The organism is Aurantiacibacter flavus, from assembly GCF_039710615.1.
Classification (GTDB): Bacteria; Pseudomonadota; Alphaproteobacteria; order Sphingomonadales; family Sphingomonadaceae; genus Alteraurantiacibacter; species Alteraurantiacibacter flavus.
Genome location: NZ_JBDLBR010000005.1, coordinates 57672 through 115059 on the forward strand (window position 1 = coordinate 57672; position 57388 = coordinate 115059).

50 protein-coding genes (2 of these 50 only partly in view) are annotated in these 57388 nt (G+C 63.8%); 35 read left to right on the forward strand and 15 right to left on the reverse strand.

Going from position 1 to position 57388, the window contains the following annotated elements:
* Positions 1-256 carry the 3' portion of a hypothetical protein gene (locus ABDJ38_RS13945; protein WP_346785735.1) on the forward strand. The gene continues 221 nt to the left of window position 1, outside the view, so the window shows 256 of its 477 coding nt (coding positions 222-477); its start codon lies beyond the left edge, outside the window; the stop codon is at positions 254-256.
* A complete protein-coding gene (locus tag ABDJ38_RS13950; protein WP_346785736.1) occupies positions 223-771 on the forward strand; it encodes a hypothetical protein in 549 nt (182 codons plus the stop codon). The genes ABDJ38_RS13945 and ABDJ38_RS13950 overlap by 34 nt, the downstream gene beginning before the upstream one ends.
* Before the next feature lie 27 nt (positions 772-798).
* On the opposite strand, the gene ABDJ38_RS13955 is transcribed toward ABDJ38_RS13950, so the two are convergent.
* Entirely contained in the window at positions 799-1203 is a 405-nt protein-coding gene (locus ABDJ38_RS13955) for a MarR family winged helix-turn-helix transcriptional regulator (protein WP_346785737.1), read from the reverse strand.
* A 289-nt stretch (positions 1204-1492) separates the two neighbouring features.
* On the opposite strand from ABDJ38_RS13955, the gene ABDJ38_RS13960 reads away from it, so the two are divergent.
* The 5 genes from ABDJ38_RS13960 to ABDJ38_RS13980 all read left to right on the forward strand — a co-directional run bounded on the left by ABDJ38_RS13960 (position 1493) and on the right by ABDJ38_RS13980 (position 7898).
* Complete coding sequence (locus ABDJ38_RS13960) at positions 1493-1975, forward strand: DUF3237 family protein (protein WP_346785738.1); 483 nt, start codon at positions 1493-1495, stop codon at positions 1973-1975.
* Positions 1972-3636 (forward strand): CocE/NonD family hydrolase, encoded by a 1665-nt coding sequence (locus tag ABDJ38_RS13965; RefSeq protein ID WP_346785739.1) that lies wholly within the window; start codon positions 1972-1974, stop codon positions 3634-3636. The genes ABDJ38_RS13960 and ABDJ38_RS13965 overlap by 4 nt, the downstream gene beginning before the upstream one ends.
* Positions 3633-4112: a DUF3237 domain-containing protein gene (locus ABDJ38_RS13970; protein ID WP_346785740.1), complete on the forward strand. Its 480-nt coding sequence runs from the start codon at positions 3633-3635 to the stop codon at positions 4110-4112. The genes ABDJ38_RS13965 and ABDJ38_RS13970 overlap by 4 nt, the downstream gene beginning before the upstream one ends.
* 58 nt (positions 4113-4170) lie before the next feature.
* On the forward strand, positions 4171-4545 hold the full coding sequence (locus ABDJ38_RS13975; protein WP_346785741.1) for a nuclear transport factor 2 family protein: 375 nt from the start codon (positions 4171-4173) through the stop codon (positions 4543-4545).
* Between the two features lie 476 nt (positions 4546-5021).
* A complete protein-coding gene (locus ABDJ38_RS13980) occupies positions 5022-7898 on the forward strand; it encodes a TonB-dependent receptor domain-containing protein (RefSeq protein WP_346785742.1) in 2877 nt (958 codons plus the stop codon).
* 254 nt (positions 7899-8152) lie between these two features.
* On the opposite strand, the gene ABDJ38_RS13985 is transcribed toward ABDJ38_RS13980, so the two are convergent.
* The gene (locus ABDJ38_RS13985) at positions 8153-9028 is read right to left on the reverse strand and encodes a LysR family transcriptional regulator (protein ID WP_346785743.1); all 876 of its coding nucleotides are present in this window, start codon (positions 9026-9028) and stop codon (positions 8153-8155) included.
* A 138-nt stretch (positions 9029-9166) separates the two neighbouring features.
* Between ABDJ38_RS13985 and ABDJ38_RS13990 the strand changes: the two genes are divergently transcribed.
* The 4 genes from ABDJ38_RS13990 to ABDJ38_RS14005 are packed head-to-tail and all read left to right on the forward strand — an operon-like array spanning position 9167 to position 14725.
* Positions 9167-11005, forward strand: coding sequence for a DUF3604 domain-containing protein (locus tag ABDJ38_RS13990; protein ID WP_346785744.1), 1839 nt, complete (start codon positions 9167-9169; stop codon positions 11003-11005).
* A complete protein-coding gene (locus tag ABDJ38_RS13995) occupies positions 10957-12876 on the forward strand; it encodes a DUF3604 domain-containing protein (protein WP_346785745.1) in 1920 nt (639 codons plus the stop codon). The genes ABDJ38_RS13990 and ABDJ38_RS13995 overlap by 49 nt, the downstream gene beginning before the upstream one ends.
* Positions 12873-13730 carry a peptidyl-prolyl cis-trans isomerase gene (locus ABDJ38_RS14000; protein ID WP_346785746.1) on the forward strand — a complete coding sequence of 286 codons (858 nt, stop codon included), beginning with the start codon at positions 12873-12875 and terminating at the stop codon, positions 13728-13730. The genes ABDJ38_RS13995 and ABDJ38_RS14000 overlap by 4 nt, the downstream gene beginning before the upstream one ends.
* Positions 13727-14725 carry a HupE/UreJ family protein gene (locus tag ABDJ38_RS14005; RefSeq protein WP_346785747.1) on the forward strand — a complete coding sequence of 333 codons (999 nt, stop codon included), beginning with the start codon at positions 13727-13729 and terminating at the stop codon, positions 14723-14725. The genes ABDJ38_RS14000 and ABDJ38_RS14005 overlap by 4 nt, the downstream gene beginning before the upstream one ends.
* A gap of 33 nt (positions 14726-14758) precedes the next feature.
* Here the strand turns inward: ABDJ38_RS14005 and ABDJ38_RS14010 are convergent, their stop codons facing one another.
* Together ABDJ38_RS14010 and ABDJ38_RS14015 are read right to left on the reverse strand one after the other, a co-directional pair.
* Positions 14759-15748, reverse strand: a complete 990-nt coding sequence (locus ABDJ38_RS14010; protein WP_346785748.1) for a phytanoyl-CoA dioxygenase family protein — start codon at positions 15746-15748, stop codon at positions 14759-14761.
* 38 nt (positions 15749-15786) lie between these two features.
* Positions 15787-17121 (reverse strand): TylF/MycF/NovP-related O-methyltransferase, encoded by a 1335-nt coding sequence (locus ABDJ38_RS14015; RefSeq protein WP_346785749.1) that lies wholly within the window; start codon positions 17119-17121, stop codon positions 15787-15789.
* A gap of 250 nt (positions 17122-17371) precedes the next feature.
* Here ABDJ38_RS14015 and ABDJ38_RS14020 point away from each other — a divergent pair, with 250 nt between their 5' ends.
* Complete coding sequence (locus ABDJ38_RS14020) at positions 17372-19600, forward strand: S9 family peptidase (RefSeq protein WP_429771118.1); 2229 nt, start codon at positions 17372-17374, stop codon at positions 19598-19600.
* Here ABDJ38_RS14020 and ABDJ38_RS14025 read toward each other — a convergent pair.
* Both ABDJ38_RS14025 and ABDJ38_RS14030 read right to left on the reverse strand, forming a co-directional pair.
* Complete coding sequence (locus ABDJ38_RS14025) at positions 19584-21257, reverse strand: bifunctional metallophosphatase/5'-nucleotidase (protein ID WP_346785751.1); 1674 nt, start codon at positions 21255-21257, stop codon at positions 19584-19586. The two genes, ABDJ38_RS14020 and ABDJ38_RS14025, sit on opposite strands and share 17 nt — an antisense overlap.
* Before the next feature lie 74 nt (positions 21258-21331).
* A complete protein-coding gene (locus tag ABDJ38_RS14030) occupies positions 21332-22306 on the reverse strand; it encodes a bile acid:sodium symporter family protein (RefSeq protein ID WP_346785752.1) in 975 nt (324 codons plus the stop codon).
* Positions 22307-22436: 130 nt separating this feature from the next.
* Here ABDJ38_RS14030 and ABDJ38_RS14035 point away from each other — a divergent pair, with 130 nt between their 5' ends.
* From ABDJ38_RS14035 to ABDJ38_RS14075, 9 genes are all read left to right on the forward strand, one after another.
* Complete coding sequence (locus ABDJ38_RS14035; RefSeq protein WP_346785753.1) at positions 22437-23012, forward strand: TetR/AcrR family transcriptional regulator; 576 nt, start codon at positions 22437-22439, stop codon at positions 23010-23012.
* A 74-nt stretch (positions 23013-23086) separates the two neighbouring features.
* Positions 23087-24676: an FAD-binding oxidoreductase gene (locus ABDJ38_RS14040; protein ID WP_346785754.1), complete on the forward strand. Its 1590-nt coding sequence runs from the start codon at positions 23087-23089 to the stop codon at positions 24674-24676.
* Entirely contained in the window at positions 24673-25107 is a 435-nt protein-coding gene (locus ABDJ38_RS14045; RefSeq protein ID WP_346785755.1) for a c-type cytochrome, read from the forward strand. Before ABDJ38_RS14040 ends, ABDJ38_RS14045 begins: the two co-directional genes overlap by 4 nt.
* Complete coding sequence (locus ABDJ38_RS14050; RefSeq protein WP_346785756.1) at positions 25104-25496, forward strand: hypothetical protein; 393 nt, start codon at positions 25104-25106, stop codon at positions 25494-25496. The genes ABDJ38_RS14045 and ABDJ38_RS14050 overlap by 4 nt, the downstream gene beginning before the upstream one ends.
* The gene (locus tag ABDJ38_RS14055; protein ID WP_346785757.1) at positions 25493-27106 is read left to right on the forward strand and encodes an FAD-binding oxidoreductase; all 1614 of its coding nucleotides are present in this window, start codon (positions 25493-25495) and stop codon (positions 27104-27106) included. The genes ABDJ38_RS14050 and ABDJ38_RS14055 overlap by 4 nt, the downstream gene beginning before the upstream one ends.
* Positions 27103-27483 (forward strand): c-type cytochrome, encoded by a 381-nt coding sequence (locus ABDJ38_RS14060; RefSeq protein ID WP_346785758.1) that lies wholly within the window; start codon positions 27103-27105, stop codon positions 27481-27483. Before ABDJ38_RS14055 ends, ABDJ38_RS14060 begins: the two co-directional genes overlap by 4 nt.
* Positions 27484-27714: 231 nt before the next feature.
* Positions 27715-30318 (forward strand): TonB-dependent receptor, encoded by a 2604-nt coding sequence (locus ABDJ38_RS14065; RefSeq protein ID WP_346785759.1) that lies wholly within the window; start codon positions 27715-27717, stop codon positions 30316-30318.
* Positions 30319-30391: 73 nt separating this feature from the next.
* Positions 30392-31375 carry a 5'/3'-nucleotidase SurE gene (locus ABDJ38_RS14070; RefSeq protein WP_346785760.1) on the forward strand — a complete coding sequence of 328 codons (984 nt, stop codon included), beginning with the start codon at positions 30392-30394 and terminating at the stop codon, positions 31373-31375.
* 177 nt (positions 31376-31552) lie between these two features.
* On the forward strand, positions 31553-32956 hold the full coding sequence (locus ABDJ38_RS14075; RefSeq protein WP_346785761.1) for an aldehyde dehydrogenase: 1404 nt from the start codon (positions 31553-31555) through the stop codon (positions 32954-32956).
* Positions 32957-33005: 49 nt separating this feature from the next.
* Here the strand turns inward: ABDJ38_RS14075 and ABDJ38_RS14080 are convergent, their stop codons facing one another.
* On the reverse strand, positions 33006-34028 hold the full coding sequence (locus ABDJ38_RS14080; RefSeq protein WP_346785762.1) for a chemotaxis protein CheB: 1023 nt from the start codon (positions 34026-34028) through the stop codon (positions 33006-33008).
* Between the two features lie 372 nt (positions 34029-34400).
* On the opposite strand from ABDJ38_RS14080, the gene ABDJ38_RS14085 reads away from it, so the two are divergent.
* The 9 genes from ABDJ38_RS14085 (at position 34401) to ABDJ38_RS14125 (ending at position 42151) form a co-directional block, all read left to right on the forward strand.
* Entirely contained in the window at positions 34401-34664 is a 264-nt protein-coding gene (locus ABDJ38_RS14085; RefSeq protein WP_346785763.1) for a hypothetical protein, read from the forward strand.
* Positions 34661-36838 (forward strand): chemotaxis protein CheA, encoded by a 2178-nt coding sequence (locus ABDJ38_RS14090; RefSeq protein ID WP_346785764.1) that lies wholly within the window; start codon positions 34661-34663, stop codon positions 36836-36838. Before ABDJ38_RS14085 ends, ABDJ38_RS14090 begins: the two co-directional genes overlap by 4 nt.
* A gap of 2 nt (positions 36839-36840) precedes the next feature.
* Complete coding sequence (locus ABDJ38_RS14095) at positions 36841-37716, forward strand: CheR family methyltransferase (RefSeq protein WP_346785765.1); 876 nt, start codon at positions 36841-36843, stop codon at positions 37714-37716.
* On the forward strand, positions 37716-38783 hold the full coding sequence (locus ABDJ38_RS14100) for a protein-glutamate methylesterase/protein-glutamine glutaminase (RefSeq protein ID WP_346785766.1): 1068 nt from the start codon (positions 37716-37718) through the stop codon (positions 38781-38783). The genes ABDJ38_RS14095 and ABDJ38_RS14100 overlap by 1 nt, the downstream gene beginning before the upstream one ends.
* Positions 38780-39337, forward strand: coding sequence for a chemotaxis protein CheD (locus ABDJ38_RS14105; RefSeq protein ID WP_346785767.1), 558 nt, complete (start codon positions 38780-38782; stop codon positions 39335-39337). Before ABDJ38_RS14100 ends, ABDJ38_RS14105 begins: the two co-directional genes overlap by 4 nt.
* A gap of 14 nt (positions 39338-39351) precedes the next feature.
* Positions 39352-39720 carry a response regulator gene (locus ABDJ38_RS14110; protein ID WP_346785768.1) on the forward strand — a complete coding sequence of 123 codons (369 nt, stop codon included), beginning with the start codon at positions 39352-39354 and terminating at the stop codon, positions 39718-39720.
* A 23-nt stretch (positions 39721-39743) separates the two neighbouring features.
* On the forward strand, positions 39744-40184 hold the full coding sequence (locus tag ABDJ38_RS14115; protein WP_346785769.1) for a chemotaxis protein CheW: 441 nt from the start codon (positions 39744-39746) through the stop codon (positions 40182-40184).
* Positions 40181-40489, forward strand: a complete 309-nt coding sequence (locus ABDJ38_RS14120) for a hypothetical protein (RefSeq protein WP_346785770.1) — start codon at positions 40181-40183, stop codon at positions 40487-40489. The genes ABDJ38_RS14115 and ABDJ38_RS14120 overlap by 4 nt, the downstream gene beginning before the upstream one ends.
* Before the next feature lie 78 nt (positions 40490-40567).
* Entirely contained in the window at positions 40568-42151 is a 1584-nt protein-coding gene (locus ABDJ38_RS14125; RefSeq protein ID WP_346785771.1) for a GMC family oxidoreductase, read from the forward strand.
* On the opposite strand, the gene ABDJ38_RS14130 is transcribed toward ABDJ38_RS14125, so the two are convergent.
* Positions 42148-42696 (reverse strand): MarR family winged helix-turn-helix transcriptional regulator, encoded by a 549-nt coding sequence (locus ABDJ38_RS14130; protein WP_346785772.1) that lies wholly within the window; start codon positions 42694-42696, stop codon positions 42148-42150. The genes ABDJ38_RS14125 and ABDJ38_RS14130 overlap by 4 nt on opposite strands.
* Positions 42697-43020: 324 nt before the next feature.
* On the opposite strand from ABDJ38_RS14130, the gene ABDJ38_RS14135 reads away from it, so the two are divergent.
* Positions 43021-46341 (forward strand): TonB-dependent receptor domain-containing protein, encoded by a 3321-nt coding sequence (locus ABDJ38_RS14135; RefSeq protein WP_346785774.1) that lies wholly within the window; start codon positions 43021-43023, stop codon positions 46339-46341.
* A gap of 128 nt (positions 46342-46469) precedes the next feature.
* Positions 46470-47003, forward strand: a complete 534-nt coding sequence (locus ABDJ38_RS14140; RefSeq protein WP_346785775.1) for a hypothetical protein — start codon at positions 46470-46472, stop codon at positions 47001-47003.
* An 18-nt stretch (positions 47004-47021) separates the two neighbouring features.
* Here ABDJ38_RS14140 and ABDJ38_RS14145 read toward each other — a convergent pair whose 3' ends face one another.
* The 4 genes from ABDJ38_RS14145 to ABDJ38_RS14160 form a co-directional block, all read right to left on the reverse strand.
* The gene (locus tag ABDJ38_RS14145; protein ID WP_346785776.1) at positions 47022-48953 is read right to left on the reverse strand and encodes a VOC family protein; all 1932 of its coding nucleotides are present in this window, start codon (positions 48951-48953) and stop codon (positions 47022-47024) included.
* Between the two features lie 118 nt (positions 48954-49071).
* On the reverse strand, positions 49072-49515 hold the full coding sequence (locus ABDJ38_RS14150; RefSeq protein ID WP_346785777.1) for a MarR family winged helix-turn-helix transcriptional regulator: 444 nt from the start codon (positions 49513-49515) through the stop codon (positions 49072-49074).
* Positions 49516-49604: 89 nt separating this feature from the next.
* Positions 49605-50864, reverse strand: coding sequence for an acyltransferase family protein (locus tag ABDJ38_RS14155; RefSeq protein ID WP_346785778.1), 1260 nt, complete (start codon positions 50862-50864; stop codon positions 49605-49607).
* 35 nt (positions 50865-50899) lie between these two features.
* Positions 50900-51715, reverse strand: coding sequence for a class I mannose-6-phosphate isomerase (locus ABDJ38_RS14160; RefSeq protein ID WP_346785779.1), 816 nt, complete (start codon positions 51713-51715; stop codon positions 50900-50902).
* Between the two features lie 267 nt (positions 51716-51982).
* Between ABDJ38_RS14160 and ABDJ38_RS14165 the strand changes: the two genes are divergently transcribed.
* From ABDJ38_RS14165 to ABDJ38_RS14175, 3 genes are read left to right on the forward strand one after another with little or no spacing between them, the layout of a single operon-like run.
* Positions 51983-52801 (forward strand): sulfite exporter TauE/SafE family protein, encoded by an 819-nt coding sequence (locus ABDJ38_RS14165; RefSeq protein ID WP_346785780.1) that lies wholly within the window; start codon positions 51983-51985, stop codon positions 52799-52801.
* A gap of 46 nt (positions 52802-52847) precedes the next feature.
* A complete protein-coding gene (locus ABDJ38_RS14170; protein WP_346785781.1) occupies positions 52848-53975 on the forward strand; it encodes a pyridoxal phosphate-dependent aminotransferase in 1128 nt (375 codons plus the stop codon).
* A gap of 19 nt (positions 53976-53994) precedes the next feature.
* Positions 53995-55188 carry an NHL repeat-containing protein gene (locus tag ABDJ38_RS14175; RefSeq protein ID WP_346785782.1) on the forward strand — a complete coding sequence of 398 codons (1194 nt, stop codon included), beginning with the start codon at positions 53995-53997 and terminating at the stop codon, positions 55186-55188.
* On the opposite strand, the gene ABDJ38_RS14180 is transcribed toward ABDJ38_RS14175, so the two are convergent.
* The 3 genes from ABDJ38_RS14180 to ABDJ38_RS14190 all read right to left on the reverse strand — a co-directional run.
* Entirely contained in the window at positions 55185-55376 is a 192-nt protein-coding gene (locus tag ABDJ38_RS14180; RefSeq protein ID WP_346785948.1) for a helix-turn-helix transcriptional regulator, read from the reverse strand. The two genes, ABDJ38_RS14175 and ABDJ38_RS14180, sit on opposite strands and share 4 nt — an antisense overlap.
* A gap of 5 nt (positions 55377-55381) precedes the next feature.
* A complete protein-coding gene (locus ABDJ38_RS14185; RefSeq protein WP_346785783.1) occupies positions 55382-55759 on the reverse strand; it encodes a hypothetical protein in 378 nt (125 codons plus the stop codon).
* A 193-nt stretch (positions 55760-55952) separates the two neighbouring features.
* Positions 55953-57388: the 3' portion of a TonB-dependent receptor gene (locus tag ABDJ38_RS14190; RefSeq protein ID WP_346785784.1), read on the reverse strand. The gene runs 667 nt beyond the window's last position; the window shows 1436 of its 2103 coding nt (coding positions 668-2103); the start codon falls outside the window, past its right edge; it ends in the stop codon at positions 55953-55955.

Below are 57388 nucleotides of genomic sequence, written 5' to 3' on the forward strand. Positions count from 1 at the left end.
ATTGCCCATAGTGCTATGGGGCAACGGCGGGTGCAGCGATAACGGCATGAGTGCCAGCCACTTCCTGCGCGAGATAGCGAGCCACGGTTATCTCGTGATCGCCAACGGCAAGCCCGGCGAGGAACGCCCGGTGCTGGCCGAACTGCCACCGCCGCCACGGCTTCTGAGGGGCCTCCGCCGCCGATCTCCGAGCGTCCCGCAGACGAGACCAGCGTTGCCGGGATGCTGGCCGGAATCGATCTCGCGCTGGCAATGAACGCTGACCCGGAAGACCCGCTTCATGACAGGATCGCCGATCGCCGATCGCCGATCGCCGATCGCCGCATCGCTGCATTGGGCCACAGCTGCGGCGGCCTGCAGGCCCTGGCTGCCGGAGCCGATCAACGCATCGGAACGGTCATGGCGCTGGGTAGCGGGGTTTATATCCGCCCCAACTCAGGCCTGAGCGGAGTGCAGATTGGCAAGGACGACCTGCTCAAGCTGCACAGTCCCGTTGCCTATGTGCTGGGCGGACCGTCGGATATCGCCTGTGCCAATGGTAACGACGATTTTTCCCGCATCGAGCATGTACCCGTGGTGCTCGGAAGCCTTCCGGTGGGACACGGTGGAACTTGCGCACTGGAGAACGGCGGGCTTTGGGCGACCTTCGCAGTGCACTGGCTGGACTGGCAATTGCGCGGAGACGAAGAGGCCAAAAGCGTCATTCTGGAGAGCAAGTGCCCGCTTTGCGCGGACTACGGCTGGGCGATCAGGTCAAAGAGATTCGAATAACGGCTGCGTCGTCAACTCGCGTAAGCATCAGGAGGCCGCAGCGCTGTCCTCCAGCATCTGGTCGGCAACTTTTGCGATCCTGAACAGGTAATCGTCGAGCTGCTGCAGCTCGTCCGGGCTGAACTGGTCGGTCAGATCGGCGAAGAAGCTGATGCGTTCTCTCTGGGTCGTTTCGAACAGCTCGCGCCCTTTTTCGGTCAGTTCGAGCAGGGCCACGCGTTGATCGGCGGGATTCGACTGGCGGGCAATCAAGCCCTTTTCGGCAAGAGAACGGACCGCGCGGCTGATCTCCGCTCGGTCGACCAGCGCAGCCTTTGAAATCCTTGCAGAGCTGGTGTTTCCGATAGCTGCAAGGTGCGCGACGACACGCCATTCGGCCAGCGTAAGGTCAGCCAGTTTTCTGACCTGCCGCGTTGTCAGGCGATCAATCATTTTGCTCACAAGAAGAATGCGATAGGGAACGTGACTTGGCCCGAAAACGCCCCATGTTTCGGCCAACGGGCCTCTTGCTTCATTCCTCACCGGGTTCTCATTTCCCATTTTTTCCCTCACCGTATACCTCTACCCCAATTAAGCCGGAACTGACAGCTTGTCATGTGGCATATCATTGACTAATCAACATCAGGAATAGTTTGCCGAAAAGGCGAGCGTGGGACGTGAGGATTGGGATGACGGGAACCGGAATTTTCGCGCCGACAAGGCTTGTCGAGGCTGACGCAGCATGAGCGAACCGCACCCTTTCGCGCCCAACTTCGAACACGCCTTTTCCATCGGCATCGAACTTGCTGGGATCCAGTGGATCAAACCGAGTTCTCGCGGGGAAACACGCGCCGCCATCTACGCTGCCGAGGGTTGGGTCGATGGCCCGCTGCTCAAGGGCAAGGTCATCCCGATGTCGGGCGGAGACTTCCCGCTGGTGCGGCCCAATGGGGTGATCGATTTCGATGCGCGCTATCTTCTGGAAGCCGATGACGGCGCGGTGATCTATCTCCAGAATGTTGGCTATCGCTGGGCCAAGACGCCGGATATCGCCGAAAAGATGTCTCGTAACGAAGACGTCTCTCCGGATGACTACTATATGCGGGTCACACCCCGCTTCGATGCGCCCGAAGGGCCGCACGAATGGCTGACCCGACATGTGTTCGTGGGCGTTGCCGAAAAGGTGCCCGGCGCCAACCGCATTCACTACTTTGTCGTCCGATGACTGAGCTGGCCCCTGAATTCCGGCCGATTATGCGGCCTGGCGTCGATCCCGCCAGCGCGCCGCACAAGCCGCCGCTTCCGCCCGCCGGGTACCGGCAGGAGATGCGCGCCGGTCTGTTGTTCGAACAGAACGTACCAATTGTGCTGCGCGACGGGGTTGAGATCTACGCCGATATCTATCGACCCGAGGGTGCCGCCGACCTGCCAGTGCTGCTGTCGTGGAGCCCCTATGGCAAGCACGCGAAGTCGAACCAGGTCTTCTGGCCGGCCTCGGGGGTGAACCCCGAATGGCTTTCACCAGAGACACCGTTTGAGGGCCCGGACCCTGTATTTTGGTGCCCGGCTGGCTATGCGGTCGCCATCGTCGATCCGCGCGGGGCCTGGCTGTCGGGCGGCGATTTCCATCACAACGGGATGACTGAGGCGCAGGACTGCGCCGAAGTGATCGAATTCCTTGCCGCGCGCGACTGGGCGAGTGGCATGGTCGGCATGACCGGCGTGTCCTACCTCGCCTGCATCCAGTATCTGGTTGCGCCGCTGAAGCCGCCGGCATTGAAGGCGCTCAATCCCTGGGAAGGGTTCGCCGACTGGTATCGCGAATTCGCCTTCCACGGGGGCATTCCCGAAACCGGCTTCGCGCCGCGCGCGTCGGATAACATCCAGTACAGCCTCAACCGGACCGAGAACACCTGGGCCAATATCCAGGCGCATCCGCTTTACAATCCGTTCTGGCAATCGAAGGAGCTGGCGCTCGAAGAGATCACCCAGCCTTCCTACGTGGTGGCCAGCTGGGCCGATCAGGGGCTGCATACGCGCGGCACCTTCGAAGCTTTCCGCCGCATGGCCAGCACGGACAAATGGCTCGAAGCGCACGGGCAGAAGAAGTGGGCGCACTATTATCTGGCCGAGAGCCGCAAACGGCGTCTCGCGTTTTTCGATCATTTCCTCAAGCAGCCGGGCACTGTCGTTCCCGCCTGGCCGAAGGTCCGGCTCGAAGTGCGAGAGCGCTATGGCAAGGCGCAGGAGCGAACGGCAAGCGACTGGCCGCTGCCGCAAACCGACTATGTCCGCCTTGCTCTGCGCGATGATGGAACGATGGTGCAGGGCCCTGAGGGAAGCGGCACGGTCGAATATGACGCGACCGCTGGCCGGGCCGTGTTCGACCATGTCTTCACCGAACGCACCGAGCTGACCGGCTATGCCAAGCTTGTGCTGGAGGTCGAGGCGCGCGGGGCGAGCGACATGGACCTGTTCGTGGCGCTCGAAAAGATCGACCGCGAGGGCGACAAGGTCGGTTTCGGCTTCTACGCCTTCTTCGAGGATGGGCCGGTCGCGCTGGGCTGGCTGCGCGCCAGCCACCGGGCGCTCGATCCCGAACGTTCAAGCGAATTCCAGCCGTTCCATCTGCATGACCGCGAGGAGCTGCTTTCGGAGGGCGAGAAGGCGCTGGTCGAGATCGAGATCTGGCCGTCGTCCACGCTGTTCGAGGCTGGCGAAAGCCTGCGTCTGATCGTGCAGGGCCGCGACATCTACGACGAGGGCCTGCCGAACCTTCCCTTCGCGCGGCACGAAAGCCTGCGCAATGCCGGCACCCATGTGCTGCATTGCGAGCGCTCCTATCTGCAGGTGCCGAAGATACCGCTCGAAAGAGGTGCCACGTGAAGAGCTTTGTTGACGTTGAGCTCGAACATGCGTTCGACATCACGGTTTTCTTTGGCGCGGACCGGACCATTTTCGGTCCGTTGCCTGGCACGTCCACCCATCAGGGCTACACGCCGCCGATCGGCGGGGAGATCTCCGGCCCGATGCTGCAGGGAGAAGTCGTCCCGCACTCGGGCGCGGACTATGCTACGGTGCGCGCCGATGGGACCATCGAACTGCGCGCGCACTATCTGCTCAAGGCCAGCGATGGCACGCTCATCTACATCAACAATCTGGGCTACCTGAACAAGGCGGAAGAGGGGCGCGAGGAGCGCAACGAGCAAGGGTTGGCCCAGCCAGCCTATTTCCGCCTCACGCCATACTTCCGCTGCCCCGAAGGCCCGCACGACTGGCTGACGCGAACCTGCATCGTCGGCGGCGGTGAGCGCCGTGCCGATCCCGACCATTCCCTGTTCCGTTACTACGTCGTCAAATAGGCCGAACCGGGCCGGTCGGCATCATCCGGAGGCGCAGAAAATAAGGGGGGAGGTCACCATGACCCGCGAAGACTTCGAGAGCTACATCGCCGCGTTTAATGCCAACGATTTCGAGGGGTTCTCGAAATTCTACGCCGACGATGTCGACTTCACTCTGGGTGGCCGCAAGCATATCGTGGGGCGGCAGGGTATCGTCGATTTCTACCGCGGAGTGAAGGATCATATCCGCGAGGAACTGACGATCCTCGACCTGCTGGTCGCTCCCGAAGGTTTCTGCATGCATAACCGCACCGTCTTCACCACGATCAAGGATTGGCCTGACTTCGAGCTGTGGCCGACCAAGGCTGGCGATGTGCGCGAAATCGAGAGCATCATTCTCTATCGCACGCAGGGCGACAGGTTCGTCTCCATCAAGTCTGCCCGATTCAAGTAGTCGTGGATCTTCAGGCCCCTGCCTTGGCGGGTGCTTCGAAGCTGTCTTGGCAGCGGGCTGCGTGAAGCGAAATAGTGGAAGAAGCCGGCGATGAAGAAGATGCACGCCGCCACAAGCAGTGCATCCCGCACGCTATTGGCGGAGGCTGCCTCGCATGCGGCTCTCAAGCAAGGGGGAAGCCGGTTGGTTCATGCCGGCAGGAAGGGGTACCTCGTTTTCCTGCTCGCGCGGCAGGCGGTGAACCCTCCCCACGCAGGTGCAATTGATAAGGCGGCTAGGGCACGACGGGCAACTGCACGAGGCAATTGCGACCGTAGGAAGCTCCAGTTTCGCGAGTCCCTGGACTGATCCCCTCCGGCAATAAACCTGGAAGCGTCGCTAATACGAAGCGCTCATGCGCCGGGACGACGCGAGAAAGATTTGCATCTCGGGACAGAATGCCTGAGATTGTAGATTAATCAACAAGGGAGGATAACATGAAAAGGTCTTATCGGATTCGTCGTCGCAATGTCCTGGCCATGGCCAGCGGCCTCGCTATTGCCAGCGCAACCCTGCCGACAGCGGTGGCAGCGCAGCAGGCTGCCGCAGAGGGAACGAACATCCCTTCGGAAAACGCGATTGTCGTTACCGGCTCGCGCATTGCCCGCGACACGTTCAAGACCGCCACACCAGTGACCGTTGTTTCCGCCGATACGATTCAGGATCAGGCCGCGATCAACGTTGCCGATGCGCTGAACGATCTGCCTAGCTTTCGTCCGCAGGCCACTCCGGCGACCACCGCCATCTTTATCGGCAATGCCGGCGCGAACCTCGCCGACCTGCGCGGCCTCGGCGCGCAGCGCACGCTCGTGCTGGTGAACGGCCGACGCTACGTTCCGGGCACCGTTGCCGGTTCGGGCAATTCGCCGGGTTTCACGGTCGACCTGAACATGATCCCCACCGCGCTCATCGCGCGCAGCGAGGTGGTGACCGGCGGCGCGTCAGCTGCCTATGGTTCGGACGCTGTCGCAGGCGTGGTTAACCTCATTCTCGACAACGACCTTGTCGGTCTGCGCGCCTCGGCGCAGTACGGCATCAGCGACCGGGGCGATAACGAGCAATATTTCCTGTCCGGCGCGTTCGGCACCGATTTCGACGGCGGTCGCGGGCACTTCATCATCGGTGGCGAATTTGCCGATAGCGACGGATTGGGGGACTGCTATACGCGCGAATGGTGCGCTGAAGGCTATGGCCCGGTCGCCAACCCGATCCCGCAGGTCAACGGCCTGCCACGGCAGAACATCCTGCCGAATGTGCGGCCTTCCACTGCCAGCTACAACGGCCTGTTCAATACCGGACCCTTTGCCGGCAACGAGATACTGCCCGATGGCACGCTCGTACCGCACGATTATGGAACCTATTACGGCGCGCCGATCTTCCAGTCGGGCGGCAGCATAGACCCCACCCATGCGTTCTATGCGGAATTTCCGCTCGTTTCGGCGGTGCAGCGGTACAATGTGCTGGCGCGCGCCAGTTACGAAGTATCGGACGCCATCAAGCCGTTCGTCGAGGCGACATATGCCAAGATCGAGGGGGAGACGACCGGTGCGCAATCGCGCAACCTTGGGCTTAGCCCGACCGATATCGGGATTGCGGCAGACAATGCCTTCCTTCCCGAAAATCTGCGCCAGCAGCTCGACACTGCCGGGGTGGATTCGGTGCGCTTCGGCAGGATCGGCAACGATCTCGGTCATTCCAGGGGCACTGTCGAACGCGAGGCCTATCGCATCGCGGCGGGTGCCGAAGGCGAATTCGGCGGCGGCTTTACCTGGGACATGTACTATCAGTATGGCCAGACCGACTATTCGCAGCGCGGTTACAACACCCGCAAGAACCGCGAGTTCTTCTGGGCAGTGGATGCCGTGGATGAAGGCGAGTTCAACGGGGGGGCGGCCAACGGCAACATTATTTGTCGGCAGGTTGCGCTCGGCAACCCGGCGGCGGCGGGGTGTCTGCCGCTGAACCTGTTCGGCGAGAACAACTTTGATCCCGCCGCGCGCGACTATGCCTATGGCACGGTGATGCAGGACACCAAGTTGAGCCGCCAGGTGCTGGCCGCCAACATCAGCGGCGACCTGTTCGAGCTGCCGGGCGGCCCCCTGGGCTTTGCGGTCGGCGCGGAATACCGGGTGGAGGATGCCGACGGCACTGCCGACCCGGATTCGGTTGCCAACAATTTCTACACCAGCCCGGGCGCCGCTATCTCCGGCCCGGCGGTCAAGGTCAAGGAGGGCTATATCGAACTGGCCGCTCCGCTGCTGTCGGGCGTCGCCGGGGCAGAATTGCTCGAATTGAACGGGGCGGTCCGTGTGACCGATTATTCGACCAGCGGGACCGAGTGGACCTGGAAGATTGGCGGTACGTGGGAGCCGCTGGAAGGTGTTCGCTTCCGCCTCACGCGGTCGCGCGATATCCGCGCGCCCAACTTCTTCGAGCTTAACAACCCGAGCGTGGCGAGCTTCCAGTTCCTTGTCGATCCGGAGAACGAGCAGGCGGGAAGCTCGCTCGTCTCGGTGCGGTTGAGCGGCAATCCCGGGCTCAAGCCCGAAAGCGCCGATACGCTTACCGCAGGCGTTGTGCTGTCGCCGTTCGATCGGTTCAATCTCGCGGTAGACTATTTCGACATCAAGCTGTCCGACGTGATCTCGACGCTGGGTGGGGAGACCATCCTCAGGCGCTGCAGTGAAGGAGCGACAAACCTGTGCGAACTGATCTCACGGGACGGCGGCGGAGCGCTTTTAGCGATCAACAATACGCTGCTGAACCTCAACGAGTTGAATACCCGAGGCATCGATATCGAGGCCGGCTATTCGCTTCCGGTCGGCACTGGCGACCTGAGTTTCCGCGCGCTGGGCACCTATGTATTCGACCTCATCACCGTCGATCAGGCCGGCGAGGTAAACCGTGCGGGGCAAAACGGTTCGCCCGTGTCGCAGGAATCGGGCCTGCCCGATTTCACCGGGCGCTTCATCGCGGAATACGAGACTCCCAAATGGGAAGTCGGCCTTGAGGCCGAGTACATCTCGAGCGGCTTGTACAATACCACCCAGATTGGCCCCGACCAGGTGGGGTACGATCCGACGCTGTCCGGCAGCATCAGCGACAACTCGATCGATGAATATCTGTATGTCGATATGCGCTTTGCCTATCGGCCGATGACCGATCGGCCCGAGCTTGAGCTGTTTGCCCGGATCGATAATCTGTTCGATCGCGATCCGCCCAATAACATCCCCTCCAGCTACGGTGTTACCAACCCCATCCTCTACGATGTGGTCGGTCGCATGTATCGGATGGGGGTGCGGTTCGAATACTGAGGCAGAATGCTATTGAGGTCTATGGGGCCGGGGGCGTTTGGCCCCGGCCCCATATTGCCTGCAGCTTAGGCGGTGAGCCGTCTCGATACCGGCGACCCATTTGTTGGTGGCCGGGGCTGAAGTGACCATCGAGCCGCTGGCTTGGAGTAATGGAGCGGGCAACAGCCGTGATCTATGTTCGCGATGCCTGGTATGTAGCAGGCTGGAGGACGCCAGATGACGGAGCCAGCGCCAGACGCTGCTTGCGGCCCGGCTCACCCGTGGCGGGCGAAGGCCTGGACTGTCGCGTCGTAACTGCTCAGGCTCACTGAAGGATGGGCTACAAGGATGAGGTAGGCAAGCTGGCTGTCGTCCGTCAGCCGCACGAGGCGGCCGTCCTCTTCGGCGGCACGCACGTGCCAGTCGAAGAAGACGCTGATCCCGTCACCGTTTAGCACCTTGTCGAGCGCGAGTTCGATGAACTGCGGGGCGAGCACGCGCCGGGCCTTGCCGAGCGCGGCCCGTTCCAGCAGCCTTGTGCCCCAACTTTCGGCCTCGCCGGTGCGCGCCAGGTGCAGGTAGCTCACCTCCTCTGCGGCGAGTGTGCCCTGTGCCAGTGCTTCGGCCAGCTGTGGGGCGGCATAGAGCGACAGGGGCTCGGTTTTCAGAACTGCCAGCCGGATGCCTTCGGTGCGGGGAAGGGTGCCGCTGCGCAGCACGCCCATGCTCCCTGGCGTCTGCACGACCCGGGCCACGATATCCTCGCGGTCGTCAACCAACATGAACTCGGTGCTGTCCGGGAGGCCCGCCTTCAGCAAGCCCGCGTAGTTGTCCCGGACCCTGCCGCTCATGAAGTTGCGGATGAAGAGGATTGGGGCCTCGTCGACGGCGGGCGGGGTTACCGAGTTGTCCATACGCTCATGCGCGGCGAGGCTCTCGCGCGCGTCGGACAGCAATCGCTGACCGAGCGGCGACAGCGCTACCTTGCGTCCGGGGCGCCGCTCGAACAGTTGCCCGCCCACGTGCCGTTCAAGCGACTTGAGATGTTTGCTCACGGTCGGCTGGCTGACGTCGAGGTGATCGGCGGCGAGTCGCACACTCCCGAGTTCAGCCACCTTGACGAATATATCGAGCTGCCGTGTGGTGGTCATGCTCCAGCCATTACCATAAGGCTATCAGTTTGATAGCCATTGCTTGCATTGCTTCATTCGCCTTTCATCGGGCATCAGTGCTGCCGGAGGGGAGTTGCCATGCGCTATGCCGCATTTGCTACGACTGCGGGATTCTGCTTGTCCGCCCAAGTGCTTGGGGGCTGCTCGGCAGCCGATGCGCCCGTGCCGCTGGCCGAGGCCGAAGCCGCTATGCCTGCCGCTCCCGCAGGCGATCCGGGCGAGCGGCAGGTGTTCTTTGGCGACCTGCACCTGCACACGAGCCTTTCGCTCGATGCCGCCGCCTCGCGCACCGAGACCCTGCCCGAAGACGCCTATCGCTATGCCAGGGGCGAACCGATCGACTATCTCGGCCGCACGATTCAGCGGCGAGCGGCGCTCGACTTCCTCGCCGTCACCGACCATGCCGAATATCTCGGCAACGTGCGGCTGGCGATGCGCGGCGAGCTGGATGTGCCGGGCGAGGGCTGGGCCGAACTGCTGGCCGACCGCCGTCCGGGCGCGACCATGTTCCAGCTGATGACCCGGGTGGTGGCGGGCATTCGCGGCGAGGATACGCGGGGCCTTTCCAACCCCGCGCTGGTCAACGGCGCGTGGAACGGTGTGATTGCGGCGGCCGAGCGATACAACCAGCCGGGCCGGTTTACCGCTTTCGTCGCCTTCGAATATTCGCCTACGCTTCAGGCCGAGGGATCGGCGCACCTGCATCGCAACGTGATCTTTCGTGGGCCGGACTATCCCTCCATGCCCTTTGGCGCGACCGACAGCATGAAGCCCGAGGCGCTGTGGGCCTATGCCGAGGCCAATCGCGAGCGGGGGATCGAATCGCTGATGATCCCGCATAATTCGAACCTGTCGAGCGGCCTCGCCTTCCAGTACGACGATTTCTACGGCAACCCGATGACGCGGGCCTATGCCGCCAACCGGTCGCGCAACGAGCCGCTGGTGGAAATCACGCAGAACAAAGGCACCAGCGAGGCGCTGCCCGAACTTTCCCCCGATGACGAATTCGCCGCCTTCGAACTGCTGCCCGGGGGGCATGGTCCGGGCGGATCCACCCCGGCCGGCGAGGAAGAGCAGCGCGGCAGCTTTGTGCGCTATGGCCTCCAACGCGGGCTTGAGCTGGCCGAAAACCTAGGCGTGAACCCGTTCGAATATGGGTTCGTCGGCGCGAGCGACTTCCATTCGGGCGCTTCGGCGAGCGAAGAGGACAACTTCCCCGGCGGGCTCGGCATGGGCGACGACCATGGCGATCCGCGCGCCGTGTTGCAGACCGATTCGCCGGTGCTGGGGGCGCCGAACTCGATGCTCTCGGCCTCGGGCATCACCGGCGTCTGGGCTGAGGAGAACACCCGCGCGGCGCTTTTTGCAGCCCTGCAACGACGCGAGGTCTATGCCACCTCGGGGCCGCGCATGCGGGTGAGGTTGTTTGCCGGATGGGGTGACAGCATGGCCTTCGAAGACCGTGCCGACTGGGCCAGCCGGGCCTATCGCTGGGGCGTGCCTATGGGCGGCACACTTGCGGCCCGACCGCGCTCTGACAACGCGCCGACACTGCTGGTGCAGGCTGTCAAAGACCCGCTGTCGGGCAATCTCGACCGGGTGCAGATCGTCAAGCTCTGGCGCGAGGGCGGTCAGTCGCATGAGAAGATTTACGACGTGCTGTGGTCGCCCGGACGGCGGATCGTGAACGGGCGGCTTCAGCCCGTCGGCAACACGGTCGATGTCGCCCGCGCCAGCTACACCAATACGATCGGCGAGCCCGAGCTGTTCGGATCGTGGACCGATCCCGATTTCGATCCCGCGCAGTCGGCACTCTACTATGCCCGCGTGCTCGAAATCCCTACCCCGCGCTGGGCGACATACCTGGCCAAACAAACCGGCATTCGCCTGAAGGAAGGAACCCCCGCATGGCTACAGGAACGCGCATGGACCTCGCCTATTTTCTATCGTCCGTGAGCCTGCGCTCCGGCGCTTCGCTGGCCTTGCTTGGCGTGCTGGCGGCCTGTTCGCAAGCCACGCCGAATGCCGCACCCGATGGGACCGTCGCGTCCACTGAGGTTGCTCCCGCGCCGCAGGACGGGGATCGGGAGTTGCTGTGGGGCGATACCCACGTTCACTCGCGCAACTCGGTCGATGCCTATGCCACGGGCCTTGGCAGCGCTGATGTCGATACTGCCTATCGCTTTGCACGCGGTATGCCGGTGGTCTTCCCCAAGACCGGGCAGAAGGTCCAGATCGGGGAGCCGCTCGATTTCATCGTGATGGCCGATCACGCCGAAAATCTCGGCATGAACGTGCGCGTCGAACGCGGTGACGAGGCCGTTCTGGCAACCGATCTCGGGCACAAATGGTGGCAGATACTCAAGGAACAGGGCGGCCGCGCCATGACCTCGGCGATCATGGGCTTCGCCGAACCGGAGGAAGAGCGCCCCGCCTATTTTGCGGAGGTGACCACCGATACCATCCGCCAGACCAGCTGGAACGAGCAGGTCGCCGCCGCCGAGCGGCATAACGTGCCTGGCACCTTCACCGCCATGATCGGCTGGGAATGGAGCTCGACGCCCAACACCCGCAACCTGCACCGGGTGGTGATGACCAATGTCGATGGCCATGTGGCGCGGCAGTTCCTGCCCTTCAGCTACTACATCTCCAACCGGCCCGAAGACCTGTGGAGCTTCTTCGAGCAGACCCACGCGCGCACCGGGGCCGACTTTTTGGGCATGCCGCACAATTCGAACCTCTCCGACGGACTGATGTTCGCCACGAGAGACAGCGACGGCGAGGAATTCTCGGTCGACTATGCCCGCCGCCGCAGCAGGTGGGAGCCTGTCGCCGAGATCACCCAATACAAGGGTACGAGCGAGACCCACCCCGAACTCTCGCCGACCGACGAATTTGCCAATTTCGAACTCCGGAATATGCTCCTTACCGGACAGGCCACGGCGGTCAGTGAAGGCTCCTACTTGCGCAGCGCGCTGTTGAACGGGCTGAAGGAAGAGCAGCGGCTGGGCGTCAATCCCTTTGCCTTCGGCATCGGCGGTGCGAGCGATAGCCACACGGGCCTCTCGTCTCAGCGGGAGGACAACTTCCTGGGCAAGATGGCCGAAGATTTCCTGCCAGCCGAGAGGGTAGGCCCCGAAAAGGTCGCGTCTATCTTTCCCAATGTCGAGATGTCGGCCGGCGGGCTGACCGGGATCTGGGCCGATTACAACGACCGGCAGTCGATCTTCGATGCATTCCGCCGCCGCGAGGTCTTTGCCACGTCCGGGCCGCGCATCAAGCTGCGGATGTTTGCCGGACAGAGCTTTACTGCGGGCGATCTTGCGTCACCCTCTTTCGGTCGGATCGGCTATTCGAAAGGCGTGCCGATGGGCGGCACGTTGCTGCCGATGCGCGCCGGGCAGGCACCGCAATTCGCCATCGTGGCCACCAAGGACCCGCATGAGGCCAATCTCGACCGGGTGCAAGTAGTGAAGGGCTGGATCGATGCCAACGGCATCGCGCGCGAGAAGGTGTTCAACGTCGCCTGGTCGGGCGGGCGCAGGCTGCGGGCAGATGGCAGCCTGCCCGATGTCGGTAACACGGTGAACCTTGCCACCGCGCGATACAGCAACACCATCGGCGCGGCCGAGCTTTCCACCTTGTGGACCGATCCCGAGTTCGATGCCCGCCAGCCCGCGTTCTACTATGTGCGCGTGCTGCAAATCCCCACGCCGCGCCAGCATGTGTTCGATGCGCTGGCCATGGGTGTCGATCCGACGACCATGGATCTGCCGACCACCATTCGTGAGCGGGCCTGGTCATCGCCTGTGTGGTATCGCCCGTGACCCCAAGGCAATGGCTGCGAGAGCCGCTGTTCCACTTCCTGCTTGCCGGGCTGGCGATGTTCCTGCTCGCTGGCTGGTGGCAAAGCGGCGACAGCTCCGGCAAGACGATCCGACTGGGAGAGGACGATCTGCTCACCTTCATGCAAGGCCGGGCACAGGTCTACGACGCGCCGACTTTCAGCGCGCTGCTCGCCGAGATGTCGGACGAGGACCGCAGTGAACTGATACGCGATGCTGCCCTGCAGGAGGTGCTCTATCGCGAGGCTCAGGCGCTCGGACTTTCCGAGGCGGACCCGCTGGTGCGCCAGCGCATGGTCCAGCAGATGCGGCTGATCCTCGCCGAAGAGACGACGGCCGATACCTCGCTTTCGGATGCCGACCTTGCCGCCTTCTACGAGGCGAACAAGGCGCAATATGCCGCCGCGCCGACGATGAGCTTTACCCACGTGTTCCTGCGCTCTCCCGCCACACGCGAAGAAGCGGGAGCCATGCTGGCGAAACTGCGCTCCGGCAATGTCGCAGCCGATCAGGCGGGGCAGCATGGTGAGCGGTTCCTCTATCAGCAGAACTATGCTGCAGCCGACGAAGGGCTGGTGACGAGCCATTTCGGACCCGACTTCGCCGAGGCCCTGTTCGCGCTCGATCCGGGAAGCTGGCAGGGGCCGATCCAGTCGGCGCATGGGTGGCATGTGGTGCTCCCGCTCGCTAAGGAAACGGGAGGCGTCCCCGATCTGGGCGAGGTACGCGATCAGGTGCGCGAGGATGCCATGGCCGAGCGCCGCCGCGTGGCATCGAATGCGGCGCTCGACAAACTTCTGGCAAGCTACACGATCGAGCTGGACGATGGGCTGTGAGGGGCTGGCTGTTCATCTGGCTTGCGGTCGTTTTCGCTGTGGCGCCGCAGGCGGTGCGGGCGGACGATAACCGGCCGCTGTCGCTCAAGATCGAGCAACAGGATGCGGCGAATTTCACGGTGACGTGGAAATTGCCGGTCAATGTCGAGCCACGGCACATGCCGCGAGTCTCGACCGATGGCTGCGAGGAGAGGGGCCGCGCGCGCACCTGGTCCGATCCGCTCGGCTATTGGCGCGAGGAGGCATGGCATTGCGCACAGGGGATCGAGGCTCGGGAAATCGCCATCGTCTATCCGCTGGCTAACCCGAACCTTGCCACGATCGTCCGGGTCTTCCGCGCAGGCGCGGGCGATCCGCAGACGATCCTGCTGCAACCGCAGGACGGCAGCTTCGCCATCGGCACGGAAGAGGAGGCGAGTAGCGGGGGCGGCTTCCTCGAATTCATCAAGCTCGGGGTCGAGCATATCTGGATCGGGATCGACCATCTGCTGTTCGTGGCCGGGCTGGTGCTGATCGCCGCCAAACCGCGCCGCATCCTCGTCACCATCACCGGCTTCACGCTCGCGCATTCGGTCACGCTGGCACTGGCCGCACTCGATCTGGTGCGGCTGCCGATTGCCGCCATCGAGGCGGTGATTGCGCTATCTATCGTGTTCCTCGCGGTCGAGATCGTAAAGGGGCCGCGTGACACGCTAACATGGCGCAAGCCGGTGGTGGTCGCGAGCGCTTTCGGGCTGCTGCACGGGTTCGGTTTTGCCGCAGTCCTGCGCGAGATCGGCTTGCCGCAGGGCAGTCTGGTCAGTTCGCTGCTTGCGTTCAATATCGGGATCGAGATCGGACAGGTCGTTTTTGCCGCGGGCATCTTCGCCCTGCTGTGGTTGCTTGGGCGGACCGGCGAGCGTCTGGCCGGGCAACTGCCGGTGCAGAAGCTGGCGGGTTATGCGGTAGGCTGCCTTGCCAGCATGTGGATGATCGAGCGGCTGTCGGGGATTTAGTTTCCGGGCTGCCCTGCCGTACCCTGCCTGAGGCTAATCCTTGCTGGCTTTGCGTTTCTTGCTGCGATTGCCGAGTAGCCTGCTCACCATGTTGGTCTTGGCAGTGGGCGCATTGCCGATGGTCTCGCCCAGATAGGTGTTCGGCTTGGGCTGCCGGTCTTCGACCGAAACGAGATCGCGCAGCGCCAGCCGGCCGAGGCTCTCGTCCGAAAAGGCGGGAGTGTAATAAATGCAGTCGTCGAAGAAGTAATGCGTGACCTGCGACCAGCGGGTGAGCTTCGGATCGCTCTGGCGGCTCCCGCCGTGGAGGAGGTTGGCGCACCAGATCAGGGCCTGGCCCTTGCGCGCGAGGAACGGTTCCTCGACCTTGCCGTGGGCCTTGCACATGGCAGCCCAAGCGTCGGAATAAGGGGCCTGGGCCGAACCCAATTCGCTGCCGTAGCCGCGTCGGCCGATCATGGCGTTCGAGACGATGGGCCAGCGATGCGATCCGCGTACGTAAAAGAGCGGGCCGGCTTCGGCGGTGATATCCTCCATCGCCAGCCAGACGCCGCACATGAAGCGTTCGGGAAGGCTGGAGAAGTGCACCGAGTCGGCATGGGCGGCCTGCTGCGTTCCGACCGGGAAATTCAGTGTCTGGAATGGAAAGGCGCGGCGCCCATAGAGCTTGGACAGAAGATCGAGAATGGCCGGATTGGAGGCAATGGCATGGACGTCTGCGTCGGTCTGCCAGGCATCCTGAACCCGCCGTTCGCCCTTGGTCTTGTCGGCGGCGGGGTCTTCGAGCGGAATGCCGAAGCCTGGCCCCAGATTGCGCTTTATGCGCTCGATCCGCGCGTCGATGTCAGGGTCGGGGAAATCGAGAACGGCAAAGCCGTCGCTGTTCAGCTGCCGGGCGAGCTGCCTTTCCTTCTCGGTAAAACCCGGCAGGTCCTCGTTATCGAATATCGGCGATTCAATCAAAGGCACTCCGGGAAAGAGCGCAGCCGACTTGGTATCGGATGATCCTGTTGCGTCTGACATTCGCGACTGCCTTGATTCTGCTGCGACCGGTGGGTTTCTTAGGGCTTTAGCACTTCCTTGCGAAGTATCTGCAGCAAGTGCATCAGCACCTCGTGGTGCATAACCGGAATCCCTCCTGAGCGCGGCCATAAGGCGCCGGTGTGACCATGGATATGGTGCCCGGTCAGAGGGCGGCCGAGTTCTTCGAAGCGATCGAGAACGGGTGGGATGGGGTTGTCCGGTCTGGGGGCGTTCACGATCTCTCCATCCACGAACATGTCGGCTACGCATTCATGGCTGAACAGGCTTGCGCGTGGATCGAGGCGGTCGGCAACAACCATCATGTCCTTGGCCGAGACTTCGAGATCGACATCCATCCACAGGCACATGAGCTGTGGCGGGCGATAGTCGCGGAAGGTGTCGGCGTAAAAGCCCTTGTGGAAGGTTACCTGATCGATCGCGCCGAGGCGGCGGACATTGTCGGTCACTTCTTCGAGGCTGCCGGCATAGTCGCCTGCGGTGTAGCCGCTGTGCTTTGCCTCGGGCAGCCCTTCGAACGAATCGAAAATGTGCATCTTCAGACCGAGCTGCTGACAGGCAAAGCTGAGCATCGCGGAACTGAACCCTTTGAAGCAGCCGAACTCCGCAAAGTCACCCTCCACACCATGGGACTTGAGGACGTAGAGCTGGTGCGCGATCGCGGTGATCTCGGCGACCGAATTGGGCTTGCCGTGGAAGTCGGCCGATCCGGGGCGGGCCTGCCGGTTGGCGCTGGGGAAGAAGCGGTCGACAAAGGCGAAGTGGGCGGCAATGGCGCTGAGATAGCGGATGTAGTCGGCCACCGCCGGCGTTTCGCGCAGCATCGGGACCAGCAGAATATCGCGCAGGGCGGCTACGAACTTCCGCTGTCCGGAAGCCGTTAGCAGATCGTCCACTGCCTCGGGCCGAAAGGCAGCAACGACGTCGATCACGCGTGCGGGAAACGGTCCGACGATGTTCGCCGGAGATGCAGACGCCAGCCGTTCCACCAGCCCGTTGCCGGCCAGAGTGACCGTGCCGAGCCACGCCTTGGGCGACCATGATCCTTGGGGGCGCGCTGTTATCTTGACCTCCACCACGCGGTCGTCAGGGATCGCCTTTTCGGGCAATTCGAGTGCGAAGCCGCTGAAGCGGGCGCGCTTGTAACCCGGCAGGAGACGTTCGACGTCTGGGCGTTCGACGCCTGTCTTGGTGGACGCGACGGCCTTGCCATCGATCCACGCCTCGATGAGCACGTCCTTCTCGCTCCGCGCCGCTGCCCAGCCGGAGAAGCGATTGAGCGCGTTGGCATCGAGAGTTCCCCGTGTCCCGGCCATTCGATTAAGGTGCCGCAACAGTCGCTTCGGGCGTCTCATTATGATTCTTTCCTGAAAGGGGGATTCTCTTGGCGGTCAGGGTGCAGCCGACGCGTATCGCTTGGACTTGCCATAAGACCCATCGAAAGCGACGTGATGAAGTCCGTGGACTAGAATATGGCCACCTAACCCGCAACCGATTATAGAACGCACGGAGCAATTCACGAAGGGACGCTTCCAAGAAGCTGAGCGCGCGATAGCCGATCCGCAAGGGCTATCCGGGCGTGCACCCCTGGGGTATCTCCCCGGCATGACTCATGGGTGGCATTGGATCGCAGCATTGGCATTAGTATCGGGCGCAGCGCAGGCGCAGGACAACGAACAGGAAGAGCTCACACTCGACGCGGTTTTCGGCAGCCCCTCGCTGTCCGGCTCCATGCCGCGCAGTCTGCAGCTTTCGCCCGATGGCCGTTACGCCACGCTGCTGAAGCCGCGCGTCGACGATCGCCAGCGTTATGACCTGTGGGCCATCGACACCTCCACCGGCGAGGAGCGGATGCTTGTCGACAGCGAGGCCCTGGGTGGGCGCGAGATTTCCGAGGAGGAGAAGATGCGCCGCGAGCGGATGCGGCTGGCCGGAACGCGCGGGATCGTCTCCTATGACTGGGGGCCGGATGGCAAGGCGCTGCTGGTGCCTATCGACGGCGACCTGTGGCTTGCGCCGCTTGAGGGAGCGCCGCGCCAGCTGACCGACACCGAGGCGGGCGAGCTCGACGCGAAGCTCTCCGAAACGGGCCGCTACGCAAGCTTCGTGCGCGGGGGGGATCTCTATGTCGTCGAGACCGCGACTGGCGCCGAGCATCGAGTGACCGATGGTGCTAGCGACACGATTACATGGGGCTCGGCCGAATTTGTCGCGCAGGAAGAGCTGGACCGTTCGAGCGGCCACTGGTGGAGCCCCGATGACAGCCGCCTCGCCGTGGCGCGGGTGGACGAAAGCGGGGTCGAGGTGGTTCAGCGGCTGGCGATCGGCGCGGAAGGATCGTCGCTGATCGCGCAGCGCTATCCGCGTGCCGGGACGGACAATGCGCTGGTCGATCTGTATGTGATGCGGCCCGATGGCAGCGAGCGGGTGAAGGTCGATCTCGGAGACAATCCCGATGTGTATCTCGCCCGCGTCTATTGGTCGGCGGACGGGCAGGCCTTGTGGGTGGGCCGCCTCAGCCGCGATCAGAAGCGGCTCGATCTGCTAGAAGTCGATCCGGCCACGGGCGCGTCTCAAGTGTTGCTCAGCGAAACGTCGGACACTTTCGTCAACCTCGCGTCGAGCGGGTTCGGGCAGGGCGGCGAGGCGGGCCTGCGCTCGCTCAAGGGCGGCGGCTTCCTGTGGCTGTCGGAGCGCGACGGTTACATGCACCTTTACCGCTGGCAGGACGGCGATCTGACCCAGCTCACCCACGGCGATTGGGTGGTGAGCGGTCTTGCCGGGGTCGATGAGGCGAACGGGCTTGCCTATGTCACTGGCAACCGCGAGACCCCGCTTGAACGGCATATCTATTCGGTGCGGCTCGATGGGACGGGCGAACCGGAGCGGCTGACCGAGAGCGGCTACTGGAACAGCGGCGCGCTCGATCGCACGGGTACGCGGCTGATCATCCAGCGCCAGAGCCCGGTGCAGCCGCCGCAGGTCTATCTGGCCGACAACACGGGCGAGCGGCTCGCCTGGATCGAGCAGAACGCGATTGGACCGGGCCACCCCTTCGCGCCCTACGCCGATCTGCTGCGCGAACCGGACTACGGCACGCTCACCGCATCGGATGGGCAGGTGCTGCACTGGGAAGCAATGAAGCCGGAGGGCGAGGGGCCGTTCCCGGTGATCCTCGAAGTCTATGGCGGCCCCCATGCCCAGCGCGTCGCGCGCTACTGGACCTCGCCGCTGGACCGCTGGTGGGTGGAGCAGGGCTATGCGATCTTCCGGCTCGACAATCGCGGTTCGGGCAACCGAGGCCGCGCGTTCGAGGAGCCGCTCTATCAGGCGTTCGGCACGGTCGAGGTTGAAGACCAGCTCGCGGGGCTGGACTGGCTCAAGCAGCAGGACTGGGCCGATGCCGACCGGATCGTGGGCGAGGGCTGGTCCTATGGCGGCTACATGACGCTGAAGCTGCTGGAGGCCGCGCCGGGAGCCTTTGCCGGCGGCATTTCAGGCGCGCCGGTGACCCAGTGGGGGCTTTACGACACCGCCTATACCGAGCGCTATCTCGGCGATCCGCGCGAAGTGCCCGAGGTCTACGAGGCTGCCGACGTGCTGCCCCGTGCGGGCAACATTGCGGACCCGCTCTTGGTGATCCACGGGATGAGTGACGACAACGTGGTGTTCGACAATGCCGTGCGGCTGCTCGCCGCGCTCCAGCAGGCGCGGGTGCCGTTCGACACCGCCGTTTATCCGGGGCAGGCGCACGGGTTTCAGGGCAAGGACATCCTGATCCACCGCACGCTGGCGATGCAGGCCTTCCTCGACCGGGTTACGGCTGCCGACTGAGATCGCGGATACGTCCGCACGGCGGGATCGTGGCCCCCGGTGCGAGCCAGGCCTCCAGCGCGTCGACATCGATGCCCGCGTCGTCGAGCACGGGAAAGCGGGCGAATGTCGCAAAGCCGTCGCCGCCCTCGGCAAGGAAGTTGTTGATCGCGACGCGGTAGGTCTTCGCCGGATCGAGCGGCTTGCCATTCAGCGTCGCGGACACGATCCGCTCGCCAGCTGGCTGGCTGCGGTCGAAGCTGTAGGCGAAGCCTTGGGACGGCAGCAGCGCCGAATGGCAGGTGGAGACGGTGCCATCAGCCGCTTCGCAGAACTGTTCTTCGAGCACGGCCTTGATCGCGCTGCCCGGCATTTCCACCAGCAGCACCGAATTGGCGAACGGCTGCATGGCAAGGGTGTCGCCGTAGGACATGGTACCGCTGGCGCCCGGTGGCAGATCGGTGCGCACGCCGCCGGAGTTGACGAAAGCGATATCGGCCGGACCGCCCGCGAGATCGCGCGTCGCGGCGAGCTGGGCGTCGGTCACCAGCCGGTCGGCGGGGCTTTCCAGGCAGTTGCCGCTGTCGTCTTCGGCGAGTTGCCAGTTGCCGACCGGGCGCGCGGTAATGGCCTCGCTCGCCGCGAAATAGCGGGCCACCAGCGCGGCGATTGCGGGTTCTTCCCCGGCCTCTTGCGTAACGGGCACGTTGTGCGCGCTGAGCGAGAGCACCTTGTCGCTGGCGGGGTCGAGCATCAAGTCGATCTGCGTGACGAAAGCGCCATAGCGCCCGGCGCTGGTCAGCGTGCGCCCGCCGACCTTGCAGCTATAGGCCTGATGGGTGTGACCCGAAACGACCAGCCCGATCGCCGGATCAAGCCGGTCGAGGATCGGCATGATCGCGCCTGAAAGGCCGGGGCACCCGCTGACGTTGAATGTGGGATCGACCTGCGCGCCCTCGTGGATCAGCAGCACCACGGCATCGGCCCCCTCGGCCTTGAGACCTGCCGCCAGCCGGTTCGCAGCCTCGGCCTCATCACCGAAGCTGTATCCGGCGATGGCCGAGGCGGTGACCAGTTGCGGCGTATCCTTGAGCGTCAGGCCGATGAAGCCGATTGTCGCGCCGCCCACTTCGCGCAGGGCGGTGCCGGGAAACAGCGTCGCGCCGTCCGCGTCGGTGGTGTTGCCCGCAAGATAGCGGAACGAGGCCCCGGTGAAGGGCTCGAGCGCGCAGGGTTTGCGCGCGGTATAGACCTCGCAGCCGCCTTCCTGCATCCGCCGCAGCTCGGCAATGCCCCGGTCGAACTCATGGTTGCCGACCGATGCCACGTCGAGCCCGGCAAGGCTGAGCGCGGCGATGGCGGGCTCGTCGAGGAACTGTTGTGAGATGACCGGGCCGGCCCCGATCAGGTCGCCAGCCGCTACCACGAGGCTGTCGGGCTGCCCGGCGCGCAGGCGAGCGATGGTCGCTCCCAGGCGTGCCGCGCCGCCGAGAACGGCGCTTTGGGGGCCGCCGTTGCCTGCGAAAGGGGTCTCCTGCGTTGGCGGGAGGAGCGCACCGTGGAAGTCGTTCAGGGCGATGATGCGCACGGCCACCGGGGATGGCTGTGATGCGGGCATCGTCGCGCAGGCGGAGAGGGCAAGGGCGGCAATCGAAGCGGATAAGAGGCGCATGGTCATGGCGTCGCCTTCGGGTTCGCGGATGGCACCTTCATGACATGGGCCAGCGCGCGGCGAGCGTAAAGGCATGACCGTCATGCCTCCTGCCGGTAAGCCTCTCGCCCATAACGCGCGGCCAGCACGGCGCAGATCATCAGTTGCAGCTGGTGAAACACCATCAGCGGAAGGATCACCGCGCCCACGGTCGCCGCCGGAAACAGGACGCCCGCCATCGGAACGCCGGTGGCAAGGCTCTTCTTCGTGCCGCAGAACTGCAGCACGATCACGTCCTCGCGGGCGAAGCCGAACCAATGCCCAACCAATGCGGTCAGCATCAGCACGAAAGCAAGCAGCAGCGCTGACAGCGCGAGGATCGTTAGGAGGTCGCCAGCCGAGACTCTTGACCACAGCCCCTCCACCACCGCAGCGGAGAAAGCGGCGTAAACGACCAGGAGCACTGAGCCGCGGTCAACCACCAGCAGCAGCGCCCGTTGCCGCACGATCCAGCTACCGATAAGTGGTTGCAACAGATGGCCAGCCAGAAAAGGCAGCAGCAGTTGCACGATGATGGTGAGCACCGCGTTGCCCGAGATGCCGCCCTGTTCGCCGGTCAGGATCAGCGCTACCAGCACCGGCGTGATCACGATACCTGCGAGGTTCGAAAAGGCCGCGCTGCAAACCGCGCCCGCGACATTGCCGCGCGCCATGGCGGTGAAGGCAATCGAGCTTTGCACGGTGGAGGGCAATAGCGTGAGAAATACCAGCCCGGTGCGCAACCACGGATCAAGGAAGGGCAGCGCGGCGATACCCAGCCCAAGCAGCGGAAACACACCATAGGTTATCGCGCCGACCGTTGCATGCAGCCGCCAGTGCCGGGCGCCGTCGATCACCGCCTGCCGAGACAGCCGCGCGCCATGCAGAAAGAACAGCGCGACGATGCCGATATCGGCGGCCCCGCCGGCAATGTCGGCGCCGACGCCGCGCGCGGGCAGCAGCGATGCAAGGCCCACGGTGCCCAGCAACAGCACGATAAAGGTGTCGATCCTGAGGCGGGCAAGGAGGGCCTTCATTCGGTCGCTTTCGTTGGCAGGGCCAGCAGGCTCGGTAGTGCGGCGGAGGGCTGCGATCAATCGGGCAATCCCGCTTGGCCGCGCGCGGCAAGGGTTTTCTCGCGGCTCCGCCCCAGCTAGCCTTGTGTGTATGAGCCCTCCGCCAAGCGATACCCGCTCCAAACTGCTTGCCGCAGCCGAGCAGATCCTCGTTCAACGTGGTATTACCGGGCTGTCGGTGCGCAAACTGGGCGATACGGCAGGACTGAACCCCACGTTGGTGACCTATCACTTCGGCTCGCTCGGCGCGCTGCTGGAGGAGCTGCGCGACCGCAACATGGAGCCGATCCTCGCTGCCTGGGAGGGGCTGGATCGGCTTGACGGGCTCGATGCGATCCTGCGTGGCTGGATTGCCCCGCTTCTCAGGCCTGCGGCCTTCACCGAGGGCGGGCGGGCGCTGGTGGTGATCGACGAAATTGCCGCCCACGCCGAGGGCGATCTCGGTGCCGGGGTACTTGCCGCCATGCTGGAGTTCACCCGTGGCCTGCACGCGCTCTTGCTGCCCCATTGCCCCGCGCTCGGCGAAGCCGAACTGCGCGTGCGGCTGCGCTTCATTTCCGCTGCAGCGCTTGGCCCCCCGCCGCGCGGCCGCGGTATGGTGGGCGTGGGCGTCGCGGACGAACTTGAGTATCTGGTGCGCTTCGCTCACGCCGCCTTACTCAAGTAGTCCAGCAGGGGATTGCCAGCGCCCAAGCAGCAATTTATACAATCGTATAAATTGCTGTGGGAGGGGAGAGACCTGTGGTTACGCCGAACACCATGACTGAGGCCGATTTTGCCGATGGCTTGGCGCAGATGCGCTCTATCGTGGGGCCGGAATGGGTGTTCGATCAGCCCGCCGATCTCAACACTTACCGCGATTTCTATTCGGTCCTGTGGGGCGAGCCGGAGGAAAAGCAGGCCTCGGCCGCGATCGCCCCGGCGAGCGTGGAGGAGGTGCAGGCGATCGTCCGCGCGGCAGGCGAGCGGAACATGCCGCTTTACCCGATCAGCACCGGGCGCAACCTCGGCTATGGCGGTTCGGCGCCGGTTCTGTCGGGTAGTGTGGTGCTCGATCTGAAGCGGATGAACCGCGTGCTCGAAGTGAACGAGGCGAATTGCTCGTGTCTGGTCGAGCCGGGTGTCTCCTATTTCGACATGTATCGCCACTTGCAGGAAAGCGGCTCGAAGCTGTGGCTCGACGTGCCCGATCCGGGATGGGGCTCGCTGATCGGCAATGCGATGGATTCGGGCGGCGGCTATACGGTGTCGGGCTATCGCGGGCACTGGGAGGCGGTCTGCGGAGTCGAGGCGGTGATGGCCGATGGCGAGGTGCTGCGCACCGGCATGGGCGCGCTGCCCGGAAGCGAGACCTGGCAGCAATATCGTATGGGCATCGGCCCCTGCCTTGATGGACTGTTCCGCCAGTCGACGCTGGGCGTGGTCACCAAGATGGGCTTCTACCTGTTCCCGCAGCCCGAAGCGCACCTGTCGGCAAGCGTCAGCGTCTATCGCTATGAAGACCTCGACGAGCTGGTAGAGATCCTCAACGAGCTGGAATATGGGAATGTCTTCAATGGCATGCCCGGTATTGGCTCGCCAGTGCTCAGTCAGGAAAGCCCGATTGCCATGGCCATCGTGCCCGAGCCGGACGAGATGAACCGGATGGTGCGCGAGACGGGCCTGCCCGCCTGGCGCGCCTCGTTCAATTTCTATGGCCCTGAGAAGGTGATCGCCGCGCAGTGGGAGCACGTTCGCGACCGCTTCGCCCACTTCGAAGGCGTGACCTACCAAGCCGATGAACCGGTGCGCTTTCCGCTCACGCCGGCGCAGCTCGAGAAGGTGCAGAAGCCGCGCTATGGCATTCCCTCGCTCGAGATTTTTACCGTCGGTAGTCAGGGCTTTGGCAAGTTCAACCCGTCGGACGGGCATATCTGGTTTTCCGCCGTCATCCCGCGCTCGGGCAAGGGCGTGATTGCGGCCAACCGGGTGATGCGTCAGGCCTGCAAGGAGCGCGGGCTGGACCTGTTCATGCTCGCCCCCGCCGTCACCTGCTGGACGCGCAGCTTTGTGCTGTTCGCTGCCGTTCCGGTCTACAAGGATGCGGCCAAGAATCAGCATCTGCGCGAATCGATCAAGGAAATCATCAAGATCTGCGGCGATCATGGCTGGGGCGAGTATCGCTGCCCGCCGGCTTTCATGGATGCGGTGATGGATGCCTACAGCTTCTCCGATCACAAGCTGCGCCGGGTGAACGAGCAGATCAAGGATGCGCTCGACCCGAAGGGCATTCTGTCGGCGGGGCGCTATGGCGTCTGGCCGAAACACTTGCGTGAAGGGAGGGGCGCATGAGGATACTGCTCGCTACCGTCGCCGTGGCAGCGTTCGCCTTCGGGGTGGCGCAGGCGCAGGACGCTGGTACGGAACCTGCGCGCACCGGCCCTACTGCGCCCGAACAGGCTGAGGGCAAAGCGGTCTTCGCCAAGTGGTGCGCGCCGTGTCATGCACCCGATCCAGGCCTCGCGGGCACCTTCGCGCTTCAGCACAAGTATGAAGGGAAAGTGCCAGCTGCGCTCGAGGACCGTACCGACATGCAACCGGCGCTGATCGGCTATTTCGTGCGCAACGGTGTCGCCTGGATGCCGCCCTTCCGCCCGACCGAGATTTCCGGAGAGCAGCTTGCGGCGCTCAGCGCCTACCTCACCGCTCCGCTTGACCAGCGCGGTGCTCCGGCCGAGCTTCTCGCCGAGGAAATGGTGCAGCTAAGGGGAGAGAGGCAATGATCCGGCGCGACATGCTCAAGTGGGGCGCGCTTGCCTCGGCTATGGCGGGGGCCCCGGCTGTGGCGCTGGCGAAGGCAGGCGAGGGGCTCGACGTGCTGCTGCTCGACACGCGCTTCGGTGATGGCACGACGGGCGAGATGGGCGCGGCGCGGGTACTGACCTTCGCAGGCGACGTGACGCGCATCTGGTACGATCATCTCGATTGCGCATGGCGTCGGCCCGGCTTCGTGGTGGGCGGCATCACCGGTGCTGACGCACTGTTCGTGCTGGAAACGCTGGCGCATCAGCAGGGGCGCAAGGTGGTGGCGCGCAATCCGCTTGCAGCCGTAGACGGTGTCACACCGGTCCGTTGGGTGATCGCGCCAGTCCATCCGAGCGTACTGGCATGAGCGTGCTTCCGCCCGACCTCGACGCGGCAGGCTTTGCCGCATTCCTCGATGATCTGCGCGCCGTGGTCGGGACCGACTGGGTGTGGTCAAGCGACGAGGACATGCACGCCTACCGCGACAGCTTTTCGCCCGTGTGGAACACCGAGCAGGAGCGCCACGCCAGCGCCGCCGTCGCGCCCGCCGATGTCGAGCAGGTCAGCGCCATTGTCCGCGTGGCGCGCAGGCACCGCGTGCCGCTGTTCCCGATCTCGACCGGCAAGAACTTCGGTTACGGCGGCCCCTCGCCCAATGTGAACGGCTCGGTCGTGATTGACCTGAAGCGCATGAACCGCGTGCTCGATGTGAACGAGACGCGGGCCTTTGCGCTAGTCGAGCCGGGGGTCTCGTACTTCGATCTCTATCGCGAAATCGAAGAGCGCGGGCTCAGGCTGATGGTTGACTGCCCCGATCCGGGCTGGGGCTCGCCGGTAGGCAATTCGCTCGAACGCGGAGTGGGCTATACCATGCCGCACTATCGCGATCATTTCGGCGCCCACTGTGGGATGGAGGTCGTGCTTCCCGATGGCGAGGTGATGCGCACCGGGATGGGCGCGATGCCCGGCGCGCAGACCTGGCAGGAATATCCCTATGGCTTCGGCCCCGATCCTTCCGGCCTGTTTGCGCAAGGCAATTTCGGGATCGTCACCAAGATGGGCTTTCGCCTGCTGCCGCTGCCCGAATACTATCGCACCTGCCTGATTGCCGTGCCCCGGCGGCGCGACTTCGTGAAGCTGGTGACACACGTCAACTACCTCAACGACAGTGGGCTGATCGGCGAGGTGGAATATGGCAGCCCGCTGCGCGCAAAGATGGCTGACCCGTCGTTCATGGCGCTTATCACCAAGACTGGCGGGGTGTCGGATGCCGAACTCGATGCCGCTGCCGAGGCGGCGGGCCTGCCGTGCTGGCAGGTGGAGCTGCAATTCCTCGGGCCGGAAAAGGCGACCTGGGAAAACTGGCTCCATGCCAAGGAGCGCATCCTGTCCGACATTCCTGGCGCGCAGGCAACCGAGGGCGAGCACTTTGCCTTGCCCGCCACCGCGCACCAGCTTGACCATCCCGCGCAACCCTGGCCGAGTGCAATCAAGCGCAAACGCTCGCTTGGGGTGCCGAGCCTGGGCGAATGGAAGATCGTGCGCGACGATGGGCACATCGGTTTCTTCCCCGTGCTGCCGCGCACGGGCGAAGCGGTGTTCGAGATGCAGCAGGTGCTGGGCGACGCGATGAAGGAATTCCCCACGCTTCCGCCATTCTTCAACGCACTGACCACGCCACTGATGTGGCACACGCACACGTTCCAGATGGTCTTTGCACCTTCGATCAAGCACGACGATCCAGCGCACAATGCGATCAGCCATGCGGCGATGAAGAAGTGCGTGGCTGTAGCTGCCGAACACGGCTGGGGCGACTATCGCGCTTCGCCGATCTATCAGGATGCCGTGGCCGACACCTATAGCTTCAATGACCACGCGCTGCGCCGCTTCCACGAGCAGTTGAAGGACGCGATTGACCCTGACGGGATCATCGCCCCGGGACGGGGCGGGATCTGGCCACGGAGGTTCCGCGCATGAGCCGTGCTGCCCTTATCGCTATTGCGATCGCCCCGCTCGGCGCCCTGATGCTGACAGCTGCGGCCGCGCCCGCAGACATCGTGCGGCCGGACATGCCGGGGCGGCAGGTGTTCGAGCGCCAGTGCGCCCCCTGTCACGGAACCGGACCGGGTGCCGATGGCGCGCCGATGCTGCCGGGCACCGCCGCGCTCGCCGCCAAGTACGATGGCGCCAAGCCCGGCGCGCTCGAACTGCGCAGCGATCTTCCCGCACCGGTGCTGCGGCTGTTCGTTCGCCGCGGGGTGAGCGAGATGCCACCCTTCCGCAAAAGCGAGATCACCGATGCGCAGATCGACGAGGTGGCCGCCTATCTTGCCGCAACGGCGGCGGCGAACTAGCCCGACCCTGCCTGTTTCGCGGCGCTGGCGCGCCCTCAGGCCATGTCTCACCTCCATTTCCGTGACGTGCAAATGGCAGTGTTGCGGTTGCAAGACGTGACCGGATTCCCACAGCTACAACCGAACTTCAGTCTCTATTACTGCGGTGCAACAATCGGCGAAGCCTCGTCATAAAAGTTCCACGTCCCGACCCTAGCGGCGCGCTGATCACAGCAACCAAGGGGTCTCCCAGTGTACACCATCCAAAAGTTCACCCGTGTAGCGCTGCTCGCCAGCACTGCGGCTTTCGCTGGCTTTGCCGCTCCGGCCATGGCGCAGGATGTCGAGGCTTCCGCCGAAGACTTCATCATCGTCACCGGCTCGATCCGCCAGTCGCAGCAGGCCGCCATCGAGGAAAAGCGCGAAGCTTTGAACCTGATCGACGTGGCCTCGGCTGACTCGGTCGGTCGCTTCCCCGACGAGAATATCGCTGCTGCGCTCACCCGCCTGCCGGGCGTCGCCGTGCAGCGCGACCAGGGGCAGGCCCGCTATATCCAGGTGCGCGGCGCGCCTAACCGCTGGACCTCGGTTTCGATCAACGGCATTCCGCAGACCGGCACCGACGAAGGCGGCTCGGGCCGTGCCTTCCGCTTCGATGCGGTTCCGGCCGTGATCCTCGAACAGTTGGTCATCAACAAGTCGCTCACCCCCGACATTACCGCCGAAGCGGTGACCGCCAATGTCGACCTCGTGACCTATTCCGCGCTTGACCGCGCTGGCCTGCACGTCAGCGGCGATCTCGGCTACGGCTGGATGGAGCTGGGCGATGGCGACCAGCGGCAGGGATCGCTGCGCGCGAGCTACGGCGGCGACACCTGGGGCGTCGTGGTCGGTGGTTCGCATTACATTCGCGAACAGATCACCGATAACCGCGAATATGGCTACTCGACCGGCAGCGACGGCGAACTGGCCCCGCGCGACTACGACGTGCGCAACTACAAGCTCGACCGCACCACCAACGGCCTGTTCGCCGGGATCGAGGTGGAGCCGTCGGCGGACCTGCGCGTCTACCTCAACGGCATCTACACCGAGTTCATGGACGACGAGCAGCGCAACGCCTACGAATTCGAAATCCAGCAGGGCGTGGGCACCCGCACCAAGACCGGCGGCGACCTTGTCAACGTTCCGGTTTCGGGCACCTTCAACGATGGCAAGTACCGCACCCGCAATTATGTGGTCGGTGCCGGCGTCGACTATTCGGGCGATAACTTCGGCATCGACGTGGCTGCGGGCTACACCCGCAACGAGAACAGCACCTATCTGCCGCTGACTCTGACTGGCACGACCCCCGAGAATGCCGTCTCGCTAACCTACGATGCGACCGACCCGCAGTTCGTCACCATCACCGGGTTTTATGGCACGCTATTCGATGCCGGTCCCGGCGGCACACTCATCAACCCGCGTCGCGGCGCACCGATCACCACCTTCGATTCGACCAGCTTCGATGCGCCGGGCACCTTCATCTATCCGATCGTCACCACCACGGACTCGGATAGCTACACCGGCAAGGCCGACGCCTATTACGATTTCGACGGCGACTGGACGCTGCGCTTCGGTGCTCAGTTCCAGAAGCGGGACATCGCGGGCAATGTCGCCAACTTCACCTACTTCCCGATTGCGCCCTACGGCTTCGACGTGAATGCCTATGCCACGAACACCCCGTGGAACACGGGCTTCCCGCTTGGCGTGACGATCAACTACCTCGACAACGAGCAGCTTAACCTCGACCAGCAGGCAATCCTCGAAGCGCAGGGGCTCGACTACAACGACACCAACGCGCCGTCCGACTTCTTCTCGCAGTCGGAAGATATCTGGGCCGGTTATGTCTCTGGCGAGTGGGAGTTCGGTGATCTCAACATCGTCGCCGGTGCCCGAGCCGAATATTACGAGATCACCAGCGAAGGCACGGCCGATATCGACGGCACGCTGACCCCGCTGACCGTAAGCCAGGATTTCTTCGACATCTTTCCCAGTGTGAACCTGCGCTACAATGTCACGAACGATCTTGTTTTCCGTCTCGCCGGCCTGCGGGGCACGGCGCGTCCGGCCTATGCGGCGCTGCGGGTCGGTTCGTCGATCGACGATACCAACGACACGATCTCGGCCGGTAATCCGGGCCTGCGTCCGGAGTACACTTGGGGTGCCGACGCCAGCCTCGAATACTACCTGCCGAGCAACGGCATCGTCTCGGTATCGGCCTTCTACCGCTATGTCGAAGACGTGCTTTATGGCGATTCGCGTCCGGTCGGCACCGACGTGTTCAATTCGGGCGGCGTCGATCGTTCGGGCTACATGCTCAGCGCCCAGTTCAACGGCCTCGACGGCAAGGTCATGGGCGTGGAGCTTAACCTCGAGCATCAGTTCGATTTCCTGCCCGGCGCGCTCAGCGGCTTCGGTGTGCAGGGCAATGTAACCTTGCTCGACGGTGACTTCGAGGCGGCGGACACCTCGGGCGTGGTTTCAACCCTGCCGTTCCCCGGCCTGTCCGACACCATCGTCAACACGGCGGTGTTCTACGAGAAGTTCGGCCTGTCGGCGCGTGTCTCCTACCAGTGGCGCTCGGACTACATCGACACTATTGGCGGCCTCGGTATCGGTGATGGCGAATTCCGCGGTGCCTACGAGAACCTCGATGTGACGCTGCGCTATGCGGTGAACGAGCACCTCACCGTCTATGCCGATCTCGCGAACCTCACCGACGAGATTTACACCGCCTACGATGGCGACCCGATCTATCCGACCGAGGTCGAGCAGATCGGCTCGCGCTACATGTTCGGCATCCGCTTCGACTTCTAAGCGCCGTTTGCACGGTCTGGCGGCTCCGCTTCGCGCGGAGCCGCCGAGTACCTCAGTCTATTTGGAGATACCGATGCGCATTGCTTCGTTTCTTGTCGCTGCTGCCCTCGTGGCGGCTCCTGCCGCCGCCGAGGCACGCAATATCGTCGTCTCGAACGACGATGGCCTGACCAGCAACGTGCTGGCGCTCTATCACGCGCTGAAGGAGGCCGGGCACGATGTGATCGTATCGGTGCCGTGCCGCAATCAGAGCGGGCAGGGTGCCGCGCTGCAGATCGGCACCCCGCTCACGCCGTTGGTCGAGCCGTGCCTCAACGATGCCGCCAAGGCGGGCGATCCCGCCGCTGGGCCGATGACCCGCGAAGGGCTGCCCGCAGGCGATTTCTTCTATGTCGACGGCACGCCGATCATGGCGCTGGCCTATGGCCTCGACGTGGCAGGGAAGTCGCGCTGGAACGGGGCACCCGATCTCGTCCTGTCCGGCCCCAACGAGGGCCAGAACGTCGGTGCGATCGCCATTTCCTCGGGCACGGTCAGCAACGCGCAGTTCGCCGCGTTGCGCGGTCTGCCTGCCATTGCGCTGTCTGCTGGGAGCAATACGGAGGGTGCCGATCTCGCCAATCCAATCTCGCCCGAAGTGGCCGCTCTGTCGGTCGAACTGGTCGCCGCGTTGGCGGAAAAGGCTGGCGATGGTCCGCTGCTGCCCCAGAACATCGCGCTGAACGTGAACTTCCCCGACCAGCCCGCAGGTGCCGCCTGGCGCGCGACCAGAATGGGCACTTACAACACCTATGCCATTGGTTTCACCGCCAATATGGCCGAGGATGCCACGCCAGCGATGCGTGCGATGGCCGAAGCGCGTGGCTTGCAACTGCCGCAGCTTCCGGGCCTGAGCTTCGATATCACCGCCGCCACGCCTACCCCCGGCGAGGAGAGCGACGAGGCCTACGTCTATCGCACTGCCATCGCGGTTAGTCCGATGCAGGCAGGCTATGCTGGCGACGCAGGTGCCGAGGCGATGACCGCCTGGCAGATCGGTGATCTGACCGCCGACTGAGGCTGGACGCTGCGGAACAGTTCCTTGGTTGCTCCGAAGCCGGGCAAAGTGTGCGATCCGGCTTGGCTATGGCAGTTGTTATAGCTAATAACATTATGACGGGCGCAAAACGGCGCGCCGCACTGAACTGCCGCAGGCGCGACAAAAGCCAATGCGCGCGCAAACCGGAGGAATGCCATGTCAAAGTTCGAACGTCTTAACCCCATGACCGGTGCCACCGCCTCTTCGGCGGAGGCCATGAAGGCAGACGATGTCCCCGCAATTGCAGCCAAGGCGCAGACCGGTTTTGAGGAATGGTCGCAGCAGGGGCCGAACGCGCGGCGCGCGGTGCTCAACAAGGCCGCCGATGCGCTGATGGCGAAGAAGGACGATTTCGTCGCCGCGATGATGGGCGAGATCGGCGCGACTGCCGGTTGGGCCATGTTCAACCTTGGCCTTGCCGCCAGCATGATCCGCGAGGCAGGCGCCATCACCACCCAGATTTCGGGCGAGGTGATCCCGTCGGACTATCCGGGCAAGCTGTGCATGGCCCTGCGCGAGCCCGTGGGCGTGATCCTCGGCATTGCGCCGTGGAATGCGCCGATCATCCTCGGCGTGCGCGCCATCGCCGTGCCGCTGGCCTGCGGCAACGCGGTGATCCTGAAGGCGAGCGAAAGCTGCCCGCGCACCCATGCGCTGATCATCGAAGCATTCGCCGAGGCCGGTTTCCCTGAAGGCGTGGTCAACGTCGTCACCAATGCGCCCGAGGATGCCGCCGAGGTTGTGGGCGCGCTGATCGATGCGCCCGAAGTGCGCCGCATCAACTTCACCGGCTCGACCGCCGTGGGCAAGATCATCGCCAAGCGCGCTGCCGAGCACCTCAAGCCCTGCTTGCTCGAACTGGGCGGCAAGGCTCCGATGGTTATTCTTGCCGATGCCGATCTCGATGAAGCGGTGAAGGCGGCGGCCTTCGGTGCCTATATGAACCAGGGCCAGATCTGCATGAGCACCGAGCGGATCATCGTCGAAGAAGCGGTGGCCGACGAGTTCGCCGCCAAGTTCAAGGCGAAGGTCGAATCGATGCCGGTGGGCGATCCGACCGAGGGCACCACGCCGCTCGGCGCGGTGGTCGATGCGAAGACTGTCAATCACTGTAAGAGCCTGATCGACGACGCGCTTTCGCATGGGGCCGAGTTGCTGACCGGCGGCGAGACGACGCAGAATGTGCTGATGCCCGCGCACCTCGTCGACAAGGTGACGCCCGACATGAAACTGTTCCGTGACGAGAGCTTCGGCCCGGTAGTCGGCATGATCCGCGCGCGTGACGAGGCGCACGCGATCGAGCTGGCCAACGATACGCAATATGGCCTGAGCTCGGCGATCTTCACGAAGGACGTGGCCAAGGGTCTGCGTCTGGCCAAGCAGATCCAGGCGGGCATCTGCCACATCAACTCGTCGACCGTGTCGGACGAGGCGCAGATGCCGTTCGGCGGCGTCAAGGCTTCGGGCTATGGCCGGTTCGGCGGCAAGGCCGGGATCGACAGCTTCACAGAGCTGCGCTGGGTCACCGTCTCGACCGAGGGCGGCCACTACCCGATCTGATTGGAGTGCAGGGTCGCCGGTGTTACTCCGGCGACCCACACTCAAAAGGTCAGGCGGCTTTCCGGCCCTTGGCGGTCGCGCCCAGCAGCCAGTCGGGCACTTCGCTCGTCGGCACTTCGTCGAACTTGTCGAGCAGGCCCGCAGCCGTGCCGTTGGACCCTGATTCGAGGAACACCTGTGCGCCCGCCTTGCCGAGCGCCATCAGGCCCTTGGCGCCATCGTCGCTGCCTTTTTCGAGCATTCCGGCCAGCGTCGGACACCCGGCGCGCGCGGCGCTGGCAAACATAAGGTCGGCCGAGGGGCGGAAGCCAGCCACCGGATCACGGTCGACCAGCTTGAGCATCAGGGCAAAGTCGTCTTCGATGGCAACATGCTTGCCCTTGTCATAGGCAAGATAGACCGTGCCGGGCATCAGCATTGCGCCATCTTCGGCATTCTCGATCTTGCAGGCAACCGAGGGGCGAAGGCGATCGACTGCACGTTCGATCGTGTCCTCGTCGGCGTCGAGCAGGATGACCGTCGGAGGGCAATTGCCGGGCATGGCCGCAATCACCGAACGCACTGTTTCGAGGCTTTCGGAACCTGCCGAAAGCAGCACCAGCCGGCCATCGTTGTCGTAGTCGTCTCCGCCGGACGCACCGCCGCCGAGCGAGGCCTTGTGCGCCTCCATGTCGGTGTTGGCGGCCTTCTGGACGATGGTGCCGAGCTTGGCGACGGTCTTGGCGAATTCTTCGGGCGAGGTGTGGAGCGGCTTGGGAAAGCAGTCTACTGCGCCGAGTGCGAGCGCCTTGGCTGCGGTTCCCGAACCGTCCTGCGCCACGCTTGAAAGCATGACCACGGCGATCGGGTCCTCTTCCATCAGTTCGGCGAGGAATTCCATCCCGGTCATCCCCGGCATCTCCACGTCGAGCGTGAGGACATTGGGACGACAGTCGGGAATCTTGTCACGCGCTTCGGCGGCGCTGGAGGCGGTGCCGACCACTTCGACGCCCTTCGCCTGGTCGAGAATGTCGCAGAACAGCGCGCGCATAGCGGCTGAGTCATCGACGACGAGTACTCGGGCTGGCTTCATGATCTCAATCCTGTTCGTGTTGTAGGCAATCGTGCGATGCGCGCCGGGCGCAGCGTCAATGAAACAACATTAACTGCAAGCGAGCGAACAAAGCCCAAGCGTCAACTAAGTGTTCGCCCATAGGACGCTGGATCGAAGGGATAAGCGCCTTGGAGGTAGTGCTTTCCAATCGGATCAGGAACTTCCAGCAACTGGGGGAGAGCGCGTACCATGTTGAATACCCAAGGAAGCATGGCAGCTCAGGTTGTCATGGCTGGTTGTTTCATGAGCCCCGCGCAGACCTCTTGGCCGCTGGAAAACCGTCGCGCGCGCCGCGCGCCGACGGGCGTTGCCGGCCCCAATTGCCAGTATTGATAGACAGGAGATTAGCTAGTGGCTGTCATCGAATTGCCGCGGCTGTGCGATCGCGCCGCCGCTCTCGCGCTGAAAGGCGATCTGGCCGATACCACCGGCAGCGAGGCCTTGCAGGTCCATGCTGGCAAGGTCGAACGCATGAGCATGGCGATGCTGCAGGTGCTGCTGGCAGCGCATCGCAACGAGCCAGGTATCGTCCTTACCGAGCGGTCGTCCGAATTCGACCGTTCGCTGGCGGTATCGGGCCTTACTGAAACCTTCAACACCGGAGCCGCCGCATGAACGGCATCGACATTCAGGCCATCTTCTTCGACGAGTGCGAGGAATCGCTTCAGGCCGCCGAGGCCGGTCTCGACGCGTGCAAGGCCGGCACCCAGGACGGCGAGACGATCAATGCGATTTTCCGCGCGGTTCATTCGATCAAGGGCGGGGCCGGGGCCTTCGGCTACGAAGCGCTTGCCTCTTACACGCACGTGTTCGAAAACCTGCTCGGCGATGTGCGCGAAGGCACGGTGCCGGTAACGAGCGACCTGGTGGACATGCTGCTGCTGGCGCTCGATTGCCTGCGCGATCATGTCGAATCGGTGCGCGCTGGCACGCCTGCGCCCGACGATGAAGCGATCAAGGTGCGGCTCACCGAGGCACGCGAGAACGTTGGCAAGGATGGCGGGGCGGCTACCGAAGCGGCTGCGCCCGAACCGGCCGCTCCAGAACCTGCCGCAGCGTCGGCATCGGCGGACACGGACGATCTCGACGCCCTGCTCGACGACCTGCTCGGCTCCTATCCTGCGCCTGCTGCCGAAATCCCGGCAGAAGAGACTGCCGACGAGAGCGCGTCGGCTGAAGAGGACGGGGATGAAGACTGGGCGCTTTACGTCTGTCCGCAGGCGGGCGCGATGGAGAACGGCTCGGAACCGCTGTTGTGGCTGCGCGAACTGGTTGAGCTGGGCGGTGCATGCGTCAAGTGCGATGAATCGATTCTGCCGCAGATCGACGAGATGGATCCGAAGGAAGGCTATCTGGCCTGGACCTTCGCCATGCCTGCCTCTGTCGAGCGCGACAAGGTTGCCGACATTTTCGATTTTGTAGGCGAGCAATGCCTTGTCCTCTATGGGGACGAGGCGCTTACCCCGCCCGCGCGTGAGCGCAAGGTTACCGCGCTGGAAGCGAAGGCTCCGCCAGTCGCTACTGCCGTTGCTGCTGCCAAACCCGAGGCTACTGCCGCTCCGGCTCAGACACCGCCCCCTGCGGCGCAAGCCAGCCAGTCGATTCGCATCGATCTCGGCAAGCTCGACCAGCTGATCGACGGCGTGGGCGAACTGGTGATTGCGCAGGCCATGCTTGCGCAGCGTCTCAGCAATGAAGGGCTCGCTCACTTCGAGGAACTGGCCATGCTCGAAGGCCTTGTGCGCGACATTCAGGAACGCGCCATGGCCTTCCGCGCCCAGCCGATCAGCTCGGTGTTCAGCCGTGTGCCACGCCTGCTACGCGAGCTGGCCAGCTCCACTGGCAAGCATGTGAAGCTGGTGGTTGCGGGTGAGACAACCGAACTCGACAAGACCGTGATCGAGCGGCTGAGCGAGCCGCTCACGCACCTCATCCGCAACGCGGTCGACCACGGCATCGAATCGGCGGAGGACCGTCAGGCCGTGGGTAAGGACCCGGAAGGCACGCTGACGCTCTCGGCCGAGCAGAAGGCCGGGCGCATCGTGATCCGCATCGGCGACGACGGTGGCGGCATCAACCGCGAGAAGGTGCTGGCCAAGGCGATCGAGAAGGGCATCGTCGATTCCGAGATGCACAACCTCAGCGATGAGGAAATCGACAACCTCATCTTCGCTCCAGGTTTCTCCACCGCGGCGCAGGTCTCCAGCATCTCGGGGCGCGGCGTCGGCATGGACGTGGTGCGCCAGAATGTGAAGGAACTGGGCGGCCGTATCACGATCGAATCGCGGCCCGGACAGGGCACCGACTTCGTCCTCGCCCTGCCGCTGACGCTGGCCATTTCCGACGGCATGATCGTGCAGGTCGGCGATCAGTCACTGGTGATCCCGCTCACGCACGTGGTCGAAAGCCTCAGCCCGGCGGAAACTGAGATCAAGGGCTTGGGCCGCAAAATACGGATGCTCAATGTGCGCGGGCAGTTCCTGCCTATCGTGCCCTTGCGCCAGCTCACCGGTGGACCGCGCGCCGAGACCAATGCCGAAACCAACATGGAAAATGGTGTCCTGGTGGTCGTCGAGACGGAGCGTTGCGGACAGGCTGCGCTACTAGTCGATGCGATCATCGATCAGCGCCAGTTCGTCATCAAGAGCCTCGACACGCACTATCGTTCCGTCGACGGCGTGGCGGGCGCCACCATTCTCGGTAACGGCCGGGTGGCGCTTATCGTCGATGTCGACCGGTTGGTCCTTGACATGGCGAACCGTCCCCAGGCTCCGGCAGAGGCGGCCTGATCATGGGTGCTGCAGCTGCTCTCCACACCGGCGAGGCCCTGGTTCCGGGCATCAGCCCGCAGGTATACGGGCTGGCCGATTTCCAGCGGATCTCGGCCAAGGTACATGAACAAGCGGGAATCGTGCTTTCGGACAAGAAACGGATGCTGGTCTATTCCCGGTTGGCACCGCTGCTGCGCGTGACCAACAGCCAGAGCTTCAGCGATTTTCTCGACCAAGTGGAGAATGATGCGGCGCTGTTGACCCGGATGATCGAGGCGCTGACCACCAACCACACCTATTTCAACCGCGAATCGCACCATTTCGATCACTTCACCCAGACCTTGCGGCCAGAGCTGCTGCACCGCGCGAATCAGGGCCAGCCAGTGCGGATCTGGTCGGCAGGCTGTTCGAGCGGTGAGGAAATCTGGACGCTGATGATGGTGCTGCTGGGCACCTCGCAGCAAGAAGGCAAACGGATCGCCAAGCAGGATATCCTTGCGTTGGCGAGCGATCTGGCCAGCCACGCGGTCAATGCCGGAATGGCCGCAACCTACGAGGCCGATGCGCTCGAAGCGGTTCCGGAAGCCCTGCGCAAGGCCTGGACCGCCACCGAGGGCGGCAAGGTCAGGATCGGCCCGGAACCACGTAGCCTCGTGCGGTTTCGCCAGCTCAACCTGCTTGGGCCATGGCCCATCAAGGGCGAGTTCGACGTGATCTTCTGCCGCAACGTGATGATCTATTTTGATACCCCGACGAAAGAGAAGCTGGTCTGGCGCTTTGCCAAGCAGCTCAAGCCCGGCGGCTACCTCTACATCGGTCATTCCGAACGTGTTTCGGGCCGGGCGGAAGAGCTGCTCGAACTTGTCGGACCCACCGTCTACCGTAGGAGGGCTTGATGGCTATCAGGGTTCTGATCGTCGATGATTCCGCGCTGATGCGTAAGTTGCTGCAGGCGCGGTTAGGGCGCGAGGACGACATCGAGGTGGTCGGCCTTGCCTGCGATGCGCAGGAAGCGCGCAGCCTGATCAAGGCGCTCAATCCCGATGTGGTGACGCTCGATATCGAGATGCCGGGGATGGATGGCCTGTCATTCCTGCAGAAGATCATGCAGCTGCGGCCGACCCCGGTCATCATCGTTTCGGGCACCACGCGCGAAGGCGATCGCAACACCGTGCGTGCTTTGCAGCTCGGAGCGATCAGCTGTTATGCCAAGAGCGAGCACCACAGCGGCGGCCCGGGCGACGACGGCGGCGCGCTTGCCGCGCTGGTGCGCGAGGCGGCCCAGGTGTCGTTCGGCAAGACCGCATCGATTGCGCCGTCCACGCCGGCTGCCAATGCCAACCCGCAGCCTGCCGCACGCCGCGAACCGGCGCGGCTGGTTGCGCTCGGCGCCTCTACCGGCGGGGTGGAGGCCTTGTGCAAGCTGCTGGCGCAATTCCCGCGTTCCTGCCCGCCGACCGTGATCGTGCAGCACGTCAATGCCCGCTTTGCCCCAGCGATCGCGCATTCGCTCGATTCCTCGTGCCCGGCGCGCGTGGTGCTCGCCGAAAGCGACATGCCGTTGGAACAGGGCACGGTTTATCTCGCTCCCGGCGGCGATCGCCATATGCTGGTAGCGACTGCCGGGACGCTCGGCCATCGGGTGGTGCTGCGACAAGGGCCCGAAGTGTCGGGCCACAAGCCCAGCGTCGATGTTTTGTTCGGCTCGGTTGCCGAGGTCTTCGGCGCAGAGGCCGTTGGCGCTCTGCTTACCGGCATGGGCCAGGACGGGGCCCGTGGCCTGCTGAAGATGCAGCAGAAAGGCGCACATACGATTGCGCAGGATGCCGATAGCTGCGTCGTTTACGGGATGCCGCGCGCAGCCGTGGAGATGGGGGCGGCGCGCAAGATTGTGCCGCTTGAACGGATCGCGGGCAACATCTTCGCGCATAGCGAAGTTGCGCGAGAGGCGGTGGCGTCATGAGTGACATGTCAGCCAATATCGGCGGTGCGGGGCTCGATCGCCTGACCGTCATGCAGGGCGAGGCCCATGCCAGCGCCGATCCCAAAGTGGAGATGTCCACCGTACTGGGTAGCTGCGTGGCGACCTGCCTGTTCGACCCGCTCGCGCGGATCGGGGGAATGAATCACTTTCTGCTGGCCGAACCGCCGAGCAACAGGTCGCGCGAAAGTTTCGACGAGCACTACGGCCTGTTCCTCATGGAGCTGCTCATAAACAAAATGCTCGGCCTTGGCGCAATCAAGTCGCGGCTAAAGGCGCGGGTCTATGGGGGGGCGAACCTCAACCCGGCCATGCGCCCGATTGGCACGGCTAATGCCGAATTTGCCCGTAAGTTCCTGGAAAACGAGGGTATTCCTGTCGGGTTTGAGGATCTTGGCGGGCGCGCGGCGCGCCGCGTCCACTTTATGCCTGCGAGCGGAATGGTCCGGTGCCGGACCGCTCCGACTGAATCTGTGCCTATGGATAAACCGCTAGTCCGACCGCAATCGGCCAGTGGTGATGTTGAACTATTCTAGAGTCGAGGGAAGACATGAAAACAACACGCATCCTGACCGTAGACGACAGCGCAAGTATGCGCGCGCTGTTACTGCACGCGCTGACCACGCAAGGCTTCGAGGTGGAGCAAGCCGAAGATGGCCAGCAGGCTTTCGAATGGCTGGCGACCAACGAGGTCGATGTCGTCATTACCGATATCAACATGCCGCGCCTCGACGGGTTCGGCCTGATCGAACAACTGCGTGATACGGCCAGGCATGCTGATCGTCCGATCCTGGTCCTGACGACCGAGAGTTCGGACGAGAAGAAGCGCCGTGCCCGCGATGCCGGGGCAACGGGCTGGATCGTCAAACCGTTCGATGCGGAAAAGCTTGCTACCGCGGTGCGCCGCGTGGCGCACTGAGTGAATTAGGAAAGGGAAGCACCATGCTTGCTGAAATGATCACCTTCGAGATTTCGGGTCAGCTGTTCGGTATCGACATCATGTCGATCCGCGAGATCCGGGCATGGTCGCCCGTGACCGTTCTGCCGGGGGTGCCGCGCTATGTCTCCGGTGTTGTGAACCTTCGCGGCGCGGTGCTGCCGGTGCTCGACCTGTCGGTCCGTCTGGGCTGGGAAACCACCGATGCGACCCCGCGCAACCCGATCATCGTGATCGAGCACGAAGGGCAGTCGCGCGGGCTGATCGTCCACGCGGTGAACGACATCGTCTCGATAGACACCGATACCATCCAGCAGCCCGAAGCGGCGGCGAATGATGGGATCACCAGCTTCATCGCCGGCCTCGCGCCGATGGGCGAAGACATGGTCATGGTGCTCGACCTCAAGAGCCTGATGGCCGACGAGCGGCTGGAACTGGCAGCATGACCAAAACCTCGGAAGCCTCCTTGCGCTTGCTTGGCGGGGTGGCTGAGATACTTGAAGAACTGGCGGGCGAGGTTGAGTGCCTCGGGGAGAACCTCTGTGCCGATCCCGATGTCATCGGGCGGCATTTCGACAAGTTGCAGGGTATCGACCTCATCGCCCAGACCGCGCGTCAGCTCGGAATGCTGGTCGGTTCGGACAATCCGACCGCCGCGCTGGGCGATGTCCGGCTCGAGGCGCTGCGCCATCGTCTTCATGACATCGTAGCGCCGAGCAGCAGCGGCGACATGGTGTCGTTCGACGCCTGACACCAAACGCCCCATTCTCACGCGCGTTACAATGCGCTAGTCCTGCCCGCCTGAGAGGCTGACCAGGCGGCAGGAAACGTGGAACAGTTCGATTACATTATCGTGGGCGCAGGCAGTGCTGGCTGCGTGCTGGCCAATCGGCTGAGCGCCGATCCGGCCTGCCGGGTGGCGCTGATCGAGGCGGGTGACGACACGCGCGACCTGCTGATCGAAAGCCCGCTCACCTGGATGCAGGCGGCGGCCGACCCTCGCTTTGGCTGGGGGTTCGAGGCCGAGCCAGATCCTGGCCTCGATGGCCGCACTCAGCCGATTCCGCGTGGCCGGGTGATGGGTGGCTGCTCCTCGATAAATGGCACCATGTATATTCGCGGCGCCGCCGCCGACTACAACCAGTGGCGTGACGCGGGCAATCCCGGCTGGGGCTATGACGAGCTTCTGCCGCTGTTCCGGCGCTCCGAAGCGAGCTGGCGTGGAGAAAGCGAGATACACGGGGACGAGGGCGAGATGGCGATCTCGCCGATGCGGCCCGATCCCACGCTGACTCCGGCCTTCCTAGGGGCGGCGCGCGAGCTCGGGCTGGCCGAGTGCCCCGATTTCAACGTGCCCGCGCCCGAGGGCTTCGGCATGCCCGACTGCACGATCCGCAAGGGTCGCCGCGACAGCACGGTGCGCGCCTTTATCGACCCGGTCGCCGGGCGAGCGAACCTCAGCATAATTTCTGGCTGTCCGGCCCGCCGTGTGGTGATCGAGGAAGGCCGCGTAACCGGGTTGGAGGTGACGCGCGGAGGCGAGGTCGTCCGCATCGGCGCGCGGCGCGAGGTGATCCTTAGCGCGGGCGCTTTCGGCAGTCCGCAGTTGCTCATGCTCTCCGGAATCGGACCCGCTGCCGCCTTGCAGGCGCAGGGCATTGCCGTGGCGTGCGATCTTCCGGAGGTGGGCCGGAACCTGCAGGACCATCCAATTGCGATGGCGCTCTACAAGGCTTCCGTCGATATCGACTTCAACCGCCAGATCCGGCTCGACCGGCTGGTGCTTAACTACCTCAAGTGGGAACTCGGCGGTTCCGGCCAGCTCAGCCAGAGCCCGATGTCGGTGCAGGGGTTCGTACGTTCGGGCGAAGATCAGGCGCGGCCCGATATCCAGTTCCAGATTGTCCATTCGGGCTATGACGCGCGGCCGTGGTTTCCGCTGTGGCGCCAGCCGCCGACGCCGATGTTCAGCTGCGGAGCGATCCTGCTCAACCCCGAGAGCCGGGGCGAAGTCACGTTGGCAAGCGGCGATCCGGCAGCGCTGCCCAAAGTCCAGTTCAACTTCATGACCGCAAAAGGCGACCGCGAACGGCTGTTACGCGGCTTCCGCTTCATTAGGCGCTTCTTCGCGACCGAGGCGGCGCGCAAGGTCACTGCGTTCGAGCTGGCGCCTGGCCCGGATGCCGAAAGCGACGAAGCGATCGAAGGCTGGATCAAGTCGTCGCTGATCAGCGCTGGCCACCCTGTCGGCACCTGCGCCATGGGCACGGTGGTCGATAGCGAACTGCGGGTGAAGGGTGTGACTGGCCTGCGCGTGGCGGATGCCTCGATCATGCCCACCATCGTGCGCGGAAATACCCATGCTCCCGCCGTGGTGATCGCGGAGAAGGCCGCCGAGCTGATTGCCGGTTAACCAGATTCGCCGCGCGCGGCCTTGCGGTCGAGCTGCGGCATCGGTTCGATCTCCACTTCGTCGCCATAGGGCAGGTCGAGGCGGCCGATCATGGTCTCGATCAAGGCGGTCATCTCGTCGATCTGTTCGGCGGACATGCCTTCGAGCAGATGCCCGCGCACGCGGTCGTAGATGGTGAAGATACGCTCCACCGTGTCCACGCCCGCCGGGGTCAGCGATAGCAGGTTGACCCGGCGATCGCGCGGGTCAGGTGCGCGCTCGACCAGGCCTTCCTTGCTCAGGATGTCGATCATCCGGGTGACAGTGGCCCCTTCGATCCGCAGCCGGCGGGCAACGTCGCTTTGCGACTTGTCGCCCTGCATGTTGAGGATCGCGGCGAGCGTCTCCATCCGCGCGGCGCTCTGCCCGATCTTGCGCAGCTCCTCGTCGACCTTGCTGCGGAAGCCGCGCACCAGCAGAACCATGTCGACCAGCATGCGGATTTCGCGGGTAGTACCACCCTGCTTGTAGACTTCGAACGACGTGCTGGCTTTGCGGTGGGGCACTGGGATTCCTCGAACTGACCGGCAACGTAGGCTTGGGGCACAAGCACGGCGCATGGTTCGCCAATGGCCGCCGGAACCCTGCGCTTACCGTGCCGCCGGTTTGCCCGCAAGAGCATGTGCCTGCGGGCAAAGAAATATCACCCGATAACTGATTTGCAGACTAATCATTATTTGACACAGTTATATTTAGATATATGGTTTGCATACTAATTGATTCTCATCAATTAGGCGGTCTCCCGCCTGAACGGCGCATTTCACGCAGGTGGAGGCTGACAAACAATGAACAGCACCGGCGCAAGGACCGGGATCATTGGGGGAGAGCACATGAGGAAGATGAACATGGAGCGCTTGCGGCAGGTCATGCTCGCGAGCACCGCAGGAATCGCCATGCTTTCGGCACCGGCCATGGGCCAGTCGAACGATGCGGACGAGGAGCAGGGCGAACCCGCCAGCGAACCGTCGCGCATCGTGGTAACGGGCTCGCGCATCGCCCGGCCCGACTACACCGCGACCAGCCCGATCGTTTCGGTCGATGCCGACGTTATCGAGCAAAGTTCTGCGGTGAATCTGGAGGCAAACCTCAACAAGCTGCCGCAGTTCAGTCCGGCGCTGACCCAGTTCGACACCGCCGGCATCCAGCCCAACGCTAACGATACGCCAGGCATTTCGACAGTCAGTCTGCGCCAGCTTGGCGCCAACCGGAACCTTGTGATGCTGAACGGACGCCGGGCCACGCCGATCAACGGGACGGGCGTGATCGACATCAATTCGATCCCCTCGGCGGCGATCAGCCGGGTGGAAGTCATCACTGGCGGTGCCTCTTCGACCTATGGCGCGGACGCGGTCGGCGGTGTGGTGAACTTCATCCTCAAGGAAGACTTTACCGGGATCGATATGGATGCGCAGGTGTCGTTCTCGCCGCAGGGTGGGGGCGAAGAATATCGCATCTCGACGCTGGTCGGAGCCGCGCTTGATGGCGGTCGCGGCTCGGTGATGCTGGGCGCGGAGTACTACAAGCGCGAGCAGTTGCTGCGTCAGGAACGCGACTCCTACAATACCGCGCGCGCCGATCCGACCGTGCGCGGCGAGGAGTTCTTCCTCTCCGAAAACTACATCACTTCGAACAGTTCGTCGAACGGGTTCGACCAGGCGCTGCTCAATTCCTATTTCGCCGGTCTGCCCGCCGGAGTAAACATCGGCACCAACAGCCCGCTCTATTTCAACGATGATGGCTCGCTGTGGGTGAACACCTCGACCACGCAGGGCGGCACCTACTATCCGTTGTTACTTAACTATCAGGGCACCTTCGATCCCAACGGCCAGAAGTTGCTCGACACCGGACTGCTGGAACAGAACAACCCTGACCGCATCCTCTCTTCACCGCAGGAACGCTATTCGTTCTTTGCGCAAGGCGATTACGAGATCAGCGACTGGATCAACTTCACCAGTCAGGCCTACTTCGCGCGGACCGAGACCCGCTCGGTTTCTTTCAACACCGTGCTGCTGGGTTCGACCGGCACGCAGATTCCATATGACGATGAAATCTACACCGGTTCGCCCCATGCGCCCGATACGGCCAACTTCAAGATTTCGTCGGTGCTACCCAACGGGAACACCAATCCCGACTTCATGGCGGGTGGCCGCTATGGCCTGAACTGCGGCCCGGTGGGCGGTTGCACCAACAAGGAGGTTTTTCCGGTTCCGGCCAATGTCGCTGCGCTGCTTGACAGCCGCGACGATCCCAATGCGCCGTGGATCGCCAACTATTCGCTCGACAGCTTCGGGCGGCGTGGGGTCAATGCCTTCAACAACACGTTCCAGATCCAGCTCGGCTTTGAGGGCGAGGTTCCCGGTACTGACTGGACCTGGGATGTCATTGGATCACATGGCGAAACCGTGGCCAAGACGAACCTCGTCGGGCTGGTCTCGCTCGAACGTTTCCGCACCGTCCTCACCTCGCCCAACTATGGCCTGAACTTCTTTGCGCTGGGCAACAACGGCGCGCGCTATGGTTCGACCGCAGCCTGTGAGACGGGCCTCAGTCCCTACATCACCAACTCGGCCTTCAGCTCCGATTGCGACGCGGCCACCAGCACCGACACCCAGTTCGAGAACCGGATCGGGCAGGATCTGGTGGAAGCGAACCTGCAAGGCGGGCTGTTCGAGCTGCCGGGCGGACAGCTCCGGTTCGCGGTCGGCGCGACCTATCGTAAGAACAGCATCGAGTTCACCTCCGACAGTTCGGCCTTCGAAGGCTCGTCGTTCTACGAGACCTCGACCACCTTCCCGCAGGCCAGCAGTTCGGGCTCCACCGCCGTGCGTGAGATTTACGGCGAGCTGTTCGTGCCGATCCTTTCGAGCGTGCCGTTCTTCGAGGAGTTGAACCTCGATCTCGGCTATCGCTACTCGGACTACGATTCGGTGGGCGGGATCAGCACCTACAAGATCAATGGCGAATGGGCGCCGGTCGACTTCCTGCGCTTCCGGGGCGGCTATCAGCGGGCCAGCCGCGCGCCGAACCTGGGCGAGCTGTTCACTGCGCGCACCAATACGCTGGCCAATGCGTCCGATGGCGATCCGTGTTCGATCACCAACAACACCAGCCCTGCCATCGTGGGCAACTATTCAGCCAATCCCGCCCTCAACACCAATGGCACGGCCTCGCAGGTGCGCTCGCTGTGCGAGCAGCTGATGGGCACCGATGGCGCAGCTACCTACTACGATCCGGCCCGGCCCGATGCGGAATATCCGCTTGGCAGCCAGCTGTTCACTTCGTTGCTCGCGGGGGCCAACGGACTGCAGGAGGAAACGGCCACGACCTACACCATCGGCGCCGTGTTCGAGGCGCCGACCGACAACCCGTGGCTCGCGGGCCTGCGGCTCGCGGTCGACTACTACAATATCAGCCTTGTCGACGGCATTTCGCAGCAGGGCATCGATTCGGTGTTCCGCCAGTGCTTCACTACCGAATTCAACCCCAACTTCTCGTTCAATGACGCTTGCCAGCGGATCGAGCGAGATCAGGTCGATGGCAGCGTACAGGTGGTGACCATCAACTACGCCAACCTCGGCGCGGTCGAGACGGCGGGTGTCGATGTGCAGCTGGACTGGGCCCTGCGCTTTGCCGATGTCGATATCGGCATCCCGGGCAGTTTCGCGCTAAACGTGAACTTCAACTATCTCGACAAGTTCGCGACCACCACCGATCAGGAGGTGCTGCCCCTGATCGACTATGCTGGCACGCTTGGCGGCGGGCAGGTGGGCACCAATTCGGGCTCCTATCGCTGGAAGCTGTTCACCCGCGCCAGCTATAACTTCGGGGTCGGCTCGATCGGGCTGCAGTGGCAACACAAACCTGCGGTCGACGCGGCGCAATCTGCTACCGACTCCAATACCACGGTGGCGGGGGCTCCGGCTTACGACCTGTTCAACCTCAATGCCCGGCTCGACGTGCTCGACAATGTCACCCTGCGCGGCGGCATCGACAACCTGTTCGACAAGAGCCCTCCCTATGTCGGCTACTATCTCGACGACGTGGTGGGCGATGGCACGCCGCGCTTCGGCCGTGCCGCCAACCCTTATGCCGCCAGCCAGTACGACGTGCTCGGACGGCGCTACTATGTCGGGGTGAACGTCAACTTCTGAGCGGAGGCGGCGGACCGGGTTGTGGCGGCCCGGTCCGCCCTTTTCGGCCAGATCGGCGGCGGAGAATCCTCCCTGGCCTCCGCCGCCAACTTCTTTGCCCTGCGGGGCTGGCGCCAGGAAGGATAGACATGATGAAAACACTGGAGGCAGCGGCGGCAATGGTCGCGGTGATGGCTGCGGCAGGCTCGCCAGCGCGGGCGCAGGACGAGGACTATCGCGCGATCGTCATCATCATGCGGGCCTGCTCGCAGATCGAGGACGTGGCCGCGCGCGTCACTTGCTATGACAACAACATTGCGGCGCGCACGGCTCCCGCTGCAAGGTCGGCGCCGCGCCCGGCGCCGGTTCCGGCTCCCGCGCCCGCAGCCGCTGTCGCCAGCGACTTCGGCGCGGAAAACCTGCCCGAAGTCCGGCAGGCGGCGCGGGAAAGCCGGGGTGACGACGAGATCGTGCGGCGCGTCCGCCGCGCGGACGAGATCGAGCCGGGGCTCTATCTGCTGACGCTCGACGACAACAGCAAGTGGCGCTTTTCGGAGAGCATGGGGCTGTCCTACTTTCCGCCCGGCGCGCGCTCCGAGGTGCGGATCGAGCGCGGTGCTCTGGGCAGCTATCGCCTCTATGCCGATGGCCAGCGCGCGGTGCGGGTGATGCGCGTCCGCTAGGGCCGCGCACCCTCGCGCTCATTCGCTCTCTTCGCCCCTTTCACGCGCCGCCAGATCGGCGGTGATGTAGTTGCGGATCTGCACATTTCCTTCATGGCAGGCATATTCGAACTGCTCGTAGTCGTCGTCGCGCACCCAGTCGGTCCGCGCTCCCCACGGAGCGGTGTAGTTGACCGGATCGGTGAACAGCATTTCGTAGACGATTGAATTCTCGTCGGTCATTGTGAGCGTCTCGACCAGCCGCGCCTCGGTGCTGATCGGGCTGTCGTTGAAGCGGGGCGAGCCGCGGGTCACGATGCTGGTGGCCGAGGGGCCGGGGCGGAAGTTGGTGGTCTCGATCACCAGCCGATTGCCGCCTTCCCAGTGCCCCCGGCTTTCGCCCATCCAGTTGCCGATCTGCGCCGGAATGGGATCGCGGCCGTCGGTGGGGATCAGGCGCACCTCGTGGATCATTTCGAGCTGCATCGCGACCATGCCGGGCGACTGGAAGATGCGAATCCCGTTGTTGTACATGCCGGGGAACATCGAGGTCGGCAGACCGCGCGTGATGCAGCGGTCCCAGCTGTCGAAGTCGGTCCAGCTACGGAAGCTCTGTCCGGTGCGCCAGCTCGAACGCATGGCATCGGCATTGCGCTGGCCCACCTCGGTCTTGGCCGGGACGCGGCCGTTTGCGGGCACGGTCAGGAACGAGGTACGACGGTTGGCATCGCCCATCTCGGTCCAGTGGCCCTGGCCCATGGTGCCACCTTCGTCTTCGGCCTCATACCGGTCGCGCAAGGTCTGGAGCTGGTCGACCTTGGCCCGATATTCCTCCTCGGTGAGGAACACGCGGTTGCCCTGTTCTTCAGGCCGCTCGTAGGGCGTACCGTTGAGGTGGTCGATCGGCCAGCCGCCGCGAAAGTCGGGCTCGCCCCAACTGGTCTGCATCGGCTGAAAGTCGCGCGGGATCGGCGGAAGCTGGGTTAGCGAAGCCTCCTCTCGCGCTTGTGCGGTACGGCTTGAGGGGCCGACCTGCGCGAAATAGTTGGTCACATGATCGGGATCATAGAGCCAGACGGTGACGAGATCGAACCCGCGCAGCCGATTGAGCGGGTTCAGCACCTCGATTCCCCGGTGTGCAGCCTTGGCATCGACGAAGGGCGCATCGCTAACCACATACTGGATGCCCGCGCTGCCGGTGTTGGCGGGGAGCCCCGGCCCGACCTCATAGAGATAAAGCGTGGTTTCGCCGTGGCGGTAGGGATACATGGTCAGGCCGAGCAGCGCGTCCTCGACCGGCGGCAGTTCATCGAGCCCGACGAACTCGCGATAGAAGGCGCGGCTTTCCTCCAGGTTGGAGACGGCGATACCCACGCCGACCCCGTCATTGGCATTATCCTTGGCCCCTGGCCGGATCACGATTTCGATCGGGAACCCGCCCGGATCGGTGGCCAGCGCGGCCTCAGTTCCGTCACCCTGATCGACGAAGACAGGCAGGGCGAAACCAGCCGCTTCGAAGCGGCTGCGCACGGTGTCAGCATCCGGGTAGGTGAGGGTGAAGAAGCGGATGCCGGTACCGCCGGTAACTCCACCCGACAGGTCGTAGCTTTGCCCGCCCTGTTCGCCTGCCGCCAACTTGATCTGGCCGCTGCCCACGCCGGTGAGGATCATCTGCTGGTTTGCGGTGAGCTGGATCGGCTGGAGCGACCGCACCGCCAGAGCCTCGGTGTAGAACTTGACCATGTCGGCGGTCTTGTGGCGCGCGAAGCGGCGGAACACGTTCATGGAATCCTGCACGAACAGGTCGCGCGTGGAAGCCCGCAACTGCGCCTCGGTCAGCGCACCCGGCGCATACCGCAGGTCTTGTGCGACCTGCAGTTGCGCGCCTTCGGGCGTGGTGACGGTCTGGTTCTGGGCCAGTGCGCTCGAAGCAAGCAAGGCGGCGGCGCTGGCCAGGATCAATCTGTGCAATGGTCCTTCCTCGATGACGGGCGGCAGACGGAATAGCCCTCGCTGGCGCCATCGAGTTTGTTAGCACACGAATGATTATTTAAACAAACGAATTATCGAGGGCGGGTCGCCCGAAATTTCAGCCTTCGCCGAGCGCCTTGAGCACGCGGTCGATCAGGCTGATCAGTTGTTCCAGCTCTTGCGGGCTCAGTTCTTCGCGGATCGGCGCTTCGATCTGCGATACGACCTTGAACATCTCCGCGACGGTCTCTTCGCCCTTCTCGGTCAGCACCAGCATATTGCGGCGGCGGTCGGTGGTCGAACGATCACGCCTTACCAGCTCTCGCTTTTCCAACTCGTCGACAAGGCTGACCAGGCCAGGGCCGGTAATGCCCGCTTTGTCGGCCAGCTCTTTCTGCGAACTGCCAGGGTTCTGGGCGATGAGCGACATGAGCGTGAGCGATCCCGTCGGCAGGCCGAAGGGGTCCGATGCGGCGATCGACCGCGCGTTCAGATTGTTGCGTAGCAGCCGGACTCGCGGCCCGACCGAGTTCGAGAGAAGACCCCAGTCCAGATCACCCACTCCAATTAGCTTTACCTTCGCCGCGACCGTTCCACGGGAAAATGCAATTTGCAACAAGTGAAATTAACAATACTGCGAGCTAAGCAGTCTCAGGCCGCCGAGGGCGGGGAAGCGGTCGGACTTCTCCGATCGTCGAAAATTTCGCTTTCGAGCGACCGACGGAACCTGCGAGAAAACACGAAGGCTGGTGGCTGGGCCGGGCTGGCGGGACCGCCGTTGAACAGGAAACTGAGCCAGACCGAGCGCCGGATCGCCTCGAACGTTAGCACCGTCCCCGCCAACGTGGCACCGGCGATCGCCAGCATTTCGATCTCGGCAGGCCAGTCAACGCCGCGAAAGGCTACGCCGAGCGGCAGCAGGAATACCTCGTGAAACAGGTAGATCACCAGCGAGGCGGCGACGAAATAGCGCACCGTTGCGCGCCCCGTCGCGAATACCTTGCCGACATAGTAGTAAAACAGCGCCGAGACGAACACGCCGGACAGCGCCGTGACCGAGAAGGCAAGCGGGCGGGTGAGCGCGCGCGGAAAGCCGGTGATGGTGAGGAAATCGCCAAAGGCCAGCGTCAGAACGCAATATGTCAGCAGCAGCAAGGCACCGGCGATCCTGATGGCGAGGCCGGGACGGAAAACGATCTGCGCCAGTCGGCTGTCGCCAAAGGCAAGCGCGCCGATGAGGAAATAAGGAGCAAACATCAAGGTTCGTTGCAGGTTCACCCGGGTCTCCCCGCGCGGCATGAGCGTATTGAGTTCGGCAGTAAGAAACTGCGCGGCAATCGGGAAGGCGATCAGCAACACAAGCAGCCGGGCGAAGCCAAGCCGCCGCCAGGCCGCCTGCAAGCACCGTCTTACCAGGGGTGTCGCATGGAGTGCAGCGATGAAGGCACAGTAGACGAACAGTACGATCAGGAACCAGCGATGGTTGACCCAGCGCCCCGGAAACCGTTCCAGCGTCCAGCCTGCGGCCGCTGCAGGTTCCAGGCCTGCGCTCACGCCCATCCAGTAGACTTCCCAACCGCCGAGCAGTAGCAGCGATGTGGCGAAGGGTATGAGCAGGCGCTTGACCCGGCTGGATAGCCATTGCCAGGGTGAGCGTCGAGCCAGCAACATGGCGGCGAAAAACCCCGCCAGAATAAAGAAGCCCGGCATCCGGAATCCGTGCACGAGGGCGGAAATCAGGCTGGCGAGGAAGGATGGCTGATGCGCGTCGACGAGCCAGCCACCCTTCAGCGTATACATCGCGGCGGTGTGGAACGGGATGCCGAGGAGCAGCATGATCGCCCGCGCGCCATCGAGCGCGTGAAAACGTTCTCGCGACGGTGGAGAGGAGGGGGCAGTCGGCGCTGGCATCGGTCCGTCTCAGCAATCCTGATTGCGCCGCAGCTTCAATCCGACATCGGCTGCGCGATCAGGCAGGTGCCGGTCTCGGCGAACTGCACCGCGTCTATTTCCATCGCCAGCGCACATTGACCGGGGCTGACGGTCTCGCCCTCGACGATGACCGAGCCTTCGCGCGGTATCACCAATAGCGGCCCGCGATAGCGCGCCGAAATGGCCGCATCGGGCCCACCTGCGAGCTGGTCGAGCCGGAAGAACGGACCGTCTACGAGGTTTATGTCTGATTCGTGTCCTACATATGTGCTGTTCGCGGCAAGGTCGTAACGTTCGCCGAGCGCGATCCGGGCGGCCTCTTCACGATGCAGCTCGCGTGGACGGCCATAGTCGTAGAGGCGATAGGTGATGTCCGAATTTTGCTGGATCTCGATGATTGTGCAGCCCGGCCCGATCACGTGGACGGTGTTGGCGGGGATATAGAAGAAGTCACCCGCCTTTACCTGATGCCAGGTCAGCAGTTCCTCGATGCTCCCGTCCTCAGCTGCCTCGCGTAAGGCATCGTGGTCGAGCGGTGAGTCGAATCCGATCCCGAGTGCGGCCTCTGGCTCAGCATCGACGACCAGCCAGCACTCTTCCTTGCCCCGCTGGCCGAGTCCCATCGCGCGCGTTTGTTCGTCGGACGGATGGCACTGCACCGAGAGCTTCTCGGAGGTGAAGATGTATTTGACCAGCAACCCGTCGAGCGCGGCGGGCGGCTCGAACCAGACCTCGCCGATCCGCTGCCCGTCTGGCGTTGAGAACGGCGCGGGCAGGCGATCGCGGCCCCAGACCTTTTCGACCGTGCGGGTTTCAAGGATCATCGGCATCTTTCTCCTTCGATTGCCCTGCCGGGGCGCACCGGATCAGCTGGCCCGCTGCGCTCGCGCTATGCGCGAGAAAGCGGGAGCGATGCAATGGTCTGGTCACAAGCAAGGTTTGAAATCGCAAGTCCAGTTGCTGCTTCGACCGCTGCTGGCAGTGAAATTTGACGCCATATGTAGAGAGGAAGGGAATATACGGCAAACTGTAGTGGTTTCGTTTGAATAATTCACTTTTTCCTCTGCTCTGTTGGCGAAAATGCTATAGAGGCCTTCGTGACCTTCTCAGCCGACCTTCTTCTGCCGCTCCTCGCTTTGCTCGGGGCCGGAGCCGGGGCGGGCTTTGCCGGGGGGCTGTTCGGAATTGGCGGCGGGTTCGTGGTGGTTCCGGCATTGGTGCTGATTCTGCCGCTGCTGGGGGCACAGCCCGACCAACTGACACATGTTGCCGTGGGCACTTCGCTGGCGACCATTATCTTCACATCACTGCGGGCAGTCAAAAGCCATGCTGCGCGCGGGGCGGTCGATGTCGATGTGCTCAAGACCTGGGCGCCATGGGTGGTCGGCGGGACAGCTCTGGGCGCTTTGATCGCCGGGCGTGTTACGTCCGAGACGCTGGCGTTGATCTTCGCCATCGGGGTGTTTGCCTTCGCAATCTACTTCCTCGCGCCAAAAATCCGCGCCAGCGCGATGGTGCTGGCCATGCCGCAGGGCGCAGCGCGGGCTGGTCTGGCCGGCTCGCTGGGGCTGGTCTCGGCGCTGCTCGGGATCGGCGGGGGCACGATTACCACCGTGGTGATGAGCGTGTGCGGTAACGGCATTCACCGCGCCATCGGCACCGCGTCGGGCATGGGCGCGATCATCGCCATTCCCGGCACGATTGGCTTCATGATTATCGGCTGGGGCGAGGCAGGGCTGCCCTGGGGCTCGGTCGGCTACGTAAACTGGGCGGCGGCCGGGGTGGTTATTCTCACATCGGTGCTGTGCGCGCCGCTGGGCGTGGCCATGGCGCACAAGCTGAGCGAGGGGCTGCTGCGGCGGGTCTTCGGCATCTACCTGATTTTCGTGGGCGTAACGATGATAACACACGCCTGAGTGTCCGCAGGAGGCAAGGAGTAAACGCGCTAACAGGAGACATACCATGCACGCATCACGCCGAGGATTTCTGGCCGGATCGGCCGCGCTGACGGGGCTCGCCGGGGCAGCGCCGGCTCAGGCCGTTCTACCGATGAGCGCAGCCGGGGTGGTCAGCCACTTTGGACCCAAGCCCGATACCGCGCTGCTGGCGCGCAACGAAAACCCCTATGGACCGGCGCCGAGCGCCTTGGCGGCGATCACCGACACATCGGTGAAGGGCTGCTACTACGCCGACGGGGGTGTCTCCTACATCACCGACATGATCGCCGAACGCCATGGCGTGAACCCGAAGCAGGTGGTGATGGGCAGCGGCTCGACCGAGCTGCTCTGCGCGATCGCGCTCGCCTGGGGCAGCACAGGCAAGATCGTCTGTCCCGGCCTGTTCTGGGATACGACGGTGAAATATGGCGAGAAGAAAGGCGCTACGGCCACCCGCATCGCGCTGACGCCCGACATGCAGGTCGACGTGGCCGGGATCGCGGCAGCCTTTGGCGACGATGTGTCGCTGGTGCAGATCTGTAACCCCAACAACCCCACCGGCATGGTGGTGCCCCAGCCCGAACTGCGCGCGCTGGCGGCTCAGGTTACGCCGCACGCCACGCTGCTGATCGACGAGGCCTACAACGAACTGACCGACGATCCCGAAGGTAACTCGGTGATCGACCTTGTGCGCGAAGGGCATGACGTGATCGTCTGCCGCACCTTCTCGAAAATCTACGGCATGGCCGGCATGCGCGTGGGCTATGCGATCACCAGCGAAGCCAATGCCGAACGCATCTCGGGTTACCTGATGAGTTTCGGCGGCAATGTTTCGGGTCTCGCCGCCGCCATCGCCAGCTATGACGACTTCGGCTTCCTCGAACGCAGCAAGGCGATGATCCTCGAAGGCCGCGAAATGATCCTCGATGCGGTCGCCAAGGCAGGGTTGACGGCCTTGCCAAGCCAGACCAACTTCGTCTTCGTCGAAGTGCCCGATGCGGAAAAGGTGCGTGCAGCCATGGCCGAACGCGGTATCCTCATCCGCGGTGCCTATGGCGAGTGGACGCAATATTCGCGCGTAAGCACCGGGCTGCTGCCCGATGTGCAACGCTATGGGGCGGCATTGCCGGAGGTGATCGACAGCCTCGCCTGAGGCATGAAATGGGAGACACATGATGCGTCGATTAACGATCCTGCTTTGCGCCGGGGCCGCAGCCTCGTTGGCAACCCCGGCGGCAGCCGAAACGCTGGTCGATGTCACCAGCTCACGGGTTAGCGGGGCGCATCCTGTCCCCGTGTTCAAGGCCGATGTCACATGGCCGCGACTGCCCGAAGACCAGATGCTCGGCCAGGTCTCGGGCCTCGCGGTGGCGCCGGACGGCCACATCTGGCTCACGCAGCGCCCGCATTCGCTGGGGGCGACCGACCTCGGGCTCGATAGCGGGCAGGCAGTGGCCTGTTGTCGTACGCCATCGCCAGTGCTGCGGCTCGATACCGAGGGGCGCATAGTCGCCGAATGGGGCGGGCCGGAGAGCGCGCCCACCATCGACGGGGTCAATCAGTGGCCGGCCAACACGCACGGCCTGTTCGTCGACGACGATGGCAACGTGTGGATCGGCGGCAACGGTGCGGGCGATCATGCCGCGCTCAAGTTCTCGCCAGAGGGAGACTACCTCGGCCAGATCGGCCTGCGCGAACAGACCGACGGCAACTTCTCCGAAAGCCTGCTCGGCCTGCCTGCCGATATCAGCTCTGTGGAAGGTTCGGTGCTGCTCGCCGATGGCTATGCCAACAAGCGGGTGGTCGAATTCCTCGACGGCGGCGAGGGCGCCTTCGCCTTTGAGCATGTTTTCGGTGCTTGGGGCGAGCCGCCGATGGCGCCAGTGCGCGAGGGCGACTTCGACCAGAGCCAGGCCACCAGCACCGGTGACGGCGGCCCGCAGACGGAGGGTGAGAACTTCGGCGATATTGTCCACTGCGTGGTGCGAGGGCCGGACGCGACGATCTACGTCTGCGACCGGCGCAACAACCGCGTGCAGATTTTCCGCGAAACGGCCGATGGTGTCGACTTCGTGCAGAACCTCGTGATCGCTGGCGAAACCGGCGGTACGCGCACCGCCACCGATGTCGGCTTCAGCCCCGATGGCAAATATGTCTACGTTGCCGACATGATGAACGGGCGCGTGTGGATCCTGCTGCGCGAAACGCACGAGGTGCTCGGCAGCTTCGGCAAGAACGGGCGCTATCCCGGCGAGTTCATCTGGCTGCACTCGCTCGATGTCGACAGCGAGGGCAATATCTACACCAGCGAGGTCAACACCGGCCGCCGCGTGCAGAAGTTCGTGATGACCGGCTTTATGGATTAATCGCGCAGGAATATCTGCTCAATCGGCAGCGCGAAGACATCCGCGATGCGGAATGCGAGCGGCAGCGAGGGATCGTATTTGCCGGTCTCGATCGCGTTTACGCTTTGGCGGGAGACGCCCAGAGCGTCGGCGAGCGTTTGCTGGCTCCACTTTCTTTCGGCGCGCAGCGCGCGGAGCCGGTTGTTCACGCCCGTCACCGCACTACTGGAGACGCAAAGCCGAACATCGCCAGCCACATGACTCCGAACCAGCGAGGACCTTCGGCCAACACTTCAAACACAGCCAGGAATTGCCAGCACGTGCTGATCGCGAGGGTAGCGGCGGTGGCGAGCAGCACCTGCTTGACCCACAGCATACGCTGATACTCGTCATCGCATTCGGCCAGCAGACGGAAGATGGTCCAGAACACCCCGCAGATCATGCCTGCGCTAAGCAGTGCCATGGCAACGCGCACTTCCGGACCGGCGCCGCCATCACGCAACACGATGCCACCGACCAGCACCACGCAATAGCCGGACATGAACAGGATAATGCGCGAGAGATAGCGCTTCATGTATGTGGGCACTCGCATTTCAGCCTCCTAAAATGTCAATGTTGCTTTACATAAACACGAATGCGGGTGTCAAGTAACATTGACATTGGGAGAGCCAGTCTGCCTGCCTATGTAAAAGACCCGCCCGTCCTTTTTTGGGGGGAGGGAAGGACGGGCGGGGGTTGGGTGGCGAGGCTCCCACCGCAATCGGGAGCCTCGCCGCGGGGACTGGTCAGAACCGCTTGGTAAAACCGACGCGGATCTGGCGCGGTTCCACAATGCGGCTGTTTATGCCTTCGACGCCTGCGTTCTCGCCGGGCAGGCGCGTCTCGTAGAAATAGGTGATGTCCTTGTCCTCGGAGTCGAGCGCGTTCAGCAGCTCAAGATGGATCTCCACGCCTTCAAGGACGCCGCGGCTTTGCGGGGTCCAGGCGGTGCGCAGGTTCACCAGCACGGTTTCGTCGCTGCGCACCGAATTGTCCTCGATCAGCGCCGCCGGGCCGAGATAGCGCAGCCGCGCCGAGGCGTTCCAGTTCGGGAACGCCGCCGAAATGCCCAGCTCGCCCGAGGAATCGAGCGCGCCCGGAACATAGTCCTCGCCCGCCGGAAGGCCCGCATAGCGCGAGGTGGTGCCGGTCCAGACCGCGTCTATCGCCAGCCAGTTGTTCGGCTTGTAGAAGGCGGTCAGCTCATAGCCGTGGCGCTCGCCTGCGTCAGACGGCTCGACCGCGCCCGCGTCGCCAACGTAAATCAGCTCGCTTTCGATGTTCGACCACCAGTAAACACCCGTGAAGATCAGTCCGCCGCGCTCCAAGCGCAGGCCCACTTCTTCGAAACCTCCTTCGACCAGACCGGGTGCGGGATCTGTCGGTGCGGTCACGCCGCGTGCGTCGTTCGAATGGAAGCCCTCGCCATAGTTGGCGTAGAAGGCGAGGCCGTCGAGCAGCTCGTAATTGGCACCGATCTTGAAGCCGAGCGTTTCGTCGGAGAGGTCGCCGCTCCAGCTTCCAGCCCCTTCGAGGGAGCGCGTTTCGAAGCCATACCAATCCTGCCGCAGTCCGGCGATGATCATCAGCCGGTCCACGGGTTGCCAAATGGCCTCGCCGTAAAGGCCGAGCGATTTCTCATCGACGGCGAAGGCACCAACGGTGAATTCCTTCACCCCGTCGATGGTCTCGTCGAGTCCGACGCGGGCAATGTCGTCGTAGCGGCCCTCGGCACCGACACGCAGGGTGAGGGTGTCGTCGATCTCGGCGGTGTGCTCGATCCGCCCGCCGTAGGACCACTGGTTCGAGTACTGGCGCAACTGGTCGCCGTTCACCGGGTCTTCGAGGAAGAAGGTGAAGTTGGAAAGGAGCTGCCAGTCGTAATGCTGGGCCCAGGCGGTGACGCGCCAGCTGTCGCTGGTGTAGTTCGCGGTCAGGATCTGGCGTTCGGTATAGCCGTCCTGCGTGGTGTCGATCGCGCAGTAGACATCCTCGCAGAGCGGGGTGCCGATGGCGCGCTCGGGCAGTTGCTCCGTCGGGTTCCAGCTCGCATCGTAAATCGTGGCCGAAAGCTGGAGATCGCCGTCGCCGACCGGCAGTGAATATTTGAGCAGGCCCGAATAGCCCTCGAAATCCTCGGGCAGCTCCCACGGCCCGTCGTTGAATTTGGCCTGGCCAACCG

What these genes read in the sequence shown, in the direction of transcription:
- ABDJ38_RS13950 (WP_346785736.1), top strand. Translation starts at nt 223, where the DNA reads ATGCTGGCCGGAATCGATCTCGCGCTGGCAATGAACGCTGACCCGGAA.
- ABDJ38_RS13955 (WP_346785737.1), bottom strand. Translation starts at nt 1,203, where the DNA reads ATGATTGATCGCCTGACAACGCGGCAGGTCAGAAAACTGGCTGACCTT.
- ABDJ38_RS13960 (WP_346785738.1), top strand. Translation starts at nt 1,493, where the DNA reads ATGAGCGAACCGCACCCTTTCGCGCCCAACTTCGAACACGCCTTTTCC.
- ABDJ38_RS13965 (WP_346785739.1), top strand. Translation starts at nt 1,972, where the DNA reads ATGACTGAGCTGGCCCCTGAATTCCGGCCGATTATGCGGCCTGGCGTC.
- ABDJ38_RS13975 (WP_346785741.1), top strand. Translation starts at nt 4,171, where the DNA reads ATGACCCGCGAAGACTTCGAGAGCTACATCGCCGCGTTTAATGCCAAC.
- ABDJ38_RS13980 (WP_346785742.1), top strand. Translation starts at nt 5,022, where the DNA reads ATGAAAAGGTCTTATCGGATTCGTCGTCGCAATGTCCTGGCCATGGCC.
- ABDJ38_RS13985 (WP_346785743.1), bottom strand. Translation starts at nt 9,028, where the DNA reads ATGACCACCACACGGCAGCTCGATATATTCGTCAAGGTGGCTGAACTC.
- ABDJ38_RS13995 (WP_346785745.1), top strand. Translation starts at nt 10,957, where the DNA reads ATGGCTACAGGAACGCGCATGGACCTCGCCTATTTTCTATCGTCCGTG.
- ABDJ38_RS14010 (WP_346785748.1), bottom strand. Translation starts at nt 15,748, where the DNA reads ATGTCAGACGCAACAGGATCATCCGATACCAAGTCGGCTGCGCTCTTT.
- ABDJ38_RS14015 (WP_346785749.1), bottom strand. Translation starts at nt 17,121, where the DNA reads ATGAGACGCCCGAAGCGACTGTTGCGGCACCTTAATCGAATGGCCGGG.
- ABDJ38_RS14020 (WP_429771118.1), top strand. Translation starts at nt 17,372, where the DNA reads ATGACTCATGGGTGGCATTGGATCGCAGCATTGGCATTAGTATCGGGC.
- ABDJ38_RS14025 (WP_346785751.1), bottom strand. Translation starts at nt 21,257, where the DNA reads ATGACCATGCGCCTCTTATCCGCTTCGATTGCCGCCCTTGCCCTCTCC.
- ABDJ38_RS14030 (WP_346785752.1), bottom strand. Translation starts at nt 22,306, where the DNA reads ATGAAGGCCCTCCTTGCCCGCCTCAGGATCGACACCTTTATCGTGCTG.
- ABDJ38_RS14035 (WP_346785753.1), top strand. Translation starts at nt 22,437, where the DNA reads ATGAGCCCTCCGCCAAGCGATACCCGCTCCAAACTGCTTGCCGCAGCC.
- ABDJ38_RS14045 (WP_346785755.1), top strand. Translation starts at nt 24,673, where the DNA reads ATGAGGATACTGCTCGCTACCGTCGCCGTGGCAGCGTTCGCCTTCGGG.
- ABDJ38_RS14050 (WP_346785756.1), top strand. Translation starts at nt 25,104, where the DNA reads ATGATCCGGCGCGACATGCTCAAGTGGGGCGCGCTTGCCTCGGCTATG.
- ABDJ38_RS14055 (WP_346785757.1), top strand. Translation starts at nt 25,493, where the DNA reads ATGAGCGTGCTTCCGCCCGACCTCGACGCGGCAGGCTTTGCCGCATTC.
- ABDJ38_RS14060 (WP_346785758.1), top strand. Translation starts at nt 27,103, where the DNA reads ATGAGCCGTGCTGCCCTTATCGCTATTGCGATCGCCCCGCTCGGCGCC.
- ABDJ38_RS14070 (WP_346785760.1), top strand. Translation starts at nt 30,392, where the DNA reads ATGCGCATTGCTTCGTTTCTTGTCGCTGCTGCCCTCGTGGCGGCTCCT.
- ABDJ38_RS14075 (WP_346785761.1), top strand. Translation starts at nt 31,553, where the DNA reads ATGTCAAAGTTCGAACGTCTTAACCCCATGACCGGTGCCACCGCCTCT.
- ABDJ38_RS14080 (WP_346785762.1), bottom strand. Translation starts at nt 34,028, where the DNA reads ATGAAGCCAGCCCGAGTACTCGTCGTCGATGACTCAGCCGCTATGCGC.
- ABDJ38_RS14090 (WP_346785764.1), top strand. Translation starts at nt 34,661, where the DNA reads ATGAACGGCATCGACATTCAGGCCATCTTCTTCGACGAGTGCGAGGAA.
- ABDJ38_RS14095 (WP_346785765.1), top strand. Translation starts at nt 36,841, where the DNA reads ATGGGTGCTGCAGCTGCTCTCCACACCGGCGAGGCCCTGGTTCCGGGC.
- ABDJ38_RS14100 (WP_346785766.1), top strand. Translation starts at nt 37,716, where the DNA reads ATGGCTATCAGGGTTCTGATCGTCGATGATTCCGCGCTGATGCGTAAG.
- ABDJ38_RS14105 (WP_346785767.1), top strand. Translation starts at nt 38,780, where the DNA reads ATGAGTGACATGTCAGCCAATATCGGCGGTGCGGGGCTCGATCGCCTG.
- ABDJ38_RS14110 (WP_346785768.1), top strand. Translation starts at nt 39,352, where the DNA reads ATGAAAACAACACGCATCCTGACCGTAGACGACAGCGCAAGTATGCGC.
- ABDJ38_RS14115 (WP_346785769.1), top strand. Translation starts at nt 39,744, where the DNA reads ATGCTTGCTGAAATGATCACCTTCGAGATTTCGGGTCAGCTGTTCGGT.
- ABDJ38_RS14120 (WP_346785770.1), top strand. Translation starts at nt 40,181, where the DNA reads ATGACCAAAACCTCGGAAGCCTCCTTGCGCTTGCTTGGCGGGGTGGCT.
- ABDJ38_RS14135 (WP_346785774.1), top strand. Translation starts at nt 43,021, where the DNA reads ATGAGGAAGATGAACATGGAGCGCTTGCGGCAGGTCATGCTCGCGAGC.
- ABDJ38_RS14140 (WP_346785775.1), top strand. Translation starts at nt 46,470, where the DNA reads ATGATGAAAACACTGGAGGCAGCGGCGGCAATGGTCGCGGTGATGGCT.
- ABDJ38_RS14155 (WP_346785778.1), bottom strand. Translation starts at nt 50,864, where the DNA reads ATGCCAGCGCCGACTGCCCCCTCCTCTCCACCGTCGCGAGAACGTTTT.
- ABDJ38_RS14160 (WP_346785779.1), bottom strand. Translation starts at nt 51,715, where the DNA reads ATGCCGATGATCCTTGAAACCCGCACGGTCGAAAAGGTCTGGGGCCGC.
- ABDJ38_RS14170 (WP_346785781.1), top strand. Translation starts at nt 52,848, where the DNA reads ATGCACGCATCACGCCGAGGATTTCTGGCCGGATCGGCCGCGCTGACG.
- ABDJ38_RS14175 (WP_346785782.1), top strand. Translation starts at nt 53,995, where the DNA reads ATGATGCGTCGATTAACGATCCTGCTTTGCGCCGGGGCCGCAGCCTCG.
- ABDJ38_RS14185 (WP_346785783.1), bottom strand. Translation starts at nt 55,759, where the DNA reads ATGCGAGTGCCCACATACATGAAGCGCTATCTCTCGCGCATTATCCTG.